Genomic DNA, 56024 nt, shown 5'->3' with positions numbered 1-56024 from the left:
GCCGGGAATCACCCGCGGCCGGGCGCCGGTCGCCACGATGACGTGCTTCGCCCGGTAGGTCCCGGCGCCCTTGGCGCCCTTGGGGGCCTCGGCGCGCGTGGTTTCCCTCACCGCGACGGCGCCGGGTGTGTCGCCCTTCGGCGCCGCCTCGATCGCGGCCTCGCCCCAGATCACGTCGACCTTGTTCTTCTTCAGCAGCATCCCGACGCCGCCGTTGAGCCGGCCCGACACCGCCCGCGAGCGCTTGACGATGGCGCCGACGTCGAACCCGATTTTCTCCGCCGACAGGCCGTAATCCTTGGCGTGCTCCATGTAGTGGAAGATCTCCGCCGAGCGCAGCAGCGCCTTGGTCGGGATGCAGCCCCAGTTGAGGCAGATGCCGCCGAGATGCTCGCGGTCGACCACCGCGGTCCTGAACCCGAGCTGCGCCGCGCGGATCGCCGTGACGTAGCCGCCGGGACCGGCGCCGATGATGAGGACGTCGTAGGTGTCGGACATTCACGTCTCCGCGGCGGCCTCGCGCAGCCCTGCCTGGACTTCCGGTCTCGCAACGCCCTGTTCGCCGATGGCTTGTCGCCCCGGCGACGGACGCGGCGCACTCGAACCCTCACACCAGCATCGCCATCGGGCTCTCGATCAGCCCCTTGAACGCCGCCAGCAGCTCGGCGCCGAGCGCCCCGTCCACCACCCGGTGATCGCAGGACAAGGTCACGGTCATCGCCTGCACCACCGCCGGAGCGCCGTTCTTCGCCACCACCCGCTGCTCGCCGGCGCCGACCGCCAGGATCGTGCCGTGCGGTGGGTTGATGACGGCGGAAAAGCTCTTGATGCCGAACATGCCGAGGTTCGAGACCGCGGTGGTGCCGCCCTGGTACTCCTCGGGCTTCAGCTTCTTGGTGCGGGCGCGGCCGGCGAGATCCTTCATCTCGGCCGAGATGGTCGAGAGGGTCTTCTGCTCGGCCCTGCGGATCACCGGCGTGAACAGCCCGCCCTCGATCGCCACCGCGACCCCGACGTCGGAGTGCCGGAAGCGCAGGATGCGGTCCTCGGCCCAGACCGCGTTCGCCGCCGGCACCCGCTGCAAGGCCAGCGCCAGCGCCTTGATGACGAAGTCGTTGACCGAGAGCTTGAACGCCGGCTTGCCGTCCTTGTCCTTCGGTGCGCCGGCATTGACCTGCTCGCGCAGGGCCAGCAGCGCGTCGAGCTCGACGTCGAGCCCGAGATAGAAGTGCGGCACCGTCTGCTTCGACTCGACCAGCCGCTTGGCGATGGTCTTGCGCATGCCGTCGAGGGGCACCTCGTCGTAGGAGCCCGGCTCGAACATTCCCATCACCTGCCTGGCGGTGAGGCCGGCCGCCGGCGCGGGAGCGGCCTTCGGCGGGGCCTTGTCCGGCGCGGCGTCGGGCCGGGTCGTGGGCGCCTTCGGTTCGGCGGAGGGTTTGGCCTCCGCCGCCTTGCCATCCGCCACCCTGGCGCCGCCGTCCTTGGCGGCGGCGCGCACGTCGCGCTCGATCACCCGACCGTGCGGGCCCGAGCCCTTCACCGCCGACAGGTCGATGCCCTCCTGCTTGGCGACGCGCCGGGCGAGCGGCGAGGCGAAGATCCGCCCGCCCTCCGGCGCCGCGCCGGCCGGCTTCGCCGGCCCGTCCGGTGCCGCATCGACCCGGGCGTAGGACATCGTGCCGCCGCCGGGCGTGCGGTCCTCGCCGCCGGAGCCGCCCTCGCCGCGCGGCTTGGCGTCGCCCTTCGTCTCGTTGCCCTTCGTCTCGTCGCCCTTGGCCTCGCCGTTGCCGGCCGGCTTCGCCTCCGCCTTTCCGCCCCCCGCCTCGATGCTCGACGGATCCTCGCCCTCCGCGGCGATCAGCGCGATCAGGTCGTTGACCGGCACGTCGGCGGTGCCCTCCGGCACGACGATCTTCGCCAGCACGCCCTCGTCGACCGCCTCGACCTCCATCGTCGCCTTGTCGGTCTCGATCTCGGCGAGCACGTCGCCGGACTTGATCGCGTCGCCCTCCTTCTTGAGCCACTTGGCGAGGTTGCCCTTCTCCATCGTCGGGGAGAGGGCGGGCATCAGCACGTTGATCGGCATGGGTCAGGTCTCGGTCGGAGGGGCGGCCGGATCGTCGAAGGGAAACAGGTCGTCGAGCGGGAACGAGATCGCGTCGAAGGGCGGCAGGGCGACCACCTCCCCGCGCTGGACGGTGCCGAGCAGCAGCCAGCGGCCGCCGGTCAGCGCGAAGCCTTCGAGCACGCCGTCCGTGGGATCGAGCAGCCACAGATGGCCGATCCCGGCCTCGGCGTAGATCCGCCGCTTCGGCCCGCGGTCGAGCCGGGCGGTGGAGGGGGACAGGATCTCGCAGACCCAGTCGGGTGAGGTCTCGATGAAGGCGGTCTCGGGCTCGACCGCGAGGCGTTCGCGGCGCCACCCGGCGAGATCGGGAACGACGACGTGCGGACCGAGATGGAGTTCCGGCTCGGTCATGAAGATCCAGCCGCCGGGACCGCCGCGCCCGCGGCCGAAGGGAGGGCCCAGCTCCGACGACAACTCGTGCGCCGCCATGGCGTGCCGCGGTCGCGGCCGCGGATGGGCCTCCAGCACCCCGTCGATGATCTCGGCGACCAGAGGCTCGGGCACCGCTTCGAGGTCGGCGTAGGTCGCGCGCCGCAGGGCAGCCTCGGCCATCGCGCGCCCCGTCAGTTGAGGCTGTCGGGGTCGAGGCTCTCGGCCTCCATCCCGGCGCGGATGCGCTCGAACGCCTCGTCCTCCGACAGGTCGGTCTCGCGGGCATAGACCCGCGCCGCCTGCCGGGCGAGGTCGATCAGCAGCCGGCCCCAGGTGGCGGGATCGTCGAAGGAGCGGCGCAGGGCGACGCTCACCGCGCCGTCCACCACCGCGGCGCGCAGCACCTCGATCCCGCCCTGCTCCATGGCGTCGGGCGGGATCGCGAGGGCCTCGAAGTGGGGCTCGTCGCTCATCGGGCTACCGGTAGCACACCGCCTTGGCCGCCTCGATCACCTCGGCGACGTTCGGCAGGGCGAGTTTTTCCAGGTTGGCGGCGTAGGGCATCGGCACGTCCTTGCCGGTGATGCGCAGGACCGGGGCGTCGAGGTAGTCGAAGGCGTCGACCATCAGCCGGGCGGCGATCTCGGCGCCCACGCCCGATTGCGGAAAGCCTTCTTCCACGGTGACGCAGCGCCCGGTCTTCTTCACCGATTCGACCACGGTCTCGCTGTCCATCGGCCGGATCGTGCGCAGGTCCACGACCTCGGCCTCGATCCCGGCCTCGGCGAGCTCGTGCGCCGCCTTGAGCGCGTAGGTCATGCCGATGCCGAACGAGACGATCGTCACGTCCTTGCCCTCGCGATGCACCTTCGCCTTGCCGATCGGCACCGTGAAGTCGTCGAGCTTCGGCACCGGGAACGACTGCCCGTACAGGATCTCGTTCTCGAGGAAGACCACCGGATTCGGGTCGCGGATCGCGCTCTTGAGGAGCCCCTTCGCGTCGGACGCGGTATAGGGCATCACCACCTTCAGGCCCGGCACGTTGGAGTACCACGCCGCGTAATCGTGGCTGTGCTGGGCCGCCACGCGGGCCGCCGCGCCGTTGGGGCCGCGGAACACGATCGGGCAGCCGAGCTGGCCGCCGGACATGTAGAGGGTCTTGGCCGCCGAGTTGATGATCTGGTCGATCGCCTGCATGGCGAAGTTGAAGGTCATGAACTCGACGATCGGCCGCAGGCCGGTGAAGGCCGCGCCGACGCCGACGCCGGCGAAGCCGTGCTCGGTGATCGGAGTGTCGACGACGCGCTTCGCGCCGAATTCCTGCAACAGCCCTTGCGTGATCTTGTAGGCGCCCTGGTACTCGGCGACCTCCTCGCCCATCACGAACACGTCGCCGTCCCGGCGCATCTCCTCGGCCATCGCGTCGCGCAGGGCCTCGCGGACGGTCTGCGACACCATCTCGGTCCCTTCCGGGATCTCGGCCATCGCCCGGTCGGCGCTGCGGTTGGAGATGACCGCGGGCGCGGCCGGCGTCTCGACCGGCGCGTCGTCGCCGGTCTTGGCCGCCGGCGCGGGTTTTGCGGCCCTGCCCTCGGCCTGCATGTCGGGGGTCGGCGCCGGCTGGCCGCCCTCCTTGGCGGCGCCGTTCGGCTTGCCCCCGGACTGACTGCCGCCGGACTTGCCACCTCCGCCGGCGGCGGCCTGCGCCACGTCCTCGCCCTCGTCGGCCAGGATCGCGATCGGGGTGTTGACCGCCACGTCCTCGGTGCCGTCGGCGACGAGGATCTTCGCCAGCACGCCCTCGTCGACCGCCTCGACCTCCATCGTCGCCTTGTCGGTCTCGATCTCAGCGAGCACGTCGCCGGACTTGACCGCGTCGCCCTCCTTCTTGAGCCACTTCGCCAGCTTGCCCTGCTCCATCGTCGGGGAGAGGGCGGGCATCAGGATATCGGTCGCCATGGGTTCGTCTGTCGATCCGGATGAGGGCCGCGGGCTGGGCGTTAGAGCAGGATGTCGGTCCAGAGTTCGGCCGGATCCGGCTCGGGGTCGCTGGTGGCGAAGTCCGACGCCTCGTTGACGATGCCGCGCACCTTGGCGTCGATCGCCTTGATCTCGTCCTCGGGCAGGCCGTGGGCGCCGAGCAGGCGCTTGCGGACCTGCTCGATCGGGTCGGATTCCTCGCGCATCCGGGCGACCTCGTCCTTGGTCCGGTACTTGGCCGGGTCGGACATCGAGTGGCCGCGGTAGCGGTAGGTCTGCATCTCGAGGATGTAGGGCCCCTCCCCCGTGCGGGCGTGCTCGATCGCCCGGCCGGCGGCCTCGCGCACCGCGCGCACGTCCATGCCGTCGACCTGCTCGCCCGGGATGCCGAACGAGATGCCGCGCTTCGAGAAGTCGGTCTGGGCCGAGGCGCGCGACACCGAGGTGCCCATCGCGTAGCGGTTGTTCTCGATCATGTAGACCACGGGCAGCTTCCACAGCTGCGCCATGTTGAAGCTCTCGTAGACCTGGCCCTGGTTGGCGGCGCCGTCGCCCATGTAGGTGAGACTCACGGCACCGTCGCCGCGGTACTTGTTGGCGAAGCCGATGCCGGTGCCGAGGGAGACCTGCGCCCCGACGATGCCGTGGCCGCCATAGAAGTTCTTCTCGCGGGAGAACATGTGCATCGAGCCGCCCTTGCCGCGGGAATAGCCTCCCTTGCGGCCGGTCAGCTCGGCCATCACGCCCTTCGGCTCCATGCCGCAGGCCAGCATGTGGCCGTGGTCGCGGTAGCCGGTGATGACCTGATCGCCGTCCTTCGAGGCCATCTGGGCCCCGATCACCACCGCCTCCTGGCCGATATAGAGGTGGCAGAAGCCGCCGATCAGGCCCATGCCGTAGAGCTGTCCGGCCTTCTCCTCGAAGCGGCGGATCAGCAGCATCTCGCGATAGGCGTGCAGGTCCTCGTCGCGGCTGAACGGCGGGACGTTGGACGAGTGCGGCGCGGATCCTTCGCGGGGTTCCCCGTCCGAGCGACGGGGCTCGTTCGCGGCATCCATCAGCGCCCTCCCGGTTCTTGCGACCTTGGTCGCAAGGGTTCTAGGGCAGGCGTCTGCGGAAATCGAGGTCCGGCCGGGCGCCGCGGCCGACTTTCGGGCCGCCGCGAGCGGCTTTCCGGCCGATCGGGCCGGGATCAGGGCGTGAAGATCACGACGTCGTTGGGGTGGACGCGGCCGAGAACGAGGCGGGCGCGCTCCTCCAGCAGGTCGCGGTCGATCTGGTCGCTGCGCAGCAGCGCCACCCGCCGCTCCCACTCGGTCCGGTCCTCCCGGGCGGCGTTGAGGTCCTGCTGCAGGCCGTAGGCCTGGATCTTCAGCGCGCGCTTGGCCTCGAGCCCGCGGCTGCCGGTCTGGGCCTCGCGGACGAAGTAGACGGCGGCCAGGGCCGAGACGGCGTAGAGGCCGAGGGGCAGCAGGATGGCGCGGGCGCGCTTGCGGACAACCATGGCTCGAGCATCGCGCGGCAGGGTTAAGAATGCCTCAAGGAGACGCGTCACCGCCCCCGCCGCCACGCGGCCGGAGTGGTGCCGGTCGCCTGCCGGAAGCTGCGGGTGAAGTGTCTCTGCGAGACGAAGCCGCAGGCGAGCGCGATGTCGGCGAGCCCGTCGCGGCCTTCGGCGAGCCGGTGCTTCGCCCGGGCGATCCGGCGCTCGACGACGTAGCGGTGCGGCGCGATCCCGAAGCTGGCCTTGAACATCTTGGCGAAGTGGAAGGTGCTGAGCCCGGCCTCCCCGGCGAGGTCGTCCAGGGTCAGCGCCTCGCCGAGCCGCGCCTCGATCCGCTCGGCGATGCGCCGCCGCAGGGCGGGCGACAGGCCGCCCCGCACCGGCCCGGCCTCCCCGCCGGCGTGGCGCCGCAGCAGGGCGTGGAGCAGGAGGTGGCAGGCGGCGTTCAGCGCCATGCGGTCGGCGCCGGCGCTCCAGTCGAGCGGCAGCACCGCGCCGCGCACCACCATCGCGGTCGCCGGATCGTCCGAGAACGTCCGCTCGGCGAGGTCGAGGTGGCGCGGGTCGCGGTCGAAGGCGGTGAGCGCCTGATAGGCGAGGGTCTCGGGCGCGACGTAGAGGTGGAACAGCCGCAGCCGGCCGCCGATCCGCCAGCGGCTCTCGTGCCCGGCCGGCAGCAGGCAGAGCTTGTCCGGCCCGCCGCCCGACACGCCGCCATCCTCGCGCACCACGCCCTCGCCGCCGTCGAGGTAGAGGCTCAGGGTGTGGTGGCCGGGCCGCTCGTAGCGGGTCGAGGTCTCGCGGTTGCTCCACTCGGCGAGCGCCAGCCCGCGGCCGGCGCAGCCGGCGCGCAGCAGCGCGGCGCCGCTGCGCGCCAGCACCTCGCGAACCTCGGGACCCGTCTCTGCCATGCGCCGCCGGTGGTGAACCTGGCCGGACAGTAGAAGCCCGCCGGCGCCGCCGGCAACCGGCCGGGTGAGAAAAGCCCAAGAATCGACAAAGGCGCGGCCGGAAACCGCAAGCCCGGCGCGGAAAACGGGTCCATAACCGGCGCCCCGCCTCGGAACCTCGCCCGTGACCGCCGTCTACTATGTCCTGACCGTCCTGATCTGGGGCACGACCTGGATCGCCATCAAGGGCCAGCTCGGCCCGGTCGCCTTCGAGGCGTCGATCGTCTACCGCTTCGCCCTCGCGGGCGCCGTCCTGTTCGCCGCCCTCGCGCTCACCCGGCGGCTCCAGCCGATCCCGTGGCGCCAGCAGCCCTACGTCGTGCTCCAGGCCCTGTGCCTGTTCTCGTGTAACTTCGTCTGCTTCTATCTCGCCACCCGCACCATCGCGAGCGGGATCCTCTCGGTGGTGTTCTCGGCCGCGACGATCTTCAACATCGCCAACGCCTACCTGTTTCACCGCCGCCGCCCCTCGGCCCGCCTCGTGGCCGGGGCGGTGATCGGGCTCGCCGGCATCCTGCTGCTGTTCCGGGACGCGGTCGCGGGCGCCGCGCTCGGCGGCGACACGGTCGTGGGCCTCGGCCTGGCGGTGCTCGGCACCTGGTTCTTCTCGGCCGGCAACCTCGTCTCGGCCCGCAACCAGCGCCACGGGCTCACCGTCGGGACCGTGAACGCCTACGGGATGCTCTACGGCGCCGCTCTGGTCGCGGCGGTGTCCCTCGCCCTCGGGGTGCCGTTCGGCTTCGACCCGTCGCCGGTCTATGTCGGGTCGCTCCTCTACCTCGCGATCCCCGGCTCGGTGATCGCCTTCACGAGCTATCTCACCGTCGTCCACCGCCTCGGGCCCGAGAAGGCGGCCTACATGACCGTGCTGTTCCCGGTCGTCGCCCTGGCGATCTCGATCGCGGTCGAGGGCTACCGGGTGACGCCGCTCGCCGCCCTCGGCTTCGCGGCGGTGCTGGCCGGCAACGTCGTGGTGTTCGCGCCGCGGGGCCTGTTCGCCCGCAACGGAAAAGGCCGCCCGGAGGCGGCCTCGTCGGAGCGATAGTGGGGGGAGCGTCCCGGGGGGCGCCTCAGAGCGCCTTGAGCGCCGCGCGGCCGGCGTAGCGGGCCTGCGGGCCCAGCCCCTCCTCGATGCGGATGAGCTGGTTGTACTTGGCGAGCCGGTCGGAGCGGGCGAGCGAGCCGGTCTTGATCTGCCCGCAATTGGTCGCGACGGCGAGGTCGGCGATGGTCGCGTCCTCGGTCTCGCCAGAGCGGTGCGACATCACCGCGGTGTAGCCGGCGCGGTGGGCCATGTCGACGGCGGCCAGCGTCTCGGTCAGCGAGCCGATCTGGTTGACCTTGACCAGGATCGAGTTGGCGGTGCCGCTGGCGATGCCCTGCGACAGCCGCGCGACGTTGGTGACGAACAGGTCGTCGCCGACGAGCTGGCAGCGGTCGCCGACGGCGTCGGTGAGCGCCTTCCAGCCCTCCCAGTCGTCCTCCGACATGCCGTCCTCGATCGAGCGGATCGGGTAGGAATCGACGAGCTTGGCGAGGTAGGCGGCCTGGGCGGCGGGGTCGCGGGTCTGGCCCTCGCCCTCGTAGATGTACGTGCCGTTCTTGAAGAACTCGGTCGCGGCGCAGTCGAGCGCCAGCACCATGTCCTTCCCGGGCTCGTAGCCGGCGGCGCGGATCGACTCCATCACGAAGTCCAGGGCCGCCTCGGCCGAGGGGAGGTTCGGGGCGAAGCCGCCCTCGTCGCCGACATTGGTGTTGTGGCCGGCTTTCTTGAGCGCGCCCTTGAGGGTGTGGAACACCTCGGCGCCCATCCGCACCGCGTCGGCGAGCGACTCGGCGCCCACCGGCATGATCATGAATTCCTGGAAGTCGATCGGGTTGTCGGCGTGCGCGCCGCCGTTGATGATGTTCATCATCGGCACCGGCAGCACGCGGGCCTGGGTGCCGCCGACGTAGCGGTAGAGCGGCAGGCCCGAGGCCTCGGCGGCGGCCTTGGCGACCGCGAGCGAGACGCCGAGGATCGCGTTGGCGCCGAGCCGCGCCTTGTTGGGCGTGCCGTCGAGCTCGATCATCGCCTCGTCGACCGCGACCTGATCCTCGGCCTCCATGCCACCGATGGCGTCGAGGATCTCACCGTTGACCGCCGCGACCGCCTTCAGCACGCCCTTGCCGCCGTAGCGGGACTTGTCGCCGTCGCGCAGCTCCACCGCCTCGTGGGCGCCGGTCGAGGCGCCCGAGGGCACGGCGGCACGGCCGAAGGAGCCATCCTCCAGCAGGACATCGACCTCGATGGTCGGATTGCCCCGGCTGTCGAGGATCTGGCGGGCGGCGATGTTGGTGATCGCAGTCATGGAGGTTCGATCTCTCGGGCAGGCTGCCGTTCCGGCGGGCTTATCGGCCAAGATGACGCGCGCGGCAAGCGCCCGCAGGTCGTAGATCAGGGCAATCGCTTCAGAGCGATTGCCCTGGATTCCCGCTTGGCCTCAGGCGCCGGCGTTCGCATCCGCTCACTTGGCTTTCGCTCCGCTCTGTGTTCGAGCGGACATTCGTCCCCTCGAACCCGCTCCGCGGGGGCGCTCTTCGCGCCCGCCATGCAGCGTCGCCCTGCGGGCGACCGCAGGACAATCGCTGAAGCGATTGTCCTGGGTCGTAGATCCCGGCCGGGCACGGTTCCGTGCCGCGGCGCGGCGGCCTATATCCGGGGCATGACCGAAGAGACCCTGCAACTCGGGCGCGCGACCGCCCTGCCCCGCTCGCCGGACGAGGCCCAGCTCGACCGGGTGCCGAACCCGCACCCGGACACCGACTACCTCGCGCGGTTCACCGCGCCGGAATTCACCTCGCTGTGCCCGGTCACCGGCCAGCCCGATTTCGCGATCCTGGTGATCGACTACGTGCCCGACCGCTGGCTGGTCGAGTCGAAGTCGCTGAAGCTGTACCTGCACGCCTTCCGCGATCACGGCGCCTTCCACGAGGATTGTACCGTCGGGATCGGCCGCCGGCTGACCGCGCTGCTGGAGCCGCGCTACCTGCGCATCGGCGGCTACTGGTATCCGCGCGGCGGCATCCCGATCGACGTGTTCTGGCAGACCGGCACGCCGCCGCAATCGGTATGGCTGCCGGACCAGGGCGTGCCGCCGTATCGCGCGCGGGGCTGAGCATTCTCTGGAACCGCAGGCTTCCAGCGTGTATGATAGAGGTCCCACAGCTTCGGAGGTTTTGCTATGTCTTTATTAAGGATCGCCATCTTCTCCCTGCTACAGCTGGTTGCCTGGACCAGCCTCGCTTACGCCGGTGCAGGTGCTGCGGGTGGGCCGATTTGATCATCCGCACGAGGCCCGGAGCCGTGACTCGACCAGATCGAGGGCTCCGGTCCAGCGTGCCTTGTCGGCGGGGGTTCCTGAAAACAGCTTGTTGTTGATTGCGACCTCTCGCGCGTCGATGACGTAAGATCTTCCGATCGCGCACGCTTCAGCTGGCGAACGTCCATTTTTCTCAGTTAGAAATATTGAGCTCAGCGCCATTGCGAACATAGCGTCAAATGTTTGTGCGGCGTGCACCGACGGATTCTGAGAGAAGACTTCATTATCGAAAGTCATACTTTCGAGGATGCTTGTCTTTCCAAGATCAAGATTTTTATTTAGACGAACAATCGTGGCCGGCCGATGAGCTCTTTGCGCATTGAGGACTGACTCCAGATATTTGTAGGGTCTTTCCCACTTGCCCCGTTCAGCCTCCGGGAAGCTGTTGCCTGATAGAATATACAGATTGTATGTCTCCAAGTACATGGAGTTTATGTAGAATTTGATTACGGTATATAAATTTGCGACGCTCTCATATTCTCGGATCATATCTTTCAAGCTCTCCGGGCACTCCACCTTGGCTTGACTTTCATGCGGGGACGGTCCTCTGATATAAGTGCCGCGTTTCTTGCAATTTGTCGCAAGCAGATCTTTCGCGTAAGCGCTGCCCTCCGTGTACGTGCCGAGTTTTTTCATCTGAGCACGCGCATGAGTGACAATTTGTTCGCTGCCGCGAGATGCTTCATTAAGGTCGCCGATTTTGGATTCGAGAGGCCAATATAAGTTCGACCGCAATTTTGATGTTGCGCTTTGATAATACAAGTTGATCAGGCCAGGAGAGGTCATCATCAAATCCTCACCGGTCGGGTAGAAATCAAGTACACGCGCATAGAATTCGCTTTTTTCTGTATGACCAAATGAAAATCGGATCAGATCGCCAAATGCAGAGACAATGTAATGGTCGATGTACGAATTTTTGTTCGCGGCTACTTGTTTTTTGAGAATCATTCGTGCTTGTTCTGATAGAGTATATAGTTGGTTGCTGTGATTTGCCGTAAGGTCGTTTTTGATTATGGCTGGCTCTTCTAGGCCATTGCATTGTTCCATCAATGATTCTGCTGCAATTAATGGAATAGTATCTTTGAATGATTTTGAAATTATGGACCTGAATATGGCGAGTTTAGCCTTCCAAGACGTTTCATCAAAAAAATTTCTATCGGCCTTGAGGCTTATGAGCATATCGCCACGTAGCAAGCTGATGAGCCGCATAAGGTCTGGATCTTGCGAAAGATGATGATGCCCTTGGGCCGCCTCAAGGCATCGTACGATCCGGGCAAATGGCTCGACGTAATGAAGCATGAGTATTTCGAGGATCCTGAAACGCTGTACGTCGATGCCGGATTCATCAGACAGGCGGATGTTCAGGCGCTCGTTATTTAAATAAATCTTGGAAAAATTCGCATATGCACCAATTGTGTTCTCCGCGCTGAAAACCGACAGATTGGTACGGATTGCATCTCGGGTCGATAGGGCGGATGGGTTCAATTTGGCTTCGAAGCTTCCCGCTTTTATGGATTCGAGCTTGTCAAGAAGGCTCGGATTGACAATCAGTATTGAGGTTGTGGCCACGAGAATCACAATGATACACTGGATGACCCACGCCTTTTCGTTAATGACGGCGTCAAATACCTTCGAGGCGGAACTGGTCAGCACTATGCGTGTCTTGTTGCAGGCATAACCAGCAATCGACCCAAGCAAAATAAAGTAAAATTTATAGTTGTACATATAAGAAATTATATGATAGAACTTTGCGTAATATAAATCAAAGTAACTGAACGCCGAATGGCCGAATAGTGCAAATACTGCGACTGCGAAAGTAAATTTTTTTAGATGATCTTTCTGTGACAGTTTTTGGATGGATCCATAAAACAGCTGCCGAAGCCACCATCCCAGCACGAAGCCGCCAGCCAGCCATCCGATTTCCATGACTTGGATGTCACCTCGTGAAGACTGCCGTTTGTCGCAACGAACGCTTCTACTGGCAAGCTAAATTTTTAATTAATTTTTAGTTGCGACTACGAACGGGCGTCTTTTGGCGGAGAGCGGCTTCGATTCAGATGCAACTGCGCTCGACCAGAGTTGGCGTATTGCTGATGTGCTTCACGATCCATTTAGTCAGAGTATCGCGGCATAAAGACACGGGTTGAGAACGTCGTTGCAAAGCAAATTCCGCAACAATCGCGTACGAGAAATTTGAAATTGCAATTCCAACCCACTCTCGTCTTGCAGAGATGAGTTCAGACCGTTGAAATGTTCACACCAAGAACGGCTGGCTCGGGAGCCCGAGCCAGCCGTTCTTGGTCGATCGATCTGAGCTTTGGGAAGCTCAGTAGCCGTAGCCGTAATAACCGTAGCCCGGGGCCGGACGGCTGTAGCCGTAGCCATAGCCGTTGCGGCGGGCCGCGTCGGCCGCGATCGCACCGGCAGCGACGCCGGCGATGCCGAGCCCGACCGCGGCGCCCGGCGAGATGCCCCGGCGGCGCGGGCCATAGGCGTAGGGGCGGCCGCCGTCGTAGTGGCGGCCGTAGCCGTGACCGTAGCCGCCGCCGCGGCCGTAGCCGTAACCCTGGGCCTGAGCCTCGGTGGACACGGCCGCCATGGCGCCGACCGACAGGGTGAGAGCAGAGATGAGGGCGAGCTTGCGCATCGCAGTCTCCTGTTGGTGTGAACCCATTCGGAGACGGCAACGCCGCGGCGGCAAGGTGGTTCCGGCTTTTCCCGGCCGCCGGCCGACACCGGGTGCCGGATCGACCTGACGAGCACGGCGGGAAACGGTCACGGGCGGCGCGATGATCTTGGCGAGATCATCGCGGGCATTCAGTGGCGGTTCATCCGACCCGCGCCGGCGGGGCGAGGCGTCGCGCGGTGATGAAGCCGAGGACCGCGATGAGCACGGCGCAGGCCGCCAGCGCCCCGAACTGCCCGAGGGTGGCGAGGCCGAATCCCAGCACCGCGACCCCGATCGCCTGCCCGCAGAAGAACGAGCAGGCGTGCAGCGCCACCGCCGAGGCCCGGGCCTGGGGCGCGACCTCGGTCACCTGGGTCTGGAAGGTGTTGTGCAGCATGTAGAAGCCGAGGCCGAGCGCCATCAGGGCGGCGGCGTCGAGGGTCCAGTCGCCGGCGAGCCCGACCGCGAGCAGCGCCCCGGCGCAGACGAGGCCGCCGGTCGCCAGCATCCGGGTCTGGCCGAGGAAGCGCACCATCAGGCCGACGAGGAGCGTGTAGGCGAGCCCGCCGAGGGCGAAGCCGGCGAGCGTCAGGCCGGCCTCCCGCGGACCGCCCTCGCCGCGCGCCTCGATGAGATGGGCGAGGTGCGGGAAGATCCCGAACACCGCGATCGCCTCGACGAAGACGGCGCCGAACAGCAGCCGGGCGCGGGGATTGGCCAGGATCGTCCGGTAGCGCTCGATCGCCGGCGCCAGGGCGAAGCGACCGGCCGGGGCGCGCAGCGCCCGCGCGAAGCCGAGCACCACCGCGAGGCCGCCCGCCACCGCGATCGCGGTCGTGAGCGCGAACACGCCGCGCCAGCCGAGCGCGCCCTCGACCAGCCCGGACACGGTCGAGCCGGCGAGCTGGCCGAAGATCACCGCGAACAGGAAGCGGCCGATCGCCACCTGCCGGCTCGCCATCGGGATGCGGTCGCCGATCATCGCCAGCGCGAGCGGGATCACGCCGCCGGCGGCGGCGCCCGACACGATGCGCAGGGCAAACAGCATGCCGATGCCGGTGCAGGCGACGCTCGCGGCGAGCGACAGGGCGAGGATGCCGAGGCAGCTCGCCATCACCCGCTCCTTGCCGAGCGCGTCGCCGAACGGGCCGAGCACCGGCTGGATCAGCGCGTAGGGCAGCGCGAAGGCCGCCGACAGCAGGGCGACGCGGGCCGGGTCGGCGGAGAAGTCGCGGGCCAGCACCCCGACCAGCGGCTCGGCGATCCGCCCCGCGAAGGTGCTGGCGAACCCCCCGGCCGCCAGGATGGCGAGCAGGCGGGCGGGGGCGGCCGTCGCGGTCATGCCGTCGCGGTCATGGAGCGTGTCCGGGGCGTCGTCAGGCGCCGGCGGTCCGGGGGGCGCCTTCGTGGACCGGCCGGCGCTTGGCCAGCGCGTCGAAGGCGACGAGGTCGGCCAGCAGCGCCGGCATCTCGCGCAGCGGCACCATGTTGGGACCGTCCGAGGGCGCCCGGTCGGGATCCTCGTGGGTCTCGATGAACAGGCCGGCGACGCCGACCGCCGCCGCCGCCCGCGCCAGCACCGGCACGAACTCGCGCTGGCCGCCGGAGGTGGCGCCCTGCCCGCCGGGCTGCTGCACCGAGTGGGTGGCGTCGAACACCACCGGCAGCCCGCCGCTCACCCGCGCCATGATCGGCAGCGCGCGCATGTCGGAGACCAGGGTGTTGTAGCCGAACGAGGCGCCGCGCTCGGTCAGCAGCACCCGGTCGTTGCCGGCGCCGGTCAGCTTGGCGGCGACGTGGGCCATGTCCCAGGGGGCGAGGAACTGCCCCTTCTTGACGTTGACCGCCCGGCCGGTCGCGGCGGCGGCGAGCAGCAGGTCGGTCTGGCGGCACAGGAAGGCGGGGATCTGCAGCACGTCGACCGCCTCGGCCACGGGCGCGCACTGGGCGGCGTCGTGCACGTCGGTGAGAACCGGCAGGCCGAGGCTCTCGCGGATCTCGGCGAAGATCGGCAGCGCCTGGGCGAGCCCGAGGCCGCGGGCCGAGCCGGCCGAGGTGCGGTTGGCCTTGTCGAAGGACGACTTGTACACCAGCCCGAGCCCGAGGCCGGCGCAGATCTCTCGGAGCGCCGCGGCGGTCTCGAGGGCGTGGCTGCGGCTCTCCATCTGGCACGGCCCGGCGATCAGGCTCAGCGGCAGGTGGTTGGCGAAGCGCACCGGGCCGATGGCGACCACGGGACCGGCGGACGGGGAATCGTTCGACATGGCGCGAGCCTTAGCGCCGATCGGGGCCCGCGGAAAGGCGGTTTCGCGCCGGCCGGAGCGGCGCCCGGCGCACGAGGCAGGCGGTGGCGAACGGCTCCGCCGGGCCAGGCCCGCAGCGGATCTCGGCCGCCCCTGCCCGCCCTGCCCTGACCGCCCCACCCGCCGCCGCGGCCCGGTGGAGGGCGAGCGCCAGGGCCCCGGCCTCCCCGGCGCGCCCGCCGGCCAGCGCCCGTGCCGCCAGCCCGACGAGGACGAAGCCGCGCGGGTGAGGATCGGCGGAGCGCCAGCGCAGGACGATCCGCGCCGGCGCCCGGCAGTCGAGGAGCATCAGGTCGGCGTCGGCGGCACCGAACGCCACCGTGGCGCCGGTGCGGCCGGCCAGAGCGGCGCCGGTCGTCGTCACGACGCGCCCCGCGAGGGCGTCGCAGGCATCGGCCCGGGCGGGGCCGCCCGCCAGGAGGAGAAGCGCCGCCGCGACGGGGCCGGTCAGGACGGGTCTGGTCATGGGGCGACCTGAGCATCGTTCGCCGGCGCGTTCAATCGCGGGGCCGTGCGCCGACGTCGCGGCCTCGGTAGACTGACCCCGCGTGAACCTGTGCGGAACCCGGGCCGGTGGCTGCCGGGTTCGCGTGCGGGGCGATACACTTCCGGTTAAGGCTGCCGCGGCGATCATCCCGGCGACGCGCGGCGTCGGAACCGCAGGGGCGATCCCTGCCGATCATCGATCCTGCGTTCCCGATGCCGGCGCCGCGGCGTCGGACGCCGAGAGGAGCGGACCGCCGTGAGCGCGAGGGCAAGGTGCGGCATCTGATCTGGCTCGCGGCCGGTGTCGCGCTGGCGATTCCGCTCGTCCCGATCCTGCTGTTCGATCCCCGCATCGGCGTGATCGGCCGCCGCCCTGTCGCGCCCACCGCCTCTCCGCCGCCGGCCCGCGCTCCCGACACCCCGCCGGCCCGGATCCCCGATGCGACCCCGCCGCGGGACGCCGCACCGGTGCGCGAGGCCCCGCCGGTGCGGGAGGCGGCGCCCGCGCGGGCGGGTCCGCTGGCCGTCGAGGTGCCGGCCCCGGCCGAGACGGCCACCGCCCGCGTCGCCGCGTCGGAGGACCCGCCCGCCCTGCGCGGCGCGATCCTGACCCCGGACGTCGCCGCCGAGCGCGGGTCGCAGATGCGCACGCTGATCGGCTGGACCGCCCACCCGGACCGGGTCGCCGGCTCGGCGGCGTGGCTCGACCTCGTCGGCCTCGTCTTCACCGCGCCGAACCCGGCCCTGGCGGCGGACACCGAACCCGGGAGCGCGGCCGATCCCGGCGATTACCGCCGCCTCTCCCTCGACCTGACCGGGGCACCGGACCGGGCCGTGGTGGTGCTCGCCGACCAGCCGGTCGCCTGGACGGTGAGCACGCTGCCGCCGGACCGGGTCGGCGCGGTCGGGGTCGAATCCGGGGCGGCCTTCTCGATCCGCGACGGCCGCCCCGGCCTGCTCGGCGGCTTCCGCAGCCGGGCCTTCGGCGCGCCCGCCACCGCGCCGGTTCTCGACCCGGCGCGCTACGGGCCCGGCACCCGGCGCGCGTTCTGCGACGCCGCCCGGCTCTGGGCCGCGCAGTACGGCCTGCCGCTGGAGCGGCTGCGCTACACCCTGGTCGAGAATCCGACCTTCCTCGCCCTGGACGGCGAGCGCCTGCGCACGGACGGGATCTCCCGCGGCCGGGTCTCGGGTCAGCGGCTGGCAGCGTTCTGCCGGTACTGATCGACCGCCCGGCCGAGGCGAGGAACGGGACCAGTTCCGCCAGGACGGCGTCCGGCGCCTGCCGCTGTGGGGCATGGCCGAGGCCCGGCAGGACGACCGGGCGGTAGGGACCGTCGAAGAACCGGTCCTTGCCGGCGGAGGTCGCGGGATCGTTGCACGGGTCGCCGCCGCCGTGCAGCACCAGCGTCGGCGCGCGGATGACCAGTGCCGCCGCGAGCCGCCGCTCCAGGTCGGCGCAGGTCGGGTCCGCGGCGGCGTGGCCCCGGCGCGAGCGCTAGGAATGCAGCGTCACGTCGGCCCAGTCGGGGTTGTCGAACGACGCCGCGGTCGTGGCGAACGCCTCGGCCGGGACCGGCCAGCCGGGATTCCAGATCGTCCAGATGGGGCGCGTGAAGGCGCGGCGGTCGCGCCGTACGAGCGCCTCGCCCCGCGGCAGCGCCATCAGCCAGTGGTACCAGTAGTTCTGCGCCTGTTCGAGCGACAGCGCCTGGTCGGGGGTGTTGGTGCCCCAGCCCACCGAGAGCGCGGCACGAGTCAGGTTGAGAGCCTGTTCGACTCCTGGTTTAAAGAACGGGCCGCTCTTTCCCGGACGACTGGAACGCAGTGGAAGGAGATCCGGGATCCAGCAGGATAAGTCGCGAAGCGTCCGGAGACTGCGACAGTGCTGACAGGCAGAGCCGCTGCGCGGCACATCTGACGTCTGGATCCCGGATCTCCTTCCGCTGACGCTTCAGTCGTCCGGGAAATGGGTGCTTCCCGCGATCACTATGATCGACCACCACTGATACAACATCAGGTTGATCGCTCGGCGACTGCGTTGCAGTCGCTGTCGCTGTGCGAAAATCGTCTTCGCTCAAGCGTGTGGAGCCTTCGACTCCACCGCGCGGGCTCGTGGTACGATTCCCGTAACTGATCGTGCGGAAATCCCATCAGACATGCTCTGAGACAGGTCCGGCGCCGCCCCGGGAGGGACGGCGCCGGCCGGGATGGCTGCGATCCGTGGCGGATCAGCCGTTGCTGCTCTTCTGGAGCGCGACCGCGACGAAGCGGGTGCCCTTGTCGTTCCTGACCCGCATCAGGATCGCCTTGCGGCCGTCGGACTCGGCGGCGCGGATGCGGCCGGCGACATCCGACAGGGTCGAGACCGGCTGGCCGCCGACGTCGAGGATGATGTCGCCCTCCTGGATGCCCTTGGCCGCCGCCGGGCCGTCGGGATCGACGCTCACCACCGCGACGCCTTCCCGGCCGGCCCCGACCGCGTCGGCCGGGGCGAGGCCGAGGCCCAGCCGCGGCTGGCCCTCGCCGCGGCCGCTGCCGCGATCGTCGCGGCTCGCCACCTTGGCCTCGTTCGGCAGCGTGCCGAGGGTCACCTGGGCGGTGTCGGACCTGCCACCGCGCAAATAGGTCAGCTCGACCTTGGTGCCGGGCTTGAGCGAGGCGATCTTGCGCGACAGCTCGCGGGCGTCGGCGACCGCCTCGCCGTTGACCTGCTGGATCACGTCGCCCGACTTCAGGCCGGCCTTGGCCGCCGGGGTGTCGCTCTGGGCGCTGTCGACCAGCGCACCCTTCGCCTTGTCGAGGCCGAGGCTCTCGGCGATGTCCTTCGTCACCGGCTGGATCTGGATGCCGAGATAGCCGCGGGCGACCTTGCCGTCGGCCCGGAGCTGGTCGACCACCGCCTGCACGGTCTCGGACGGGATCGCGAAGGCGAGGCCGACATTGCCGCCGGACGGCGAGGCGATCGCGGTGTTGACGCCGACGACCTCGCCCGAGACGTTGAAGGTCGGCCCGCCCGAATTACCCTTGTTGATCGGCGCGTCGATCTGCAGGAAGTCGTCGTAGGGACCGGCGCCGATGTCGCGGCCGCGGGCCGAGACGATGCCGGCGGTGACCGTGCCGCCGAGGCCGAACGGGTTGCCGATCGCCACCACCCAGTCGCCGACCTGCGGCGCGCCGCGGGCGAGCTTCACGAACGGGAAGTTGCCGCCCTCGGTGACCTTCAGCAGCGCGAGGTCGGTCTTCGGGTCGGTGCCCACCACCTTGGCGTCGAGGGTGCGGCCGTCGTCGAGGGTGACCTGGACCGACTTGGCGTTGGCGACGACGTGGTTGTTGGTGACGACGTAGCCGTCGGCCGAGATGAAGAAGCCCGAGCCCTGGGCGCCGCCGCCGCCGCGGTTCTGGCGCTGCTGCATGCCCGGCGCGCCCTCGCCGAAGCGGCGGAAGAACTCGCGCAGCTGCGGCGGCACGGCCTGGGCCTGCGGGGCCGCGCCGTCCTCGTCGCCGGCATCGTCCTTCAGGCTGACCTTGACCGAGACCACCCCGGGCTTCACCCGGTTGACGACCGGCGCGAAGCTGCCTGGCGGGTGATCGGGCGTGGTGATCGGGGTCTGCGGCAGCGCCTGGGCGAAGGCCGGCGCGCTCGGCTCGATGAAGGCGGTGCCGAGGGCGCCCGTCGCGACCAGGGTCGCGACCGCGACGGAGGCCAGGGCACGGCGGTGGAAGCGGGTGGTCGGAACGGGCTTGGACATCGGGGTCTGCTCTCCGGGGGCGTCGTCGGGGCCGCGGCGCGGCCGGTGAATGTCGCCAGTATGGAGATCGGGCCTGACCGGCCCGTGGCCCGAGGATTACGGTTTCGTCAGGTGCGCCCGGGAGCGGCCAGGACAGATCGCAGCCAAGAAAAAGGGCCGCTCTTGCGAGCGGCCCGAAGTCTAGGGAGGAAACGCCCAAGGAGGGCAGCGGGACCGCGACGCCATCGCCGTCCCGCACTGCAATAAGATAGCTTGCTGCGGCGCGATGGCAAGGCGCAATCGCTGGCAGCGCTGCCGGTTTTTGTCGCAGCGCCGGACCGGGTCCTCCCCGGCATTGCGGAACGCTCTAGCTCTTCCCTCGGGGAGAGCACGCGATGGCGATTCAGGCGGGACGGATCCGGGTTCTGGCCGACATGGAGCCGCGGCCGGGCGCCTACGTGCTGTACCTGATGCAGCAGGCGACGCGCAGCCGCGACAACCCGGCCCTCGAACTCGCGATCGAGGAGGGCAACCGCCTCGGCCTGCCGGTGGTGGCGGCGTTCGGGCTCCTCGACGGCGGCCGGCACTTCCCCGAGGCCAATGCCCGCCACTACGCCTTCCTGCTCCAGGGCCTCGCCCAAGCGAAGGCCGGGCTGGAGCGGCGCGGGATCGCCTTCGTGCTGCGCCGCGGCACGCCGGCGCAGGCGGCCCTGGCGCTCGCGGGCGAGGCCGCGATGCTGGTGCTCGACCGCGGCTATCTCGCGATCCAGAAGCAGTGGTACGCCGCGATCCGCGAGGGCTACGACGGCCGCCTCGTCCAGGTCGAGGGCGACGTGGTGGTGCCGGTCGACGTGGCCTCGACCAAGCACGAATTCGCCGCCCGCACCCTGCGGCCGAAGCTCCACCGGCACTGGGACGCGTATCTGGAGCCCCTGCGCCCGCGCCGGGTGAAGCACCGGGCCGACGGCCTCGATCTGGCGAGCGACCTCGACGTGTCGGACCCCGAGGCGGCGCTCGCCGCCATGACCCTCGACCGCAGCGTCGCGCCGGTGCGCCGGTTCCGCGGCGGCGAGGACGAGGCGATGGACCGGCTCGACGCCTACCTCGCCGGGCCGTTCCGGGATTACGGCACCGTGCGCGGGCGGCCCGAGGCGGGGGCGGCCTCGCACCTGAGCCCGTACCTGCATTTCGGGCAGGTCTCGCCGGTGGCGGTGGCGCTGAAGGTCCGGGCGGCGAAGGCCGGCGGCGACGAGGACAAGGCGGCATTCCTCGAGGAGCTGATCGTCCGGCGCGAGCTCGCGATGAACCACGTCGAGCACACCGCGCATTACGACCGCTACGAGTCGGCGGTGCCGGACTGGGCGCGCAAGACCCTGGCCGAGCAGGCCGGCGACCCGCGCGACCCCCTCTACGACGAGGCGGCGCTGGCCGAGGGCCGCACCCATGACCGCCACTGGAACGCCGCGATGCGCGAGATGCGCGAGACCGGCTACATGCACAACCACATGCGGATGTACTGGGGCAAGAAGATCCTCGAATGGTCGCCCTCGCCCGAGGAGGCGTTCCGGCGCACGCTGGCGCTCAACAACCGCTACTTCCTCGACGGGCGCGACCCGAACTCCTTCACCAACGTCGCCTGGGTGTTCGGCCTGCACGACCGGCCGTGGGCGCGCCGCAGGATCTTCGGGACGGTGCGCTACCTCAGCGCCAACACCCTGCGGAAGTTCGACGCCGAGGCGTATCTGCGCGCCGTGGACGAGCTCTGCGCCGCCGAAGCGTGAGGGCGGCGTGCGCGAACCCACCGGGCGGCCTCGCGGGAGCCGGATCCGGCTTGCCATGATTTCGACTTGCCATGATTTCGGCTTGCCATGAAAATGAACGTTCATTACCAAGCGCCCCGGGGGTGATCGCGCGCCGACGCGCGGCCGGCCGGGCGATCTCGGAGCGTCGCGGGCGGAAACGGAAGACTTCCTGGATGACCTGTCTGACCAAGGCCCTGTGGCCGCTGACGCTCGCCGCCCTGTCGGTCAATACCGTGCTTCACCTGTGGTTCGCCTGAGGGATCGAGCGGGCGGATCATCCGTCCCGCCGGAATTTGGCCACGGATCCGGTGCCAAGGCTGTCCCCGAACCGATCCGCCGGCCCGCGACCGGGCCGTCCGCGGTGCCCGGAGGCCGCTGCCCCCTCCCCTGAGACGACGGGACCCTTCATGTCACAGTTCATCACGCGCCTGACGACCGCCGCGCTCGTCGGCCTCGCCTCGGCCTCCGGCATCGGGCTGTGCCGGGCGCAGGCCGCCGAGCCGATCGGCATCTGGGCGACCGAGGACGGCCGCGCCCGCGTGCGCACCGAGCATTGCGGCCCGCAGAACCAGCACCTGTGCGGCTACGTCGTGTGGATGAAGAAGCCGAACGACGATGCCGGCAAGCCGCGGCTCGACGTGTCCAACCCGGACGCCAAGAAGCACGACCGGGCGGTGCTCGGGCACCAGTTGCTGCTCGGGCTGAAGCCGAACGCCGAAGGGCGCTACGAGGGCACCGTCTACAACGCCGACAACGGCAAGTCCTACGAGGTCACGGTCTGGAGCGAGAGCGAGTCGCGCCTCTCGGTCAAGGGCTGCATGCTGGCGGTGTTCTGCGGCTCGCAGACCTGGGAGCGCGTCGCCGATGTCGTCCCGGGCCAGCTCCAGGCCGCCACCAACGCCCCGGGTGGCCCCCGGGCCGACCGCGAATGGGCGCCCAAGGCGGCCGCGACCACCGGCACGCCGGCGGCCCAGAAGGCGAAGGCCGCCGCCACGCCTCCGGCCCCGGCTCCCGCCGCCCCGCCTCAGTGCGAGACGATTCCGGTGGCGGTCTGGCGGCGGCGCGGCGCGCCGGCCTTGGCCGCGACGACGGCCGCGGCGGTCTGGGGCGCCTTGGTGGCCGCCTTGCGGGCGGGAGCGGCGGCCTCGGCGACCGGCGCCTTCGGCTTGCGCGCCGCGCGGGCACTGGCCGTCTTGGTCTCGGCCGGGGCTTCGACGGCGGCCACGACCGGAGCCTCGCCTGCGGTCACGGGCTGCGCTGCCGCGTCCCGCTCGGCCTGCAGCTCGCGCTCGGCCATGTTCCAGTAATGCTCGTTGCGGCCCGGAATGCAGCCGTCGCGCTCCCAGAGCGCGTAGGCACGCTCGCGCACGCTGTGCTTGCTGTGATCCACGCACACCTCCTCGATCTCGCGGTCGGACCGACGATGGGCGGGCGTGGTTAAGAAAACTTGAAATCGCCGGGCCTCATACGAAATCCGATTGATCGCTCGGCGATCCCTGCGGGATCGTGGCGATTGCTGCGCAATCGCTTCGCGATGCGGATTTCGGCTTCGCTCAGGCGTGCGGAGCCTTCGGCTCCGCCGCGGGGGCTGTGATACGATTTCCGGAACGAATCGTCCGGAAATCGTATCACCCGAGCGGGGCCGACCGGTCGGACACCCCCTGGGCGGTCGCCGCGCGCGCCTCGGCGTCGATGGCGCGGCGGTAGCCGGGCCGGGCCTTCAGCCGCTCCCAATAGGCCCGGATGGGCTCCGGCATCCCGTCCGCGAGGCCGGTGAACTCGGCCAGCAGCAGGGCGTAGCCGATGCTGATGTCGGCGGCGGTGAAGCGGCCGGCGCAGACCGTCTCCCGCTCGCCGAGGACCTCCGCGAAGGCGCGCAGGCGCGACTGGAACCAGCGTCCGTAATCGGCGACGATCTGCGGTGCGCGCCGCTCCGGCGGCTCGAACCGGCCGTAGCGCAGCACGAGCGTCTGCGGGAAGGTCAGGGTCGCCTCGCCGAAATGCAGGCCGTTGAGGTAGCGGCCGAAATCCGGCTCGTCGGGCCGCACGCCGAGCTCGCCCGGGCTGTGGCGCGCCGCGAGATACTCGCAGATCGCCGCCGATTCCGTGAGGATCGTGCCGCCGTCGTCCAGCGCCGGGATCGTCCCGAGCGGGTTGACCGCGAAATACGCCTTGGTGTGGGCGCGGGGCGGGAACGGCAGCATCGCCAGCTCGTAGGGCAGCCCGATCTCCTCCAGCGCCCAGAGCGGCCGGAACGAGCGGGCACCGACGCAGTGATAGAGCTTCATCCGGCCTCCGCCTCGTCGGGAATCTCGCGCAGCGCCCCGCGGACGATCTTGCCGGTCGCGGTCATCGGCAGCGCGTCCACGAAGGCGACGCGGCGCGGGTATTCGTGGGCGGCCAGCCGCGTCTTGACGAAGTCCTGGACCTCGCGCGCCAGCGCGTCGGAGGGCGCGACGCCGTCCTTGAGCACGATGAACGCCTTGACGATCTCGGTCCGCACCGGGTCGGGCACGCCGACGACCCCGGCCATCGCCACCGCGGGGTGGCGCAGGAGGCAATCCTCGATCTCGCCGGGGCCGATCCGGTAGCCGCCGGAGGTGATGACGTCGTCGTCGCGGCCGACGAACCACAGCGTGCCGTCGGGCTCGCGCCGGCCGAGATCGCCGGTGAGCAGGAACTCGCCGGCGAACTTCTTTTCGGTCGCCGCCGCGTTGCGCCAGTAGCCGAGGAACATCACCGGGTCGGGCCGGCGGATGCCGATCTGCCCGGGGGTGCCGTCCGGGACCTCGCGGCCCTCGCCGTCGACGATGCGCAGTTGGTGGCCCGGCACTGCCCGGCCGATCGCCCCGGGCCGGACCGGGAACAGCCCGGCGCAGGACGAGGCGACGAGGTTGCACTCGGTCTGGCCGTAGAACTCGTTGATGGTGAGCCCGAGCACCGCCTCGCCCCAGGCGAGGATCTCCTGGCCGAGGCTCTCGCCGCCGCTGCCGACCGAGCGCAGCGCGAGGCCGGGCGGGCGCTCGTTGCGGACCTGCCGCATCAGCTTCAGGGCGGTCGGCGGCAGGAAGACGTTGCGGACCTCGTGCTCGGCCATCAGCCGGAACGCCGCCTCGGGGTCGAACTTGCGGGCGCGGTGGGCGACCACCGGCACGCCGTGATGCCAGGACGGCAGCAGCACGTCGAACAGCCCGCCGATCCACGCCCAGTCCGCCGGGGTCCAGAACCGGTCGCCGGGCTGCGGGAAGAAGTCCTGCGGCAGCTCGACGCCGGGCAGGTGGCCGAGCAGCACCCGGTGGGCGTGCAGCGCCCCCTTCGGGTCGCCGGTGGTGCCGGACGTGTAGATGATGACCGCCGGGTCGTCGGCGGCGGTGTCGAGAGGCGCGAAGGCGTCGGAGGCGCGGGCGCAGAGCGCGTGGAAATCCTCCGCGCCCTCGCCGGGCCCGTCGATGCAGTAGACCCGCTCCAGCTCCGGCAGCCGGTCGCGCAGGGTGGCGAGGATCGCGGCGCCGCCCCGGTCGGTGACGACCGCCCGGGCGCCGCTGTTGCCGAGGCGGTAGGCGAGGGCGTCGGGCCCGAACAGGGTGAAGAGCGGGATGGTGATGAGCCCGGCGCGAAAGCCGGTGACGTGGGCGATGGCGGTTTCGGGCGCCTGCGGCAGCAGCACCGCGAGCCGGTCGCCGCGGACGAGCCCGTGCGCGGCGAGCACGTTGGCGAAGCGGTTGGAGGCGAGGCGGATGTCGTCGAAGCCGTAGCGATGCGCGCGGCCGGTCTCGTCGAGGTGGATCAGCGCCAGCGGGTTGCCGGGGGCGTGGCGGTCGCAGACGTCGGTGCCGATGTTGTAGTACGCGGGGATCCGCCAGCGGAAGCCGGCGACGAGATCCTCGTAGGTCTCCGCACGGTGCAGCATCGGCGTCCCGCTCCCGAGTTCGTCCGGGCGGTTGGGCCGCCCTGGTATTCGAACGATCGTTCTTTTGTTTTCCGGTGTCAACGGGCGCGGGGATCGACCCTTCCCCCTCTGCGGAGCAGGGCGGGAGAGGGGAACGCGACGGTACCGGAGGCAGCGCCCTACCCGCCCTTCACCGCGCCCGCCGTCAGCCCGGCGACGATCTGGCGCTGGGCGAACACCGTCAGCACCAGCACCGGCAGCGTCACGATGAGCGCTGCCGCCGCCAGCGGTCCCCAGCTCAACTGGTCGAACGAGATCATGTTGTAGACCGCCACCGGCAGGGTGCGGGTCTCGCGGCCGGCCAGCACGATGCCGAACACGAAGTTGTTCCAGGAGAAGATCACCGCGAGGATCATCGACACGGCGATGCCGGGCTTAGCGATCGGCAGCGCGACGTGGCGAAACACCTGCCAGCGGGTGGCGCCGTCGATGGTCGCGGCCTCCTCCAATTCCATCGGCGTGGTCTCGAAATAGCCGATCATGATCCAGATCACGATCGGCACCGTGACGACGAGGTGGATGACGATCTGCGGCCACAGCGTGCCGAGCAGCCCGATCCACTGGAACAGCAGGAAGAGCGGGATGAGGTAGGACAGGCCCGGGGTGATGCGGGCGACCAGGATCACCACCGCGGCCTTGGCGGCCTTCATCCGGGCGATGCCGTAGCCCGCCGGCACCCCGACCACGAGGGCGAGCAGGGTCGCGGTGCCGGTGACGATCAGGCTGTTGAGGAAGTAGGTCGGGAAGCGGTTCGACTCGATCACGTCGAGGTAGTTCTTCCAGGCGAACCGCTCGGGGATCAGGATCGGCGGATAGGAGGCGTTGTCGATCTCGTACTTGACCGAGAGCGACAGCATCCAGACGAAGAACAGGATCACCGGCGAGACGACGACGAGGCCGGCGAACAGCAGCCCGAGCTGGTTGAGGAGGCGCCGCGTCATGCCGTGGCCCCTTGCGTCCGCCTGCGCACGACGAGCAGCGCAGCGGCGAGCGCCACGATGAGGAGGAAGAACACCACCGCGATCGCCGAGCCGTAGCCGGCGTCGTAGTAGGCGAAGGCGACGCTGTAGAGGTAGATGTTGATCGTCTCCGACGCCGTGCCCGGCCCGCCCTGGGTGATCGCGAAGATGATGTCGAAGCTCTTCACCGCGTCGATCATCCGGATCATCGCCGCCACGAACAGGAACGGGGCGATGAGCGGCAGGGTGATGTGGCGAAACACCTGCCAGACGGTGGCGCCATCGATGAGCGCGCTCTCGTAGGGCTCGGTCGGGATCGCCGCCAATCCCCCGAGCACGATCAGCATGATGAGCGGCGTCCACTGCCAGGTCTCGACCAGGACCAGCGACGGGATCACGGTGGCCGGGTGAAAAACCCAGAGCTGGGCCGGGATGCCGACGAGGGAGAGGAGATAGTTCAGCACCCCGAGCTGGGGATGGAACATCATCGTCCAGACGAGCGCGATCGCGACCGGCGTCGCCATCATCGGCAGGATGAAGATGCCGCGCAGCAAGCCGCGCAGCGGGAAGCGGGCGTGGAACACGCAGGCCGCGAGCGTGCCGAGGATCAGCGGCAGGATCACCGACAGGGCGGTGTAGAGCAGGGTCTGCCACACCGCGTCGAGGAAGCGCGGATCGGCCGGAAGCCTCGCGTAGTTCGACAGGCCGACGAAGGCCGGCGCGGCGCCGACCTTCCACTCGTGCAGGCTCATCCACAGGGTGAAGGCCCACGGAAACACGATGACGGCCACGACCACGACGAGGGCCGGGATCACGAAGGGCCAGTAGCCCGGGGCGCGCCAGCGCGGAGCGGCGGGCTCTTCGGCCGCCAGGTCCTGCGGGCCGGCGTCCCGGCTCGTTGCGGTGAGGCCGGTCATGGCGTGCGCCTCACGCCTTCTCGGAGCGTTCGAGGATCGGCCGGTACTGGTCGGTCGCCTTCTTGAGCTCGGTCGCCGGGTCCGCCCCCGAGAGAGTTGCCGTGACGGCGGCGCCGACGATGTCGCGGAACTCCGCCACAGGCACCACCACCGGCAGGCCGAGCTTGCTGATCTTCGCCGAGCCGATCGCCGAATCGAGCCATTCGCGCGGCATCTTCAGCCCGGACTGGACCTCGCCGTCGTTGAGGATCGAGTCGCGGAACGGCACGCCGCCGCCGATCTGGAGCAGGCGCCCGCCCATCAGCTTCGACACCGCCCACTGGCAGTAGAGATAGGCCGCCTCCTTCTTCGTGCTGGCCTGGGCGACGCCGATGCCGTCGCCGTAGGTGGCGGAGAACTGCCCGGCCGGCCCCTTGGGCACCACCGCGTAGCCGACCTTGCCGACGACCCGCGAGGCGTTGGGATCCTCCAGCGGCGGCGCCCAGCCGACGCCGTCGATCCACATCGCCGCCCGCCCCTGGGTGAAGGCGGCCATCGATTCCATCCAGTTGAAGCCGACGACGCCGGGGGGCGCGGTCTTGCTCAGCAGGCGCTGGTAGTACTTGGTCGCCTCGACCGCCTCCGGGCCGTCGGTGAGGATGTTGCCCCTGGCGTCGAGGAACTCGCCGCCGTGGTTGAGGAACAGCGCGCCCCAGAACGCCATGTTGGCGTTGCGCAGGCCCCGCCCGACGAAGCCGTAGGTGCCGGCCTTCGGGTCGGTCAGGGTCTCGGCCGCCCGCATCATGTCGTCGAACGTCGCCGGAACGGCGAGGTTCTTCTTCTGAAAAAGCTCCTTGTTGTAGTACAGGATGAAGTAGTCGACCGAGAGCGGCAGCGAGCGCATCTCGCCGTTCGGCGTCCTGGCATAGGTCAGCCCGGCGGCGCTGAAATCGGCCTCGGTCAGCGACGGCTCGGTCATCGCCGGGTTCTTCATGTAGCCCGAGAGGTCGGCGAGCCAGCCGGCCTTGTCGAACTGCCGCTTCTGGACGTGGTAGCTCAGGTGCACCACGTCGAAGCTCGGCCGGCCCGAGGTCAGCTCGATGACGATCTTCTGGCGCTGCTGCTGCTCGGGGATCAGCTCCGACGAGACCTTGATGCCGGTGAGCGCGGTGAACTCGGCGGCGTGGCGGTTCAGGACCTCGCCGCGCGGGCCCTTGATGAGGTTCACCTCCAGGGTGGTGCCGGCATGTTTCTTCCAGTCGACCGCCGCGGCGGCCGGGCGCAGGCCGGCGAGGCCGAGGGCGCCCGCGGCGGCGCCGGTCGCGAGGAGGTGCCGCCGGGTCGGCCGGAGGCGCAGCAGATCGCTCATGTTCCCACCCTGTCGCGGCCCCTTGTGGCGGGGCTGGCTCGTCGAGAGCGGGCCGGATCTCGCGTCCGGTGCCCGCCGCCCCGCTGGCGTCGCGGGTCGGGCGTCAGCCTAGCGCGCGGCCGGAGCTGCAGCAATGGACGGGGCGGGGTTGTCCCGGGCGGGCGCCGCCCGCTCCCGCCCGGAATGGCAGGGTCTACTGACCGGAATCGCCTCCGCCGCCTCCGCCGACATTGGGGATGGCCCGGGCGGGGTCGCTGGAGTTCGAGGTCGCGGCGGTGTTGTTGGACAGGTTGTCGGCGCCGGTGCCGCTGCGAGCGAGCGTGCCGGTCGAGGCCGGACCCGAATTGGCGATGTCGGGCGAGCCGCCCTGCACGATGCCGGTCGGCGGCACTGCGGGGGTCGTCAGCACCGGCGGGCCGGGCTCGCGCGGCGCGGGCGCGCCGGTCTGGGCCAGGACCGGGGTCGCGGCGAGAAGCGTGGTCGCGAGAACGAGACCGATCTTCATCCAATTCCCTCCATGGTTCTCCGGCGGCCGGGGCGACCGGTCCGCCTCCGGTGGCAGAACGCCACGACCTTGCGGCGGTTCAAGCGTGGCCGCCATCCGCCCTTGCGGAGGCGAGGCCGATACACCATCATGGTGTTTCAGGAGGGGGCGTGTGCCGGAGAAGTTGACGCCTCACCACGATCTTGGCGCTTTCAAGCGGGCTGCTGACCGCATCGGAGTGACCTCGAAGGCTTTGGCTGACGCCTACGCTTTAGGTTTTTCGCGCTCCGACATCACTGCCGTTCTTTCAACGATAGATCCGCATTATTTTTACAAATCCATGACGTCGCATAGAAGTAATCAGGAGTGGCAAGATGTATATCGCGTTCCCTATGCTCAAACTGTGCTGTATGTGAAATTCCGAGACGATATCCTTCTTGAATTCATGCTGCTGTCGTTCAAGGAGAAGTTAAATGTCTGGATCTTGCCCGCTTTGCCCAGAGGATGGGTCAAGGATGGAAAGAGGGCTAAGGCTCATAGCTCTGTCTTGCAAGACGGAAACAAAAATTGTCGGAATGCCCGGCTGGTATTGCTCTCGCTGTGATGAGGGAATCCATACTCCCGAAGACATGAAGGTTTCGGATAAAGCGCTGGCGGAAATGAAAACTCGCGTCGACAATCTGCTTGAGCCGAGCGAGATTCGACGAATTCGTCTTCAGCTTGGATTGACGCAGCGGGATGCCGGCCACCGTATCGGTGGTGGCGTGAACGCATTCCAAAAATATGAAAGCGGAGAAGTTTTGCCGAGCAAAGGTTTGAGCAATCTCCTCAGAATATTGGAGCGCCATCCTGACGAACTGGAAAAAATCAACGAGCCGGATATTTATGAGTATCGTGACAATATAGACGCTATTTCTTTTGTGAATGCGGATTTTCCGGCGAGCATGACTGTGAAATTCACGCATGGGCGACAAGATTGGGGGCAAGAAATCCATCTCATTGGAAGTTCCGTCTGGTTTAGCGGCTCGCGCGTAGATCCGTCAGTAATTGTTGCATAGGGAGGCCGAAATGATCGAAGACAATCTGGTTCTGCAAATTCAAGGACGACTTTCTGCCCAGGAATTCGTCTTGAAATCATTGATTAATGCGGTGGGTCAGCTCGCCCCCAACTCCGGTATTCAGTCCGCATTGATGAAAATAGTCAGTAATTCTGTAAGGAATGCAAATGTAGATGCCGAATCGCAGGATTTGAGTGCAGAAATGCGTGAATACGTCGAAAAATACGCCTTGCAAATCATAGAGGCTGGTTTCAACGCGCGGCCTGCAAAGAGTTGAGATGGCTCATGTCATCGACAAGCGAGTGCCGGGGCGCTTCAATGACTGAGTGATTCGTCGGAAAAATTCTCCACTACTCCGCCGGCTGCGCCGTCGCCTCCGGTTCCGCCCCGCGGCGGCCCAGGCGCAGCCGCTCGGCGGCGACGTAGAAGACCGGCGTCACGAACAGGGTGAGGACCGTCGCCACCAGCAGCCCGCCGATCACCACGGTGCCGATCGAGATCCGGGCGTTGGCACTGGCGCCGCTGGCGAGCGCGAGCGGCACGCAGCCGAGGATGAAGGCGAAGGAGGTCATCAGGATCGGCCGCATCCGCAGCCGCACCGCCTCCTGCGCCGCGTGCAGCGCGTCCGCCCCGCCCTCGCGCAGCTCCTTGGCGAAGGAGACGAGCAGGATCGAGTTCTTGGCCGCCAGCCCGACCAGCAGCAGCAGGCCGATCTGCCCGAACACGTCGAGGGGCAGGTCGCGCAGGGCCAGCGCCCCGACCGCGCCGAACACCGCGAGCGGCGTCGCCAGGATCACCACGAAGGGCAGGCGCAGGCTCTCGTACTGGCCGGCCAGCAGCAGCACGATCATCACCACGCCGAGGCCGAAGATCAGCGGCGCGTAGCCGGCGGCGATCTTTTCCTGGTAGGCGACCTCGGTCCACTCGACGGCGTAGTCCCGCGGCAGCACCCGATCGGCCAGGGCCTCGATCGCCGCGATGGCCGAGCCGGAACTCGACGTCTCGGCGGTGTCGACCGCGATCTCGACCGCCGGATAGGTGTTGTAGGACAGCACCGCCGTCGGCCCGCTGACGAAGCGCGGGGTGATGAGCGAGCCGATCTGCACCGGCTCGCCGCGGTTGTTCGGCACCGTCAGGCGCGACAGGTCGGCGAGCGTCCGGCGCCCGTCCGACTCGCTCTGGACGTAGACCTGGTAGACGAAGCCGAACCGGTTGAAGAGGTTGACGAAGGACGAGCCGACATAGGTGCCGAGCGCGTCGAACAGGCTCTGGAGGCCGACGCCGAGCTGCTCGGCTTTGGCGCGGTCGATGTCGAGCCGCAGTTGCGGCACGCCGTAGCTCGTGGTGGCGGTGGCGCCGCCGATCTCCGGCAGTGTCTTCATCTCGGCGATGAAGTCGTCGGCGGCCCGCGCGAGCTTCAGCCCGCCGTCGCCGCTGCGGTCCTGAAGTTCGAGCGTCAGGCCGCCGCGGGAGCCGAGCCCCGGCAGCGGCGAGGGATCGACGATCCGCAGCACGCCGTCCGGGTGGTTCCTGAACTTCGCCTTCAGCTTCGCGATCACGTCCGTGACCGTGTCCTCGCGCTCGTCCCACGGCTTCAAGGTCGGGATCTGGAAGCCGTAGAACGGCGCGGTGACGTCGGCGAGGATGCCGCGGCCCGCGACCCCGATCGTGTTGGCGGCGGCCGGCTCGGCCATCGCCGCCTCGCCGACCTCCCGCACCATCGCGGCGGTGCGGGAGACCGCGGCGCCCTTCGGCATCGCGATGTCGGCGAAGAAGTAGCCCTGGTCCTCCTGCGGCACGAAGGCGGAGGGACGCGCGCTCACCAGCCACACCGTCGCGCCGGCGAAGGCGAGGAAGACGAACCCGGTGACGACGAGGTGGCGCGACAGCGTGTCCGTCGAGGCCGTGACCGCGTCGGCGCTGCGGTCGAGGACGCGGTTGAACCAGCGCAAGGGCGCGCGCCAGCGGCTGCGATCCTCGCCGTGATGCGGCCGCAGCAGCAGGGCGCAGAGCGCCGGCGTCAGGGTCAGCGAGACCACCGCCGAGATCAGCACCGAGATCGCGATGGTGAGGGCGAACTGGTTGTAGAGCTGGCCGGTCAGCCCCGGGATGAAGGCGACCGGCACGAACAGGGCGGCGAGCACCAGCGTGGTGGCGATGACCGGGGCGGCGACCTCGTTGACCGCCTCGCGGGCGGCCTCGCGCGGCTCCTGCCCCTCCGCCATCAGGCGCTCGGTGTTCTCGACCACGATGATCGCGTCGTCGACCACGAGGCCGACCGCCAGCACCAGCCCGAGCAGGCTCAGCGTGTTGAACGAGAAGCCGAGCGCCGCCATCGGCCCGAAGGTGCCGATCAGCGCCACCGGCACCGCGATCGCCGGAATCAGCGTCGCGCGCCAGTTCTGCAGGAAGACGTAGGTCACGACGATCACGATCAGGATCGCCTCGAACAGGGTCTTGTAGACCTCGTGGATCGAGGCGTTGACGAACTCGGTGCGGTCCAGCGCGATCTTGTACTTCAGCCCTGGGGGAAACCGCTTTTCCAGGTCGGCCATCGTGGCGCGGACGCCCTTCATCACCTCGACGGCGTTGGCCTCGGGGTTCTGGAAGATGCCGAGCGAGGCGGCGGGCCGGTTGTCGAAGGTCGAGCGGCTGCCGTACTGCTCGGAGCCGAGCTCGACCCGGCCGACGTCGCGCACCCGCACCACCGAGCCGTCGGGATTGGCCCGGATCACGATGTCGGCGAATTCCTTCGCCTCGGTGAGCCGGCCCTTGGTGACGATCTGCAACTCGAAGGCCGGGGCCTGCCGCACCGGCTCGCGGCCGAGCGAGCCCACCGTGATCTGGGCGTTCTGCTGGTTGATCGCCTCGACGATTGCGGTCGGGCCGAGGCCGAGCGATTCCATCCGGGCCGGATCGAGCCAGATCCGCATGGCGTAGCGCTGGTTCGAGAAGTTGATGATCCGGCCCATGCCCTGCACCCGGCGCAGGGGCTTGATGACCTGGGTCTCGGCCCAGTTCGACAGGAACAGCTCGTCGTAGGTGTTGTCGTCGCTGTGGAGCACGACGTTGCCGAGGCGCTGGCGCGAGCTCTTGACGATCTCGAGCCCCTGGTCGCGCACCGCCTGCGGCAGCCGTGCCTCGGCGCGCTGGGCGCGCGTCAGCACCTCGGCGGCGGCGGCGTTGAGGTCGGAGCCGACCTCGAAGGTGGCGTCGAGGTTGACGCTGCCGTCGGAATTGCTGGTCGAGCTGATGTAGATGAGGCTCTGGGCGCCGTTGATCTCCTGCTCCAGCGGGATCGCGATCGCCTCGTAGGCCTGCTCGGCGCTGGCGCCGGGATAGGTCGCCTGGACGTTGATGATCGGCGGCGCGATCTCGGGGAACTGGGCGATCGGCAGGGTGAAGCCGGCGACGGCGCCGATCAGCGTGATGAGGACCGAGATCACGCCCGCGAGCACGGGCCGGTCGACGAAGAAGGCGAACATCCCGGGGTCTCGGCTGCGGGCCCGCGCGAGGTCGGCCCGAGGCCCGGGCGGCGCGGCACCGGGAGCAACGATGGCCGGGGTGGCCGGTTCCCGTCCGGGAACCTCGCCGCGCCGGCCCGGGTTGCAGAGGGGATCCCCCCGTCAAGGAGAGCCCCCCGTGCGCCCATGGGTTCGTCGCGCCCTCGTCGCCGCCGCCGTGGTCGCGGCCGGTGCCGGGGCGTGGGTCGCGGCCGGGCGACCGGTGCCGGCGGGGCTGGCCGAGCGCCTGCCGGGACCGTTCGCCCGCCTCGTGGCGCCGAAACCCGAGGCGCCGAAGGATGCCGGCAAGCCCGACTTCGACGTGCGCGTCGCCACGGCGGCCACCGAGACGGTGCCGGTGGCGTTCCAGTATACCGGCGTGATCGTGTCGCCGAAGGACGCCGCGCTCCAGCCGCGGGTGACCGGCATCGTCACCGAGCGGCCGTTCGAGCCCGGCGGCACGGTGAGGAAGGGGCAGATCCTGTTCCGCATCGACCCGCGGCCGTTCGAGGTCGCCCTCCAGACCGCCGAGGCGCAGCGCCAGCAGGCGCTCGCCCAACTCGCCTTCGCGGGGGCCGAGGTCGAGCGCACCCAGCCGCTCGCCGACAAAGGCTACGCCTCCGAGCAGCGCTTCCAGCAGCTCGAGAGCAACAAGGCGGTGGCGGCGAGCCGGGTCAAGGAGGCCGAGGCCAGCATCGCCCGCCAGAAGCTCAACCTCGAATTCGCGGTCATCCGCGCCCCGTTCGACGGCCGCGCCAGCATCTCCGACGTCAACATCGGCGACCTCGTCAACGAGAACACCAGCCAGCTCGTCAGCGTGGTCCAGGTCGATCCGATCGAGGTCCAGGTCGCCTTGTCGTTGGAGGATTCAGAGGCGGTGCGCGGGGCGCTCGCCGGCGGCAAGGCGTCGATCGCGGTCCTGTCCGCCGGCGGCCAGGAGGAGCGGCAGGCCGAGATCTACCGCCTCGACAACCGCTTCGATCCCCGCACCGCCCGGCGGCTGGTGCGGGCCTGGCTGTCGAACGGCGACGAGCGCTACCTGCCGGGCCAGTTCGTGCGCACCCGGGTCCAGGTCGGCACCGAGGAGCGGCTGCTGGTGCCGACCGTCGCGCTCTCGGCGCAGCTCGACCAGCGCATCGTGTGGTCGGTGGCCGACGACGGCACCGTCACGATGGTGCCGGTCGAGACCGGGGAAGCCTATGGCGACCGGACCGCGATCGTGAACGGCCTCAAGCCCGGCACCCGCATCGCGGTGGACCACCTGCAATTGCTGCGGCAGAACCAGAAGGTCGGCCTCCGCCGCGACGATCCGGCCGCCGAGCCGCGGGCGGCGGCCGACCGGCGGGCGGCGAACGAGGCAGCGCCGACCACCCGCTGATCCGCCCGATACAGGACCGTCTGCATGGACATCGCCGTCTCCGTCGTCTCGCTCCTGCTGGTGCTGTTCCTCATCGCCCGCGGCACGCCCGGGCGCACCCTGCTGGTGGTGCTGGCGGCGACCCTTGCGGTCGTGGTGCTGATCGTCGGCATCGAGCGGGCCGGGATGTGGCCCTCGGAGCTCCACACCCGCTGAGGCGCGGGACCTACCGCATCGCCGTCGCCTGCCGCTCCAGTTCGGCCAGGAAGGCCAGCACTGCCGGGGCTGGACTGCGGCCGGCGCGGGTCACCACCCCATCGGCAGGTCCCTGCTCTGTCAGGTGTTGCTTGACAGATGTAAGCTTGTGCCTTACATCTGAGATATGATCCGATCGTTCAAGGACAAGGGCCTGCGCCGGTTCGCCGAGAAGGGCGAGACCCGGAAGCTCAGCGTCCCGAACACGGATCGCATCGCCCGGCTCCTCGTCCAGCTCAATGCGGCCACGAAGCCGGAGGACATGAATCTTCCCGGCTACCGCTTCGACGAGTTGGGCGGCGACAGGAAGGGCACCGATGCGGTCAATGCCAGCGCGAATGACCGCCTGACATTCGCATGGGATGCGCCGGACGCGATCGACGTCGATCTGGAAGATTACCACTGAGAGGAGTGGGGATGATGAACGGAAACCCTCTGCTCGCCGGCCTGCCGCCCGTGCATCCCGGCGCGATCCTGCGGGAGGACATCCTGCCGGGCGTCGACCTGCCCAAGACCGAAGTCGCCCGCCGCCTCGGCGTCTCGCGTCAGACGCTCTACGACCTGCTGGATCAGAAGCAGCCCGTGACGCCCCAGATGGCGCTCCGGCTCGGCAGGCTGTTCGGCAACTCGGCCGAGTTCTGGGCCAACCTCCAGCGGGATTTCGACCTGCGGACGCTCGAGGTCAGCATGGCGGCCGAGCTGGCGGCGATCGAGCCCGTCGCGGCCTGAAAGGCCGATCCGTTGGGCCCGTTCCCGACAGGAAGCTGAGCGGCTTGGCACGGGCAACTCTGCTCAGCGCATCGCCTTCGCCTGCCGCTCCAGCTCGGCCAGGAAGGCGAGCACCGCCGGGGCCGGACTGCGGCCGGCGCGGGTCACCACCCCCATCGGCCGGCGCATCACCGGCCGTTCGAGGCGGCGCCAGACGAGGCCGAACGACCCGAGCAGCGGCAGCGTCAGCCGCGGCAGGGCGGTGAGGCCGAGGCCGGCCGCGACCATCGGGCCGACCGTGCCGAGGAACGCGCAGCCGTAGAGCGGCGGCACCGCGAGCCCGGCCTGGAGGAAGGCCGCGTCGGTCATCTGCCGGACGCTGCTCGCCGGCGCCATCGCGACGAAGGGCCGGCCCTCGAACACCGACCAGGGCAGTGGCCCCTCCCCGGCTGGCGCGTCCTCCGGGCGGCAGACGAGGCCGAACTCGTCGGCGAGCAGCGGCCGGTAGACCAGGGTGGCCTGCGCGGGCGGGCGGATCGTCAGGCCGAGATCGGCCCCACCCGCCGCCACCGCGTCGAGCACCGGACCCGACAGGCCGTCGAGCACCGCGACCTCGACCTCCGGGTGGCGCTCGCGGAAGCGCGCGATGGCGGGGGCGAGCAGCACCGCGGCGATCGACGGCAGGGCCGCGACGGCGACCCGGCCGCTGCGCCCCTCGACGAAGCGGGCGAGGTCGTCGGCGGCGCTGTCGAACTCGGCCACCAGCGTCTCGGCGATCCGGCGCAGCTCCAGACCGGTCGGCGTCGGCACGACGCTGCGGGTGGTGCGGTCGAACAGCCGCCGGCCGAGGGCGGCCTCCATCTGCTGGATCGTGCGGCTGAGCGCCGGCTGCGACACGCCGTGCCGCCGCGCCGCCTCGCCGAAGCTGCCGCTGCGGGCGAGATGCAGGAACGCCGTGAGCTGCTGAGGCGTGAAATTCATGCGCATCGGTTATCAATATATAGGTTGAACGCGCCCCGGTCATTGATGGACGCTCCGCCCCGTGCAGCCCGCACATGACAATCGCGGGCGCCGGGAGGAAACCGTGCTTGCTGCCCTGGGATTCGCGACGATCGCGATCTTCCTGTACGCCATCATGACCCGGCGGCTGTCGGTGCTGGTGGCGCTGATCCTGATCCCGGCGGTGGCCGGTCTGCTCGCCGGGGCCGGCCCCGGCCTCGGCAAGATGATGCTCGACGGCATCGCCCGGGTCGCGCCGGTCGGCGTGATGATCGTCTTCGCGGTGCTGTATTTCGGCCTGATGCTCGATGTCGGGCTGTTCGAGCCGATGATCCGGCGCCTCGTGCGGCTGGTGAAGGGCGATCCCGTCCGGGTGACGCTCGCCACCGCCACGCTGACCCTGGCGGTCTCCCTCGATGGCGACGGCGCCACCACCTTCCTCATCACGGTCTCGGCGATGCTGCCGCTCTACCAGCGCCTCGGCATGGACCGGCTGGTCCTGTCGGGCATCGTCGCGCTCGCGGCGGGGGTGATGAACATCATCCCGTGGGGCGGGCCGACCGTGCGGGCGATGGCGTCCCTCAAGGTCGATTCCGCCGCCCTGTTCAACCCGGTCGTGCCCGCGATGGCGGTCGGCATCGCCTGGGTGCTGTTCGTCGCCTACCTGTTCGGCCGGCGCGAGCGCGCCCGCCTCGGCCTGACCGCTCCCGAGGCCGCGGCCTTGCGGCCCGCGTCGCTCTCCGCCGCGGTCCCGGCCGAGTTGCCGGGCGGGCTTCCGGCGGCGGAGCCGGACGAGGGCAAGGTCGCGCTGACGAAGCCCTGGCTGTTCTGGTTCAACGCGGCCCTGACCGCGGTGCTGATCGTCGCCCTGCTGATGGCGCTGCTGCCGCTGCCGGTGCTGTTCATCCTCGCCTTCGCGGTCGCGCTGCCGGTCAACTATCCGCGCTGGGACCAGCAGCAGACGCACCTCGTCTCCCACGCCGACAGCGTCGTCACGGTCTCGACCATGATCTTCGCCGCCGGCATCTTCACCGGCGTGCTGACCGGCACGAAGATGATCGACGCGATGGCGGGAGCCGCCGTCTCGGTGGTGCCGGCGAGCCTCGCCGGCTACCTGCCGGCCATCGTCGCGGTCACCAGCATGCCGCTCAGCCTCGTGTTCACGCCCGACGCCTATTATTTCGGCGTGCTGCCGGTGCTCGGCCAGACCGCGGCCAATCTCGGCGTCGATCCGGTGCTGGTCGGCCGCGGCGCGATCCTGGGCCAGATGACGACCGGCTTCCCCCTCAGCCCGCTCACCGCCTCGACCTTCATCCTGATCGGCCTGTGCGGGGTGAATCTCGGCGACCACCAGCGCTTCATCTTCCCGTGGGCGTTCGGCACCACGCTGGTGATGACCGCGGTCGCCTTCGCGACCGGCGTCCTGGGCTGAGGGTCGTTCCGCTGCGATGCTGCAAGATCGAGCCCGTGACGCTCTCCTTTCCCGGATCTCCTTCCGCTGACGCTGCAGTCGTCCGGGAAAAGGGTCTGGATTCATTGTTTGACTCGATCGGATAAGCCGTAGGGCCGGCCCCTGATCCGGCAGAGGAGTGCCCAGGGTGAGAACCATCAGGATCGGCGCCGGCGCCGGCTTCTCGGGCGACCGGATCGAGCCGGCGGTCGAACTGGCCGAGCGGGGGGACGTGCAGTACCTCGTGTTCGAGTGCCTCGCCGAGCGCACCATCGCGCTCGCACAGCAGGCGCGGATGCGCGACCCGGGCGCGGGCTACGACCCGCTGCTCGCCGCCCGCATGCGCGCCGTGCTGCGGCCCTGCCGCGACCGCGGCATCCGCATCGTCACCAACATGGGGGCGGCGAACCCCGTCGCCGCCGCGGCGGCGGTCGCGGCGGTGGCGCGGGAACTCGGCCTCGACGGCCTGCGAATCGCCGCGGTCACCGGCGACGACGTGCTTGACGCGGTGCTGGACGGGGATCACCGTCTCGACGAGACCGGCGAGCCGGTGAGCGCCCTCGGCGACCGGCTGGTCTCGGCCAACGCCTATCTCGGCGCCGGCCCGATCGTCGCGGCGCTGGCGCAGGGGGCCGACGTGGTCGTCACCGGCCGCGCCGCCGACCCGGCGATGTTCCTCGCGCCGCTGGTGCACGAATTCGGCTGGTCGATGAGCGACTGGACGCGGCTCGGCCGCGGCACGGTGGTCGGCCACCTGCTCGAATGCGCCGGCCAGGTCACCGGGGGCTACTTCGCCGATCCCGGCGTCAAGGACGTGCCCGACCTTGCCCGGCTCGGCTTCCCCCTCGCCGAGGTCGCCGAGGACGGGACCGCGACCGTCACCAAGGTCCCGGGTTCCGGCGGGCGGGTGACGACGGCGACCTGCAAGGAGCAACTCCTCTACGAGGTCCACGACCCCGCCCGCTATCTCCAGCCCGACGTGGTCGCCGACTTCTCCGGCGTGCGGGTGAGCGAGGCCGGGTTCGACCGGGTGCGGGTCGAGGGCGGCGACGGCGCCCCGCGCACCGGCCTCCTGAAGGTCTCGGTCGGCTACCGCGACAGTTGGGTCGGCGAGGGACAGATCTCGTATGCCGGCGCCGGCGCGGTGGCGCGCGGGCGGCTGGCGCTCGACATCGTGGCCGAGCGCCTGCGCATGACCGGGGTCGCGACCCGGGAGACCCGCTTCGAGCTGATCGGCGTCGACGCGATCCTCGGACCCGCCCTCTCGGCCGATGCTCCCGAGCCGCGGGAGGTGCGAGTCAGGGTCGTCGGCCGCACCGACGACCGGGCAGAGGCCGAGCGGATCGGCCAGGAGGTCGAGTCGCTGTACCTCAACGGCCCGGCCGGCGGCGGCGGCGCGACGAAATCGGCCCGTGAGATCGTCGGCATCCGCTCGCTGCTGCTGCCCGAGGCCGCGGTGACGCCCGCCCTGCACCTCGTGGAGAGCTGAAGCATGCCGACGATCCTGCGCCGCCTCGCCCATGCCCGCACCGGCGACAAGGGCGACGTCTCGAACATCTCGGTGATCGCCTACGACCCGCGGGACTATCCCCGCCTGGAGCGCCACGTCACGGCGGAACGGGTCGGGGCGCATTTCTCCGGCCTCGTTCGCGGCGAGGTGGAGCGCTACGCGCTGCCGGGGCTCGGCGCCCTGAACTTCGTGCTTCACGGGGCGCTCGGCGGCGGCGTGACCCGCTCGCTGGCCCTCGACGCCCACGGCAAGTGCCTCGCCTCGGCGGTGCTGGACATCGAGATCCCCGACGAGGCGTGACGTTCGGCGAGGGGATACCGGCGGTGACCTACTGGGTTCGCTTCGGCGCGGCCTGCAGGAAGTCCTGGAGCTGCTGCCGGTAGAAGCGCGCGAAGCCGGTGGTGCCGTGGCCGCTGGTCTCGGCGCTGGCCGGGATCAGGTACAGGCGCCCGCTCCTGAGGCGCTTCATCTCGCGCTCCATGATCCCGGTCTCGGGCGGGTTGCGCTCGTCGTCCGCCGAGTTGATCGCCAGTACCGGCGCCTCGATCGCCTCGAGCCCCGGCGACGGGTTGTAGCCGCGCGACGACTCCCACTGGTAGATGTAGTCGTTGGCGTCGGCGTTGAACGGCGCCGCGAGGCGAGCATCCACGAGCCTGTCGGCGAGTTCGCCGGTCGGCCCCTGCTTCTGCAGCGCCAGCGTGCCGCCGCTGGTGGCCAGGGCGAAGAACACGTTGGCGACCCGCAGCGAGGGCGGCTGGGTGGTATACTCGCCGCCGGCATAGGCCGGGTCGCGCCGGATCGTCTCGATCAGGAGCCGGCGCGTCATCCAGTTGCGGCTCCCCATCTCGCTCGGCTGCGACGCCATCGGCACGAGGGCGTCCATGAAGGCGGGATGCTTCACGCCGAGGATCCAGGCGTGCATCCCGCCCATCGAGTTGCCGATGACGAGCCGGACGCGCTTGAGGCCGAGATGCTCGGTGAGCAGCCGGTACTGCGCCTCGGCCATATCGTCGTAGTTGTAGCGCGGGAACTTCGTCTTCAGACCGTCAGACGGCTTCGACGATCGGCCGTGGCCGATCGCGTCCGGGATGACGATGTAGTGTTTGGCCGCGTCGAGCGGCTGGCCGGGACCGAACAGCTCGCCGGCGAAGCCGGGCGTGAGCATGCTGGCGGCCGAACCGGTGGTGCCGTGCAGGACGACCACCGGCTCGCCCATCGGATCGCCGACCGTGGTGTAGTGCAGGCGCAATTCCGGCAGGACTTCGCCGGTGTGGAACCGGAAGTCCCTGACCGTCCAGTCCCCCTCCCGGGGGGCCGGGTAGTCGGCGGCGCCCGCCGCGAGGGCAATCAGCGACAGGGCCGCCCCCATGGCGGCTGTCCGCAACAGCCTCACGACTCGCATCTGCATTCCTTCCCGGCATCGGCATTTTTTGTTTGTGGCCAAGCCAGTATCGCGCCCCGGGGCGCGGCGGGCAACAGGCGGCGCGGCGCTCACCGGGGCCATCGCTTCAGCGATTGTCCTGCGGTCGCCCGAAGGGCGACGCTCGATGGCGGGCGCGAGGAGCGCCCCGCGGAGCGGGTTCGGGCGGACGCATGTCCGCCCGAACGCAGAGCGGAGCGAAAGCCAAAGTCACGGATGTGACTGCCGGCGCCTGAGGCCAAGCAAGAAAACAGGGCAATCGCTTTGAAGCGATTGTCCTGCGGCGCTCGTCGGGTCCGGGCCGGCTCCTACGCCACCCGCCGCGGCACCAGCCGCTCGCTCGCCAGGGCCTCGCGGGCCCCCGACGGGCCGGCCTCGCCGTACTCGGCGTCCTCGTTCACCGCCCAGACGTCATAGCGGCGCTCGCCCGCCAGGATGTTGCGCGCGGTGAGCATCGCGGTCATCATCGCGTGGTCCTGGTTGTTGTACTTGTGCATGCCGTTGCGGCCGACGAGGTGGAGCGTCGGGTAGCTGCCCTCCAGGTCCCGACGGATCGCCGCGACGTGGTCGCGATACGCCTCGTCGTAGACCGGATAGGCCTTGGGCTGGCGCACCACGCAGGCATCGACCACGTCGTCCGGGTCGATCAGGCCGATCTGCCCGATCTCGCGCTTGGCGAGCGCGACCAGCGCCGCGTCGTCGGCGTTCCACAGGCCGTCGCCCTCGAAGCAGAAATATTCGAGGCCGAGGCAGGCGTGGCCGGACAGCGGCACCATCTCGGGCGACCACGAGCGGAAGTTCTGCACCCGGCCGACCTGCACCGAGGGGTCGTGGATGTAGACCCAGTTATCGGGGAAGTCCCGGTCGGTGCGGGCGATCAGCGCCACGGTGAGGAAGTCGCGATAGGCGAGTTCCCGGGCGTGGAAGGTGCTCAGCGGCGCCGGGCGGAGCGCCGCGACGAGGTCGCGGATCGGCGCCGAGGACACGACGTGGCGGGCGGTGACCGTCTCGCGGGTACCGTCGCCCGTCACCGCGCTCGCCGTCCACAGGCGCGAGGCCGGGTCGTAGCGCAGGGACTCGACGCCGCGGTCGAGCAGCACCCGGCCGCCGCGCGCCCGGATCGCCGCCGCGGCGGCGTCCCACATCATGCCGGGGCCGCGGCGGGGATAGCGGAACGACTCGATCAGCGTCTTGATGACCGGGCCGCCCGCCCTGCCGCGGCGCAGGCCGAGGGAGCGGGCGAGGGCGTCGCGGATCGCCGCCCCGAGGTCGAGCCCCTTGATCCGCTGGGCCGCCCAATCGGCCGAGATCGCGTCGCAGGACATGCCCCACACCTTCTCGGTGTAGGTGCGGAAGAAGATCGAGAACAGGCGCTGGCCGAACTGGTTGCGCACCCAATCGTGAAAGCTCTTCGGCTCGCGGATCGGCCGCGCCCGGGCGTAGAGATAGGAGGCGACGCAGGCCGCGCTCTCGATCGGGCCGAGGTTGCGCAGGGCCTCGAACGCCTTGAGCGGATAGGCGTAGTAACGCCCCTTGTAGTAGATCCGCGACAGCCGCGGCCGGTCGACGAAGTCGTCGGGCAGGATCTCGTTCCACAAGTCCACCACCTCCCGCGACTTCGAGAAGAAGCGGTGGCCGCCGATGTCGAACAGGAAGCCGTTGTGGGAGACGGTGCGGCTGATGCCGCCGACCCGCTCGGGGTCGCGCTCCAGCACCAGCACGTCGCGGCCGGCCTTCGACAGCATGTAGCCGGCGGTCAGTCCCGCCGGGCCGGCGCCGATGATCAGCGTCTCGGTGTGAAGGCTCATCGGGCGTCGGTTCCGGACCGGCCTCCTCCGGCCGGCGACCCGGTCGACGCTAAGGCGCGGGAGTAAAGAAGACTTCAACCCCCGGGTGCGGGTGCGACCGGGCCGGACTAACCGCAGGTTAAGCCGGCCGTGCGAGGCCGGGAGGCCTCCCGCCCGAAGCCCGCCCGATGCTCGCCGCCGACCTCGCCGCCCCGCCTCGCCGCCCCGCCCCCGCCCTGCTGGAGCGGCCGGCGGTGCTGTGGCTCCTCGTCGGCCTCGGGCTCGCCGGCACCTACCTGCTGCGCGACGCGAGCGCGGTCTGGCGCGACCTCGACCTGCCCGACACCGACGACGCCATGCGGCTCGTCGAGGTCCGCGACCTCCTCGCCGGGCAGCCGTGGTTCGACCTCGTCCAGCACCGCCACCTGCCCCCGGGCGCGCCGCCGATGCACTGGTCGCGCTTCGTCGACCTGCCGATCGCCGCGCTGATCCGCCTGCTCGGGCCGGTGGCGGGCGCCCAGGCCGAGGCGGCGGCGGTGATGCTGTGGCCGCTGCTGCTGTTCGGCCTTTATGCCGGGCTGCTCTACCGGGGCGTGCGCGACCTGTTCGGCACTACCGCGGCGACGCTCGCCCTGTTCGCCGCGACCCAGACCGTCCTCGTCGCCGCGCTGTTCGGCTACGGCCGCATCGACCACCACAACGTGCAGATCTGCACCATGCTGGCGATGGTGCTGTGCCTGATGCGGCCGGCCTGCGGCCTGCGCGAGGGCGCCCTGGCGGGCGGTCTCGCCGCCTTCTCGCTCGCGGTCGGGTTGGAGACGCTGCCGACCATCGCCTGCGCCGGCCTCGGCCTCGCCGGGGCATGGATCCTCGCCGGCCGCGCCGCCCTGCCGGCCTTCCTCGGCTTCGGCCTCGCCCTCGGGCTCGGCGGCCTCGCGCTGTTTTCCGCCCAGACCGCGCCGGCCCTGTGGCGCGTCACCGCCTGCGACGCCCTCTCGCCGCCCTGGCTCTGGCTCGGCGGCTGCGCGGCCCTCACGGCGCTCGCCGCCGCCGGGCTCGACCGCCGCCTGCCCGGCCCCGGCCCGCGCCTCGCGCTGGCGGCCGCGGCCGGCGCGGCCACCCTCGCGGGCTTCGCCGCGCTGTTTCCCGACTGCCTGCACGGGCCGTTCCCGGGCATGCCCGGGATCGTGCGGCGGGAATGGCTCGACGAGAACCGCGAGATGATGCCGCTCCCCGCCGCCCTCGCCTTCGACGGGCCGCAGGCGCTCGCCGTCGCGATGCCGGTCTACCTCGCGGCGCTCGCCGCGCTGGCGGCGGCGTGGCGGGAGCGCGATCCCCGGCGGCGCTGGGCCTGGGGCCTGCTCGGGGCGGTCCTGACGGTCGGCGCCGTCATCGGCACGACCCAGATCCGCGGCTTCTACGTCGCCGCCGGCTTCGTGCCGGTGGTCGCCGGCCCGGTCCTCGCCCGGGCGGTCGCGCTGCTCGGGCCCGCCGGCGCCGGCCGTCCGGTGCTCCGCCGGGCCGGGGCGCTGCTCCTCGGGCTCGCCCTCGTCGGCAAGGTCTGGTTCGCCCTCGCGACCCTGCCGGCGCTCGCCGGCCTGCGCGAGCGGGCCGCGGACCCGGTCGAGGGCTGCCTCGCGGCCGCCCCGATCCGCGCCCTCGGCGCGCTGCCGCCGGGGCTGGTGCTGGGCGAGATCTATCTCGGCCCGCACATCCTGGCGCTGACGCGCCACAGCGTCGTGGCGGCGCCCTATCACCGCGCCACCGAGGGTCTGCTCGCGAGCCTGGAGGCGCTGAAGGACGAGGCGTCCCTGCGCCGGGTGGCCGAGGCGATGGGGGTGAACTACATCGCGCTCTGCGCGCCGTCCGGCCCCTTTCTCGACGGGTCGTCCCTCGCGGCCCACCTGATGCGGGACGGGGCGTCGCGACCCTGGCTGGAGCGGATCCCGATGCAGAACGATGCCCTCGCGGTCTGGCGCGTGCAGCAGTCGGCGCCGGCGGCCGCGCGGCGGCGCGGCGCCTCCTCGCCCGGGGCCTGAGCGTCGCGGTGCTGGAGGCCCGCGGCCGCGTCGGCGGGCGCACCGTAACCACGATGCTGCGCGGCCACCCGGTCGATCTCGGCGCGCACTGGCTCCATGCCGGGCCGATCAATCCGCTGGTCGCCCTCGGGCTCGCCCGCGGCGAGCCCCTGCGGCGGGCGGCGCAGGAGAGCCACCTGCGGATCGGGCGCCGCCCGGCCCGGCCGGCGGAGAGCGCCGCCTTCGCCCGCGCCTGGGCGGTGGCCGACCGGGCGATCGGCGACGGCGCCCGCCTCGGCGGGCCGGACCGGCCGGCGGCGAGCGCCCTGCCGCCCGGCCTCGGGCCGTGGGGGCCGCGGGTCGCCCTCGTCCACGGCCTCGTCTCCGGCCGGCCGCTCGGCGAAGTCAGCCTGCACGACTTCCCGAGCATGGAGTACGGCGACAACTTCTTCATCCAGGGTGGCTACGGCGCCTATCTCGCCCGCCTCGCCCGCTTCCTGCCGGTGGCCCTGCGGGCGCCGGTGCGCGCCATCGACTGGTCGGGCGAGGGCGTCGCGCTCGATGCCGGCGAGCACGGGGTGCTGCGGGCCCGGGCGGTGGTCGTCACCGCCCCGATGATGCTGCTGCGCGACCAGGACGCGGTGCGGTTCCGGCCGCACCTGCCCGATCCGGTCCGGGCGGCGATCGACGGATTCAGCGCCGGGATCTACGAGCACGTCGTGCTGCACTGGCCCTCGGCGCCGTTCCGCGGCCGCGACCGGCTGGCGACGCTCCTCGGCCACCGGCTCCAGCCGCCGGGCCTGCTCACCCGGGTCGACGGGGCGCCGTTCCACTTCTTCGAGCTCGACGCGCCGCTGGCGCACCGCCTCGACGCCGCCCGCGCCGGGGCGGACGGCGCCCGGCGCCTCGTGCGCGAGACGCTGGCGGCCCATGTCGGGGCCTCCGGCATCCGCGACCTCGCGGTGCCGGCGGTGTCGGAATGGCGCCACGACCCATGGTCGCGCGGCTCGTGGGCGGTGGTGCCGCCGGGCCATGCCGGCGCCCGCGACCGGCTCAAGGAGCCGGTCGGCGGGCGGATCTGGTTCGCCGGCGAGGCGCTGTCGCGGGCCCAGTGGGGCACCGCCGGCGGCGCCTGGGAGGAGGGCGAACGCGCCGCCGACGCCGTGGCGGACGCGCTGGCCTGACCTCGCCGGCCCCAGCCTCAGAGCATGCTGGGCAGGATGCGGTCCGGCGGCCGGTGGCCGTCGAGGAAGGTCTTGATGTTGATGATGACCTTCTCGCCCATGTCGGAGCGGCTCTCGTGGGTGGCCGAGCCCATGTGAGGGAGCAGCACGACCTTGCCGGCGCGGGCGAGCTTGACGAGACGGGGGCTCACCGCCGGCTCCTGTTCGAACACGTCGAGGCCCGCGCCCGCGATCTCGCCGGCCTCGATCAGCCGGGCGAGCGCGGTCTCGTCGATGATCTCGCCGCGGGCGGTGTTGACCACCACGGCGGCCGGCTTGAGCAGCTTCAGCCGCCGGGCCGAGAGCAGGTGGTAGGTCGCCGGCGTGTGCGGGCAGTTGACCGAGACGATGTCGACCCGCGCCAGCATCTGGTCGAGGGATTCCCAGTACGTCGCCTCGAGCTCCTGCTCGGTCCGGGCCGTGATTCGGCGGCGGTTGTGGTAGTGGATCGACAGCCCGAACGCCTTGGCGCGGCGGGCGAGGGCCTGCCCGATCCGCCCCATGCCGACGATGCCGAGGCGCTTGCCGGTGATCCGCCGCCCGAGCATCCAGGTCGGCGACCAGCCGTGCTCCCAGGAATCCTCCGGGATGATCCGGGCGCCCTCGGTGACCCGGCGCGCCACCGCGAGGATCAGCGCCATGGTCATGTCGGCGGTGTCCTCGGTGAGGACGCCCGGCGTGTTGGTGACGGTGATGCCGCGCTGGAGTGCCACACCGACGTCGATGTGGTCGACGCCGTTGCCGAAATTCGCGATCAGCCGCAGGTTCGGCCCGGCCTGGGCGAGGAGCGAGGCGTCGATCTCGTCGGTGACGGTCGGCACCAGGACGTCGGCCTCCTGCAGCGCCTGCGCCAGGGCGGCGGGCGGGAGCGGCTTGTCCTCGTGGTTGAGGCGGGTGTCGAAGAGCTCGCGCATGCGCGTCTCCACCACGTCCGGCAGCCGCCGGGTGACCACCACGAGCGGCTTGCGCTTCGTCGACGACATGTCCCCTCCCCTCATCCCCGGGTGCCGCGCGCCGCGGGGGCGGCCGCCGGTGCCCGGCAGCCGTAACCGGCCTGATCGGAAATGAGAATAGGCGAGCTTGCGGCCGCACGGGAAGCCCTGCCTTGGTCCCCCGGTGCGCTACCTTCCGTTAACCACCCTGGCGTGAAACAGGGGCCGTGAGCGGCGAGCCCGCGCCCGCGACGAGACGAGACCGCGATGCCGAAGTTCCGCGCCGCTGCGCTCCTGCTGGCCCTGCTGGCTCCGGCCGCCGCCCGGGCCGCGCCCGAGGTGGCGCTCGGCTCGGCGACGAAGCTGCCGGTCCCCCGCTACGTCAGCCTGAAGACCGACCGGGTCAACCTGCGCGAGGGGCCGTCGAAGGACCACCGCACCCTGTGGGTGTTCCAGCGCGCCGGGCTGCCGGTGGAGATCGTCGCCGAGTTCGAGACCTGGCGCCGGATCCGCGATTCCGAGGGCACCGAGGGCTGGGTGCTGCACTCGCTCTTGTCGGGGCGGCGCACCGCGATCGTGCTGGCCAAGGGCGACAAGGCGGCGCCGACGCCGCTCTACGCGAGCCCGGAGGGGCGCGGCGACGTGGTGGCCCAGCTCCAGGCCGGGGTGATCGGCAGCGTGAAGGCGTGCACCGGCACGTGGTGCCGCCTCGTCGTGTCGCTGCCCCAGAAGCGCGGCGACGTCGACGGCTACGTGCGCCAGGACAGCCTGTGGGGGGTCTACCCGAACGAGAAGGTGGAGTGAGGCGGGGCGGCTCGAGCCCTCCTCCCTCTGTGGGGGAGGGTCTGACTGCGTTCCGGCCACCAAAAAGGCCGCGCATCCTGGCGGATGGCGGCCTCAGGAATCCGGTGTGTAGGTCGGCTCAGTCCCGGCGGCGCAGCCGCACGATGACCTCGACCCCGGCGATCTCCATGCCGGCGGGCGGCTCGGGCAGGGCGTCGACGGTGATGCCGCAATCAGGCATGTCGAGAACCTGACCCTCCTCCTCCAGGAAGAAGTGATGGTGCTCGCTCGGGTTGGTGTCGAAATAGGCCTTCGACCCATCCAGGGCGAGCTGGCGCAGCAGGCCGGCCTGGGTGAACTGGTGCAGGGTGTTGTAGACCGTCGCCAGGGAGACCGGGACCTTGGCCCGCATCGCCTCGTCGTAGAGCATCTCGGCGGTGAGGTGCCGGTCGCCCTTGCCGAACAGCAGCCAGCCGAGGGAGAGACGCTGGCGCGTCGGCCGCAGGCCGGAGCGGCGCAGGCGGTCCCGCAGTTCGGAGAGGGGGCAGCCGCGACGCTGCCCGGCGCCGCCCGCCTCGACCAGGGTCGGAGCGCGCGCGCTGAGCACGGCATGCAGGGGCGACAGGTCGTTCATCGGCGCAACAGCCAGTTCTCGGTCCGCAACGAAATTCGTCACTTGGTTATATGGAGACTCCCGACGCCCCGCAACCCGAAGCCCGGTCCGGGACAGTAGATCAGAACCGTTACAGGATGACCGGAATCGCCTCGCGGACGATCGTTCCGGGCCCGATCGACCTCACGTCATCGGCCGGCGCGGCGGCGGTCGGGCGGGTTGGAACCGGCTCGCGCCCTATGTTAACCAAGCGCCGCCCGGTGGTCCGCGCCCGCGCGGGGCCGCCCGATGTTCTTCCGAGGATTCCACCCCCTTCATGTCCGCTGACCACCCCGCCGCCGAGGCTCCGGCCCGGCCCTCGCACTTCTCCTACGAGGATCTGCTGGCCTGCGGGCGCGGCGAGATGTTCGGCGCCGGCAACGCGCAGCTCCCCCTGCCGCCGATGCTGATGTTCGACCGCATCGTGTCGATCGCCCGCGACGGCGGCGCCCACGGCAAGGGCCACGTCCGGGCCGAGCTCGACGTGCGGCCCGACCTGTGGTTCTTCCCCTGCCACTTCCAGGGCGACCCGGTGATGCCCGGCTGCCTCGGGCTCGACGCCCTGTGGCAGATGGTCGGGTTCTTCCTCGGCTGGCTCGGCTCGTCGGGCCGCGGCCGGGCGCTCGGCGTCGGCGAGGTCAAGTTCGCCGATCAGGTCCTGCCGAGCGTGACCAAGGTGGTCTACGGCGTCGACCTCAAGCGCGTGCGCCAGGGCCGCCTCGTCCTCGGCATCGCCGACGGCTGGCTGGAGGCCGACGGGCGGCGCATCTACGAGGCCCAGGACCTGCGGGTCGGGCTGTTCCAGGCCGCGGCGCCGGCCGGCGGCTGAGGCTTCCCGGCCCGCCGAGGGATCCCTTCCGCCTTCCGGGCGGTTGAGATTACGGGCCGGCGGGCCTAGGTGACAACCGCGCGACGCAGGGTTCCGTCGCGCGAGGAGGACTCACATCGTCATGAGGCGTGTCGCGATCACCGGGATGGGCATCGTCTCGTCCATCGGCAACAACACGCAGGAGGTGCTGGCGAGCCTGCGCGAGGCGCGCTCCGGCATCACCCGTGCCGAGGCGTTCGCGGCCCACGGCTTCCGCTGCCAGGTCCAGGGCGCCCCGACCCTCGTCGCCGAGGACGTGGTCGACCGCCGCGCCATGCGCTTCCACGGCGGCGGCACCGCCTGGAACCATGTCGCGATGGAGCAGGCGATCCGGGATGCCGGGCTCGAGGCGGGCGAGATCTCGCACGAGCGCACCGGCATCATCATGGGCTCGGGCGGTCCCTCGACCCGCGCCCTGGTCGAGGCGGCGGACGTCGCCCGCGCCAAGGGGCCCAAGCGCGTCGGCCCGTTCGCGGTGCCCAAGGCGATGTCCTCGACCGCCTCGGCGACCCTCGCCACGTGGTTCAAGATCCGCGGCGTGAACTACTCGATCTCGTCGGCCTGCGCGACCTCGAACCACTGCATCGGCAACGCCGCCGAGATCATCCAGGCCGGCCGCCAGGACGTCATCTTCGCCGGCGGCTGCGAGGAACTGGACTGGACCCTCTCGGTCCTGTTCGACGCCATGGGGGCGATGTCGGCGAAGTACAACGACAGCCCGGCCACGGCCTCGCGCGCCTACGACGTCAACCGCGACGGCTTCGTCATCGCCGGCGGCGCCGGCGTGCTGGTGCTCGAGGAACTCGAACACGCCAGGGCCCGCGGCGCCCGCATCTACGGCGAGGTCGCCGGCTACGGCGCGACCTCGGACGGCCACGACATGGTGGCGCCGTCCGGCGAGGGCGCGGTGCGCTGCATGCGTCAGGCCCTCGAAGGCCTGAAGGGCGCGCGGATCGACTACATCAACCCGCACGCCACCTCGACGCCGGTCGGCGACGAGAAGGAGATCGAGGCGATCCGCGAGGTGTTCGGCACCGGCGACCGCTGCCCGCCGATCGCCGCGACGAAGTCCCTGACCGGGCATTCGCTCGGCGCCACCGGCGTGCAGGAGGCGATCTACTCGCTCCTGATGATGAACAACGGCTTCCTGTGCGAGAGCGCCAACATCGACGAGATCGATCCGGCCTTCGCCGACATGCCGATCCTGCGCAAGCGGGTCGACGACGCCCGGATCGGGCACGTCCTGACCAACTCGTTCGGCTTCGGCGGCACCAACGCCACCCTCGTCCTCAAGCACGTCGACGCCTGACGGCCGGGGCCGCGGGACTGTTTTTCAGGACGCCGGGGCGGTCGTGTCCGCCCGGCGCCGCAACCGGGAGTGTGCGCGTGGCGGGTTTGATGGCGGGCCGGCGCGGCCTCATCATGGGGGTCGCGAACGACCATTCCATCGCCTGGGGCATCGCCAAGGCCGTGGCGGCCGAGGGGGCGGAGCTCGCCTTCACCTACCAGGGCGAGGCGCTCGGGCGCCGGGTCGGGCCGCTCGCCGCGTCCCTCGGGTCGAACCTCGTCGTCTCGTGCGACGTCGAGGATCCGGCGAGCGTCGACCGGGTCTTCTCGGCCCTCGACGAGGCGTGGCCGGACGGGTTCGACTTCGTCGTCCACGCCATCGGCTTCTCCGACAAGTCGCAGCTCAAGGGCCGCTACGTCGACGTCACCACTCGCGAGAACTTTTCCCGCACGATGGTGATCTCGTGCTTCTCGTTCACCGAGATCGCCCAGCGCGCGGCCGGGCGGATGCGCCCGGGTGGGGCGCTGCTCACCCTCACCTACGGCGGCGCCACCCGGGTGATGCCGAACTACAACGTGATGGGCCTCGCCAAGGCGGCGTTGGAGGCTTCGGTGCGCTACCTCGCCGCCGACCTCGGGCCCCAGGGCATCCGGGTCAACGGCCTCTCGGCCGGGCCGGTGCGGACGCTCGCCGGAGCCGGCATCGCCGACGCCCGGCTGATGTACAACCACCAGCGCGCCCACGCCCCCCTGCGCCGCACGGTCACCACCGAGGAGATCGGCGGCTCGGCGCTCTACCTGCTGTCGGGCCTCTCGGGCGGCGTCACCGGCGAGATCCACTTCGTCGATTCGGGCTACAACATCATCTCGATGCCGCGCCCCGAGGTGCTGAAGGCCCAGGACGATGCCGGGGTGACCGGCAGCGAATGAGGCAGCCGCGGCGCGCCGCCCCTGGCGCGCGCCTTGCGCCTCTGCGAAGCTCGACACCGCCTCGCAGGGAGCCGCCGATGTCCGACCACCTCGCCCGCCGGATCGCGCAAGGGGCCGGGCGCGAGCCCGCCGACCTCGTCGTCCGGGGCGCGCGCCTGCTCGATCTCGTCACCGGCGAGCTGGTGGCGACCGACATCGCGGTCTGCGGCGACACCGTGGTGGCGACCTACGGCACCTTCGAGGGCCGGACCGTGATCGAGGCCGGGGGCCGGATCGCCGTGCCGGGCTTCATCGACACCCACCTGCACATCGAATCCTCGCTCATCACCCCGCACGAGTTCGACCGCTGCGTCCTGCCGCACGGGGTGACGACGGCGATCTGGGATCCGCACGAACTCGCCAACGTGCTCGGCACCGCCGCCTTCGACTACGCCCTCGCGGCCTCGGCCGAGACGGTCATGGACATCCGGGTCCAGCTCTCGTCCTGCGTGCCGGCGACAGAATTGGAGAGCGCCGGGGCCCGCATCGGCGCCGACGCCCTCCTGCCCTACCGCGACCATCCGCGCTCCCTCGGGCTCGCTGAGTTCATGAACTTCCCCGGCGTAGTCGGGGCCGATCCCGGCTGCCTCGCCAAGCTCGACGCCTTCGCGGGCCGCCACGTCGACGGCCATGCCCCGCTCCTGACCGGCCGCGGCCTCGACGCCTACGCGGCCGCCGGCATCCGCACCGACCACGAGGCGACCTCGGCGGCGGAGGCGCTGGAGAAGATCCGCAAGGGCATGACGGTGCTGATCCGCGAGGGCTCGGTCTCGAAGGACCTGCACGCGCTGGCGCCGCTCCTGACTGTCGCGACCGCGCCGTTCCTCGCCTTCTGCACCGACGACCGCAATCCCCTCGACATCGCCGAGGAGGGCCATCTCGATCACCTGATCCGCACCGCGATCGGCCTTGGCGTGCCGGCGCTCGCCGCCTACCGGGCCGCCTCGCTCAGCGCCGCCACCGCCTTCGGCCTGCGCGACCGCGGCCTGATCGCCCCGGGCCGCCGGGCCGACATCGTGCTCCTCGACGACCTCGACGCCTGCGCGGTCTCGGCGGTGATCGCCGGCGGGCGCCTCGTCGACGAGGCCGCCTTCGCCGGCCGCGCCCGCACCCCGGCGCCGGGCCGCGGCAGCGTCCGGGCCGATCCGGTGGCGGCTGAGGACTTCGTCGTCCCCGGCACCGCCGGCGCCGAGATCCCGGTGATCGGCGTGGTGGCGGGGCTCATCATCACCGAGTTCCGCCGGGCGGTGCTGCCGGTGACGGAGGGCGCCGCGCGGCCCGATCCCGGCCAGGACGTGGTCAAGGTCGCGGTGGTGGCCCGCCACGGCACCCGCAGCATCGGCCGCGGCTTCGTCCAGGGCTTCGGCCTGACCCGCGGGGCGATCGCCTCGTCGGTCGGCCACGACAGCCACAACCTCTGCGTCGTCGGCGCCGACGATTCCGACATGGCGGCGGCGGTCAACCGGCTGATCGCGCTCCAGGGCGGGTTCGTGGTGGTCGAGGGCGGCCGGGTGCTCGCCGAACTCGCCCTGCCGATCGCCGGGCTGATGAGCGACCTGCCGTTCGAGGCGGTCCGCGACGCGCTCCACCCCCTGCGCGACGCGGCGCGCTCCCTCGGCTGCACCCTACCGGAGCCGTTCCTCCAGGTCGCGTTCCTGCCGCTCCCGGTGATCCCGCACCTCAAGATCACCGACCGCGGTCTGGTCGATGTCGACCGCATGGCGCTGATCTGAGAAACTGGTTGAGGCTGTTCATAGTATTTACCACATGAGGCGCCCCTTTCCCGGACGACTGAAACGAAGTGGAAGGAGATCCGGGATCCAGCACAATAAGTCGCGAAGCGTCCATGCACAGCAACAGTGCTGTCAGGCGAAGCCGCTTCGCGGCACATCTGACGTCTGGATCCCGGATCTCCTTCCGCTGACGCTGCAGTCGTGTAGGCCCATTCGGGCCCGGAAAGGGGTGCTCCGCGCGATCAATGCGATGAACGGCCATTCAGGCAGTCTCCGACAGCCGGATTGCCGGCGCCGAGGCGCCACCGGACCGGCCTGCCTCTCCGGGCAACCCATGCCGCCGCTTCACACCCCGCGAAAATAGTTGTATCATGCAACATAGAGAGCGGGGACCAGGGTGGCTATGGTCGATGATGCGAGCGCCCTGATCGAACCGATCCGCGCGGCGTCCCGTCGTCTGGTCCGCGAACTCGGCTTCATGCGGGACGGCCTCGCGGGGGTCGACCTGCCGCCCTCGGCCGTCCATGCGCTGCTGGAGATCGAAGCCCGCGACGGCATCACCGCCGCAGCCCTGTCCGGTCTTCTCGGGCTGGAGAAATCGAGCGTGAGTCGGCTCCTGCGCAAGCTCGTGGAGGCCGGGGAGGTGGCCGAGGGGCCGGCCGGCGCCGATGGCCGGGCCAAGCCGCTGTCGCTCACGCCGCGGGGGCGCGCCACGACCGGCGCCATCCACGGCTTCGCCCGCCGGCAGGTGGCGGGAGCGCTGGAACGGCTCCCCCAGGCCCGGCATCGAACGGTCACGGACGGGCTGCGGCTCTACGCCGATGCCCTCGCCGCCGGCCGGGATGCGATCCCCGCTTCCCCCTCCGTCACCATCGAAGCCGGATACCGCCCCGGTGCCCTGGGGCGCTGCGCGGAGATGCACGCCCGCTACTATGCGCGGGAGGCCGGGTTCGGCGCGTCGTTCGAGGCCCTGGTGGCGTCCGGCCTCGCCGAGTTCTCGGGGCGGCTCGACCGTCCCTGCAACGGCCTCTGGCTCGCCCTGCGGGAGGATCGCGTCGTCGGCACGGTCGCGATCGACGGCGAGCACCTGGGGCCGGGCCTCGCGCATCTGCGCTGGCTCATCGTGGATGACGGGGTACGGGGCGGCGGGGCCGGACGGGCCCTGCTCTCCGCCGCGGTCGGGTTCTGCGAGGCGCAGGGGTTCGACGCCGTCCACCTGTGGACCTTCCAGGGCCTGCATGCCGCCCGGCACCTCTACGAGAGGCAGGGCTTCGTCCTGGCGGAGCAGCGACCGGGGCGGCGATGGGACTCGGAGGTGATGGAACAGCGATTCGTCAGGCCGGTCGCGAAGTCGGGATCGGAGGTCGTCGGCCCGCCGGCACGATGATCCTCAGAGCTGCCGCGCGATCTCGGCCGCCGACTCCGCCGGCGGGCGCATCAGGTTGAGCGAGCCGACGAAGCCGTCGTCCTTGTCCATGATGTAGACGAGCGCGGTGTGCTCCATCGTGTAGTCGCCGTCCTTGAGCGGGACCTTGCGGCTGTAGGCCCGGTACGCCTTGATCGTGGCGGCGACCGCCTCGGGCGAGCCGGTCAGGCCGACGATGCGCGGGTCGAAGCTCGCGAGGTACTGCTTCAGTGCCGCCGGGGTATCGCGCTCCGGATCCACCGTGACGAACAGGGCCTTCACGTCGCGGCCCTTCGGCCCCAGCGCCGCCAGCACGTCGGAGATCTGCTGCAGCGTCGTCGGGCACACGTCCGGACAGTGGGTGAAGCCGAAGAACACGAGGTGCGGCCGGCCCTGGAAGTCCCGCTGCGTCACGCTGCGCCCGTCCTGGTCGACCAGGGCGAACGGGCCGCCGACGGCGCTCGCCGTCGCCACCGGCCGGCGCAGGTCGAGCACCGTCACGGCGGCGAGGCCGAGCGCGATCAGCCCGAGGGCGAAGGCGAGGAGCGGCAGCGCGGCGCGGCGCATCCGGGGTGTGAGCGGCATCGGTCCGGGCCTGTCCTGTCGGGCGCTGGTCGGGAGGCAGGCCACATCACGGCGGAGCCGCCCCGGCAAGGGGGCACGGGGTCGCCCCAGGGCCATCGCTTCAGGGCGATGGCCCTGGTTTCCTGCTTGGCCTCAGGCGCCGGCGTTCGCATCCGCTCACTCGGCTCTCGCTCCGCTTTCGCGTTCGAGGGGATGTTCGTCCCCCCGAACCCGCTCCGCGGGGCGCTGTTCGGGCGCAGAGCGCAACCGCGCCCGGCCTATCGCGTCGCCCTGCGGGCGACCCCAGCCCTGCGCCGGCCTCGCCTCAGCCAGACCGGGGGGCCATTGCGCGACGCCCCCGCCTCTCCTATCGCTCGGGAACGCTGCCCGTTCACCGGGCTGTCTGCCTGCCTGATTGCCGAAAAACCTGCCAGAAGACGCCTGCCATGATCGACAAGCTCTCGCTCCCCAAGGACAAGATCCGGGTGCTTCTGCTGGAAGGCATCAACGACAGCGCGGCGTCGCTGTTCACCGCCGCCGGCTACACCAACGTCACCCGCCTGCCCAAGGCCCTCGACCCCGCCGCCCTGCACGACG

The 56024-nt window shown here is 70.5% G+C and carries 52 protein-coding genes and 2 pseudogenes (1 of these 54 running past the window's edge); 24 read left to right on the top strand and 30 right to left on the bottom strand.

Features of this window, described 5'->3' with window-relative positions:
- The 8 genes from lpdA to EOE48_RS12715 all read right to left on the bottom strand — a co-directional run.
- Positions 1 to 498, bottom strand: partial view of a dihydrolipoyl dehydrogenase gene (gene lpdA / locus EOE48_RS12750; protein ID WP_127729543.1) — the start only. 942 nt of this gene lie to the left of the window's left edge; the window shows 498 of its 1440 coding nt (coding positions 1-498); its start codon is at positions 496 to 498; the stop codon falls past the left edge of the window.
- 109 nt (positions 499 to 607) lie between these two features.
- Positions 608 to 2089, bottom strand: a complete 1482-nt coding sequence (locus EOE48_RS12745) for a pyruvate dehydrogenase complex dihydrolipoamide acetyltransferase (protein ID WP_127729541.1) — start codon at positions 2087 to 2089, stop codon at positions 608 to 610.
- Between the two features lie 3 nt (positions 2090 to 2092).
- Positions 2093 to 2683, bottom strand: a complete 591-nt coding sequence (locus EOE48_RS12740; protein WP_127729539.1) for a Uma2 family endonuclease — start codon at positions 2681 to 2683, stop codon at positions 2093 to 2095.
- A gap of 11 nt (positions 2684 to 2694) precedes the next feature.
- Positions 2695 to 2976 (bottom strand): DUF5076 domain-containing protein, encoded by a 282-nt coding sequence (locus EOE48_RS12735; protein ID WP_127729537.1) that lies wholly within the window; start codon positions 2974 to 2976, stop codon positions 2695 to 2697.
- A gap of 4 nt (positions 2977 to 2980) precedes the next feature.
- Positions 2981 to 4462, bottom strand: a complete 1482-nt coding sequence (locus tag EOE48_RS12730; RefSeq protein WP_127729535.1) for a pyruvate dehydrogenase complex E1 component subunit beta — start codon at positions 4460 to 4462, stop codon at positions 2981 to 2983.
- Between the two features lie 41 nt (positions 4463 to 4503).
- Positions 4504 to 5541 (bottom strand): pyruvate dehydrogenase (acetyl-transferring) E1 component subunit alpha, encoded by a 1038-nt coding sequence (gene pdhA / locus EOE48_RS12725; protein WP_127729533.1) that lies wholly within the window; start codon positions 5539 to 5541, stop codon positions 4504 to 4506.
- A gap of 134 nt (positions 5542 to 5675) precedes the next feature.
- Positions 5676 to 5987: an FtsB family cell division protein gene (locus EOE48_RS12720; RefSeq protein ID WP_127729531.1), complete on the bottom strand. Its 312-nt coding sequence runs from the start codon at positions 5985 to 5987 to the stop codon at positions 5676 to 5678.
- Positions 5988 to 6034: 47 nt separating this feature from the next.
- Entirely contained in the window at positions 6035 to 6898 is an 864-nt protein-coding gene (locus EOE48_RS12715; RefSeq protein ID WP_127729529.1) for an AraC family transcriptional regulator, read from the bottom strand.
- 163 nt (positions 6899 to 7061) lie between these two features.
- Between EOE48_RS12715 and EOE48_RS12710 the strand changes: the two genes are divergently transcribed.
- Positions 7062 to 7982 carry a DMT family transporter gene (locus EOE48_RS12710; protein ID WP_127729527.1) on the top strand — a complete coding sequence of 307 codons (921 nt, stop codon included), beginning with the start codon at positions 7062 to 7064 and terminating at the stop codon, positions 7980 to 7982.
- A 25-nt stretch (positions 7983 to 8007) separates the two neighbouring features.
- Here the strand turns inward: EOE48_RS12710 and eno are convergent, their stop codons facing one another.
- Complete coding sequence (gene eno / locus EOE48_RS12705) at positions 8008 to 9288, bottom strand: phosphopyruvate hydratase (protein ID WP_127729525.1); 1281 nt, start codon at positions 9286 to 9288, stop codon at positions 8008 to 8010.
- A gap of 354 nt (positions 9289 to 9642) precedes the next feature.
- Between eno and queF the strand changes: the two genes are divergently transcribed.
- A complete protein-coding gene (queF, locus tag EOE48_RS12700; protein WP_127729523.1) occupies positions 9643 to 10095 on the top strand; it encodes a preQ(1) synthase in 453 nt (150 codons plus the stop codon).
- Between the two features lie 165 nt (positions 10096 to 10260).
- Here queF and EOE48_RS12695 read toward each other — a convergent pair whose 3' ends face one another.
- The 5 genes from EOE48_RS12695 to EOE48_RS29190 form a co-directional block, all read right to left on the bottom strand.
- Positions 10261 to 12225, bottom strand: coding sequence for a hypothetical protein (locus EOE48_RS12695; protein ID WP_127729521.1), 1965 nt, complete (start codon positions 12223 to 12225; stop codon positions 10261 to 10263).
- A gap of 400 nt (positions 12226 to 12625) precedes the next feature.
- Positions 12626 to 12946, bottom strand: coding sequence for a hypothetical protein (locus tag EOE48_RS12690; protein ID WP_127729519.1), 321 nt, complete (start codon positions 12944 to 12946; stop codon positions 12626 to 12628).
- A 181-nt stretch (positions 12947 to 13127) separates the two neighbouring features.
- Positions 13128 to 14309: an MFS transporter gene (locus EOE48_RS12685; RefSeq protein WP_127729517.1), complete on the bottom strand. Its 1182-nt coding sequence runs from the start codon at positions 14307 to 14309 to the stop codon at positions 13128 to 13130.
- Positions 14310 to 14343: 34 nt separating this feature from the next.
- The gene (gene kdsA, locus EOE48_RS12680; RefSeq protein WP_127729515.1) at positions 14344 to 15231 is read right to left on the bottom strand and encodes a 3-deoxy-8-phosphooctulonate synthase; all 888 of its coding nucleotides are present in this window, start codon (positions 15229 to 15231) and stop codon (positions 14344 to 14346) included.
- A 10-nt stretch (positions 15232 to 15241) separates the two neighbouring features.
- Entirely contained in the window at positions 15242 to 15736 is a 495-nt protein-coding gene (locus EOE48_RS29190) for a hypothetical protein (protein WP_187371403.1), read from the bottom strand.
- 293 nt (positions 15737 to 16029) lie between these two features.
- Here EOE48_RS29190 and EOE48_RS12670 point away from each other — a divergent pair, with 293 nt between their 5' ends.
- Positions 16030 to 16980 (top strand): hypothetical protein, encoded by a 951-nt coding sequence (locus EOE48_RS12670; protein ID WP_127729511.1) that lies wholly within the window; start codon positions 16030 to 16032, stop codon positions 16978 to 16980.
- 274 nt (positions 16981 to 17254) lie between these two features.
- Here EOE48_RS12670 and EOE48_RS12665 read toward each other — a convergent pair whose 3' ends face one another.
- Together EOE48_RS12665 and EOE48_RS12660 are read right to left on the bottom strand one after the other, a co-directional pair.
- Positions 17255 to 17497 carry a hypothetical protein gene (locus tag EOE48_RS12665; RefSeq protein WP_127729509.1) on the bottom strand — a complete coding sequence of 81 codons (243 nt, stop codon included), beginning with the start codon at positions 17495 to 17497 and terminating at the stop codon, positions 17255 to 17257.
- 490 nt (positions 17498 to 17987) lie between these two features.
- Complete coding sequence (locus tag EOE48_RS12660) at positions 17988 to 19508, bottom strand: Do family serine endopeptidase (protein WP_127729508.1); 1521 nt, start codon at positions 19506 to 19508, stop codon at positions 17988 to 17990.
- A gap of 374 nt (positions 19509 to 19882) precedes the next feature.
- Here EOE48_RS12660 and EOE48_RS12655 point away from each other — a divergent pair, with 374 nt between their 5' ends.
- Positions 19883 to 21268 (top strand): deoxyribodipyrimidine photo-lyase, encoded by a 1386-nt coding sequence (locus tag EOE48_RS12655; RefSeq protein WP_127729507.1) that lies wholly within the window; start codon positions 19883 to 19885, stop codon positions 21266 to 21268.
- Positions 21269 to 21696: 428 nt separating this feature from the next.
- Positions 21697 to 22596: a DUF2147 domain-containing protein gene (locus EOE48_RS12650; RefSeq protein WP_127729506.1), complete on the top strand. Its 900-nt coding sequence runs from the start codon at positions 21697 to 21699 to the stop codon at positions 22594 to 22596.
- Between the two features lie 11 nt (positions 22597 to 22607).
- Here EOE48_RS12650 and EOE48_RS29860 read toward each other — a convergent pair.
- The 7 genes and pseudogenes from EOE48_RS29860 to EOE48_RS29855 all read right to left on the bottom strand — a co-directional run.
- Positions 22608 to 22658, bottom strand: a pseudogene (locus EOE48_RS29860) (DUF2934 domain-containing protein); the annotation flags it as partial.
- Between the two features lie 259 nt (positions 22659 to 22917).
- A complete protein-coding gene (locus EOE48_RS12645) occupies positions 22918 to 23577 on the bottom strand; it encodes a glutathione S-transferase family protein (RefSeq protein WP_127729504.1) in 660 nt (219 codons plus the stop codon).
- The gene (locus EOE48_RS12640) at positions 23574 to 25199 is read right to left on the bottom strand and encodes an acyl-CoA synthetase (RefSeq protein ID WP_127729502.1); all 1626 of its coding nucleotides are present in this window, start codon (positions 25197 to 25199) and stop codon (positions 23574 to 23576) included. The genes EOE48_RS12645 and EOE48_RS12640 overlap by 4 nt, the downstream gene beginning before the upstream one ends.
- Positions 25200 to 25357: 158 nt before the next feature.
- A complete protein-coding gene (locus EOE48_RS12635; RefSeq protein WP_127729500.1) occupies positions 25358 to 26179 on the bottom strand; it encodes a carbohydrate ABC transporter permease in 822 nt (273 codons plus the stop codon).
- A complete protein-coding gene (locus EOE48_RS12630; RefSeq protein WP_127729498.1) occupies positions 26176 to 27114 on the bottom strand; it encodes a carbohydrate ABC transporter permease in 939 nt (312 codons plus the stop codon). Before EOE48_RS12630 ends, EOE48_RS12635 begins: the two co-directional genes overlap by 4 nt.
- A gap of 10 nt (positions 27115 to 27124) precedes the next feature.
- Positions 27125 to 28462, bottom strand: a complete 1338-nt coding sequence (locus tag EOE48_RS12625; protein ID WP_127729496.1) for an ABC transporter substrate-binding protein — start codon at positions 28460 to 28462, stop codon at positions 27125 to 27127.
- Positions 28463 to 28655: 193 nt separating this feature from the next.
- The gene (locus EOE48_RS29855) at positions 28656 to 28967 is read right to left on the bottom strand and encodes a hypothetical protein (protein WP_127729494.1); all 312 of its coding nucleotides are present in this window, start codon (positions 28965 to 28967) and stop codon (positions 28656 to 28658) included.
- A 151-nt stretch (positions 28968 to 29118) separates the two neighbouring features.
- Between EOE48_RS29855 and EOE48_RS29850 the strand changes: the two genes are divergently transcribed.
- Genes EOE48_RS29850 through EOE48_RS12605 form a run of 3 tightly spaced genes read left to right on the top strand, consistent with a single transcriptional unit; the run spans position 29119 to position 30281 of the window.
- On the top strand, positions 29119 to 29550 hold the full coding sequence (locus EOE48_RS29850) for a type II toxin-antitoxin system MqsR family toxin (RefSeq protein ID WP_246154289.1): 432 nt from the start codon (positions 29119 to 29121) through the stop codon (positions 29548 to 29550).
- Complete coding sequence (locus tag EOE48_RS12610; RefSeq protein WP_246154285.1) at positions 29462 to 30004, top strand: type II toxin-antitoxin system MqsA family antitoxin; 543 nt, start codon at positions 29462 to 29464, stop codon at positions 30002 to 30004. Before EOE48_RS29850 ends, EOE48_RS12610 begins: the two co-directional genes overlap by 89 nt.
- 10 nt (positions 30005 to 30014) lie before the next feature.
- On the top strand, positions 30015 to 30281 hold the full coding sequence (locus tag EOE48_RS12605) for a hypothetical protein (RefSeq protein ID WP_127729490.1): 267 nt from the start codon (positions 30015 to 30017) through the stop codon (positions 30279 to 30281).
- Between the two features lie 73 nt (positions 30282 to 30354).
- Here the strand turns inward: EOE48_RS12605 and EOE48_RS12600 are convergent, their stop codons facing one another.
- The gene (locus EOE48_RS12600) at positions 30355 to 33489 is read right to left on the bottom strand and encodes an efflux RND transporter permease subunit (RefSeq protein ID WP_127729488.1); all 3135 of its coding nucleotides are present in this window, start codon (positions 33487 to 33489) and stop codon (positions 30355 to 30357) included.
- A gap of 157 nt (positions 33490 to 33646) precedes the next feature.
- Here EOE48_RS12600 and EOE48_RS12595 point away from each other — a divergent pair, with 157 nt between their 5' ends.
- The 4 genes from EOE48_RS12595 (at position 33647) to EOE48_RS12585 (ending at position 35848) form a co-directional block, all read left to right on the top strand.
- A complete protein-coding gene (locus tag EOE48_RS12595) occupies positions 33647 to 34885 on the top strand; it encodes an efflux RND transporter periplasmic adaptor subunit (RefSeq protein WP_246154249.1) in 1239 nt (412 codons plus the stop codon).
- Positions 34886 to 34909: 24 nt separating this feature from the next.
- Positions 34910 to 35080 carry a hypothetical protein gene (locus tag EOE48_RS29185; protein ID WP_187371402.1) on the top strand — a complete coding sequence of 57 codons (171 nt, stop codon included), beginning with the start codon at positions 34910 to 34912 and terminating at the stop codon, positions 35078 to 35080.
- Between the two features lie 166 nt (positions 35081 to 35246).
- Positions 35247 to 35525 carry a type II toxin-antitoxin system RelE/ParE family toxin gene (locus EOE48_RS12590; RefSeq protein WP_127729484.1) on the top strand — a complete coding sequence of 93 codons (279 nt, stop codon included), beginning with the start codon at positions 35247 to 35249 and terminating at the stop codon, positions 35523 to 35525.
- 14 nt (positions 35526 to 35539) lie between these two features.
- Positions 35540 to 35848, top strand: a complete 309-nt coding sequence (locus EOE48_RS12585) for a HigA family addiction module antitoxin (RefSeq protein WP_210249567.1) — start codon at positions 35540 to 35542, stop codon at positions 35846 to 35848.
- A 63-nt stretch (positions 35849 to 35911) separates the two neighbouring features.
- Here EOE48_RS12585 and EOE48_RS12580 read toward each other — a convergent pair whose 3' ends face one another.
- A complete protein-coding gene (locus EOE48_RS12580) occupies positions 35912 to 36808 on the bottom strand; it encodes a LysR family transcriptional regulator (protein WP_187371401.1) in 897 nt (298 codons plus the stop codon).
- 103 nt (positions 36809 to 36911) lie between these two features.
- On the opposite strand from EOE48_RS12580, the gene EOE48_RS12575 reads away from it, so the two are divergent.
- The 3 genes from EOE48_RS12575 (at position 36912) to EOE48_RS12565 (ending at position 40086) form a co-directional block, all read left to right on the top strand.
- The gene (locus EOE48_RS12575; RefSeq protein ID WP_127729478.1) at positions 36912 to 38258 is read left to right on the top strand and encodes a CitMHS family transporter; all 1347 of its coding nucleotides are present in this window, start codon (positions 36912 to 36914) and stop codon (positions 38256 to 38258) included.
- A gap of 166 nt (positions 38259 to 38424) precedes the next feature.
- Positions 38425 to 39765: an acyclic terpene utilization AtuA family protein gene (locus EOE48_RS12570; protein ID WP_127729476.1), complete on the top strand. Its 1341-nt coding sequence runs from the start codon at positions 38425 to 38427 to the stop codon at positions 39763 to 39765.
- Between the two features lie 3 nt (positions 39766 to 39768).
- A complete protein-coding gene (locus tag EOE48_RS12565; protein ID WP_127729474.1) occupies positions 39769 to 40086 on the top strand; it encodes an AtuA-related protein in 318 nt (105 codons plus the stop codon).
- Between the two features lie 28 nt (positions 40087 to 40114).
- Here the strand turns inward: EOE48_RS12565 and EOE48_RS12560 are convergent, their stop codons facing one another.
- Positions 40115 to 41188, bottom strand: a complete 1074-nt coding sequence (locus EOE48_RS12560) for an alpha/beta fold hydrolase (protein ID WP_425463657.1) — start codon at positions 41186 to 41188, stop codon at positions 40115 to 40117.
- A 326-nt stretch (positions 41189 to 41514) separates the two neighbouring features.
- Positions 41515 to 43014 (bottom strand): NAD(P)/FAD-dependent oxidoreductase, encoded by a 1500-nt coding sequence (locus EOE48_RS12555; RefSeq protein WP_127729470.1) that lies wholly within the window; start codon positions 43012 to 43014, stop codon positions 41515 to 41517.
- Positions 43015 to 43181: 167 nt separating this feature from the next.
- Between EOE48_RS12555 and EOE48_RS12550 the strand changes: the two genes are divergently transcribed.
- Positions 43182 to 45032: a hypothetical protein gene (locus EOE48_RS12550; protein ID WP_127729468.1), complete on the top strand. Its 1851-nt coding sequence runs from the start codon at positions 43182 to 43184 to the stop codon at positions 45030 to 45032.
- Positions 44924 to 46195 carry a flavin monoamine oxidase family protein gene (locus tag EOE48_RS12545; RefSeq protein WP_127729777.1) on the top strand — a complete coding sequence of 424 codons (1272 nt, stop codon included), beginning with the start codon at positions 44924 to 44926 and terminating at the stop codon, positions 46193 to 46195. Before EOE48_RS12550 ends, EOE48_RS12545 begins: the two co-directional genes overlap by 109 nt.
- 17 nt (positions 46196 to 46212) lie before the next feature.
- Here the strand turns inward: EOE48_RS12545 and EOE48_RS12540 are convergent, their stop codons facing one another.
- Positions 46213 to 47217, bottom strand: a complete 1005-nt coding sequence (locus EOE48_RS12540) for a 2-hydroxyacid dehydrogenase (RefSeq protein WP_127729466.1) — start codon at positions 47215 to 47217, stop codon at positions 46213 to 46215.
- A 216-nt stretch (positions 47218 to 47433) separates the two neighbouring features.
- On the opposite strand from EOE48_RS12540, the gene EOE48_RS12535 reads away from it, so the two are divergent.
- Positions 47434 to 47970 carry an SH3 domain-containing protein gene (locus EOE48_RS12535; RefSeq protein WP_127729464.1) on the top strand — a complete coding sequence of 179 codons (537 nt, stop codon included), beginning with the start codon at positions 47434 to 47436 and terminating at the stop codon, positions 47968 to 47970.
- Between the two features lie 118 nt (positions 47971 to 48088).
- Here the strand turns inward: EOE48_RS12535 and irrA are convergent, their stop codons facing one another.
- Positions 48089 to 48583, bottom strand: a complete 495-nt coding sequence (gene irrA / locus EOE48_RS12530; protein ID WP_127729461.1) for an iron response transcriptional regulator IrrA — start codon at positions 48581 to 48583, stop codon at positions 48089 to 48091.
- Between the two features lie 295 nt (positions 48584 to 48878).
- On the opposite strand from irrA, the gene fabA reads away from it, so the two are divergent.
- The 5 genes from fabA (at position 48879) to EOE48_RS12505 (ending at position 54845) form a co-directional block, all read left to right on the top strand.
- Positions 48879 to 49430 (top strand): 3-hydroxyacyl-[acyl-carrier-protein] dehydratase FabA, encoded by a 552-nt coding sequence (gene fabA, locus EOE48_RS12525; RefSeq protein WP_127729459.1) that lies wholly within the window; start codon positions 48879 to 48881, stop codon positions 49428 to 49430.
- 121 nt (positions 49431 to 49551) lie between these two features.
- Positions 49552 to 50778, top strand: coding sequence for a beta-ketoacyl-ACP synthase I (gene fabB, locus EOE48_RS12520; protein WP_127729457.1), 1227 nt, complete (start codon positions 49552 to 49554; stop codon positions 50776 to 50778).
- A gap of 77 nt (positions 50779 to 50855) precedes the next feature.
- Positions 50856 to 51686, top strand: coding sequence for an enoyl-ACP reductase FabI (fabI, locus tag EOE48_RS12515; RefSeq protein WP_127729455.1), 831 nt, complete (start codon positions 50856 to 50858; stop codon positions 51684 to 51686).
- A gap of 77 nt (positions 51687 to 51763) precedes the next feature.
- Entirely contained in the window at positions 51764 to 53458 is a 1695-nt protein-coding gene (gene ade, locus EOE48_RS12510) for an adenine deaminase (RefSeq protein ID WP_127729453.1), read from the top strand.
- A gap of 403 nt (positions 53459 to 53861) precedes the next feature.
- Positions 53862 to 54845: a bifunctional helix-turn-helix transcriptional regulator/GNAT family N-acetyltransferase gene (locus EOE48_RS12505; protein WP_127729775.1), complete on the top strand. Its 984-nt coding sequence runs from the start codon at positions 53862 to 53864 to the stop codon at positions 54843 to 54845.
- 3 nt (positions 54846 to 54848) lie between these two features.
- Here the strand turns inward: EOE48_RS12505 and EOE48_RS12500 are convergent, their stop codons facing one another.
- Entirely contained in the window at positions 54849 to 55448 is a 600-nt protein-coding gene (locus EOE48_RS12500; protein ID WP_127729451.1) for an SCO family protein, read from the bottom strand.
- A gap of 425 nt (positions 55449 to 55873) precedes the next feature.
- On the opposite strand from EOE48_RS12500, the pseudogene EOE48_RS29845 reads away from it, so the two are divergent.
- A pseudogene (locus EOE48_RS29845) lies at positions 55874 to 56024 on the top strand (phosphoglycerate dehydrogenase); the annotation flags it as partial.

The sequence above is a fragment of the Methylobacterium oryzihabitans genome (assembly GCF_004004555.2).
GTDB lineage: Bacteria > Pseudomonadota > Alphaproteobacteria > Rhizobiales > Beijerinckiaceae > Methylobacterium > Methylobacterium oryzihabitans.
The sequence above is the reverse complement of the archived record's forward strand: the minus strand, read 5'-3'. Positions and strand labels throughout refer to the sequence as shown.

Coding starts and splice junctions, on each gene's coding strand:
- EOE48_RS12745 (WP_127729541.1), bottom strand. CDS start 2,089: ATGCCGATCAACGTGCTGATGCCCGCCCTCTCCCCGACGATGGAGAAG.
- EOE48_RS12740 (WP_127729539.1), bottom strand. CDS start 2,683: ATGGCCGAGGCTGCCCTGCGGCGCGCGACCTACGCCGACCTCGAAGCG.
- EOE48_RS12735 (WP_127729537.1), bottom strand. CDS start 2,976: ATGAGCGACGAGCCCCACTTCGAGGCCCTCGCGATCCCGCCCGACGCC.
- EOE48_RS12730 (WP_127729535.1), bottom strand. CDS start 4,462: ATGGCGACCGATATCCTGATGCCCGCCCTCTCCCCGACGATGGAGCAG.
- pdhA (WP_127729533.1), bottom strand. CDS start 5,541: ATGGATGCCGCGAACGAGCCCCGTCGCTCGGACGGGGAACCCCGCGAA.
- EOE48_RS12720 (WP_127729531.1), bottom strand. CDS start 5,987: ATGGTTGTCCGCAAGCGCGCCCGCGCCATCCTGCTGCCCCTCGGCCTC.
- EOE48_RS12715 (WP_127729529.1), bottom strand. CDS start 6,898: ATGGCAGAGACGGGTCCCGAGGTTCGCGAGGTGCTGGCGCGCAGCGGC.
- eno (WP_127729525.1), bottom strand. CDS start 9,288: ATGACTGCGATCACCAACATCGCCGCCCGCCAGATCCTCGACAGCCGG.
- queF (WP_127729523.1), top strand. CDS start 9,643: ATGACCGAAGAGACCCTGCAACTCGGGCGCGCGACCGCCCTGCCCCGC.
- EOE48_RS12695 (WP_127729521.1), bottom strand. CDS start 12,225: ATGGAAATCGGATGGCTGGCTGGCGGCTTCGTGCTGGGATGGTGGCTT.
- EOE48_RS12690 (WP_127729519.1), bottom strand. CDS start 12,946: ATGCGCAAGCTCGCCCTCATCTCTGCTCTCACCCTGTCGGTCGGCGCC.
- EOE48_RS12685 (WP_127729517.1), bottom strand. CDS start 14,309: ATGACCGCGACGGCCGCCCCCGCCCGCCTGCTCGCCATCCTGGCGGCC.
- kdsA (WP_127729515.1), bottom strand. CDS start 15,231: ATGTCGAACGATTCCCCGTCCGCCGGTCCCGTGGTCGCCATCGGCCCG.
- EOE48_RS29190 (WP_187371403.1), bottom strand. CDS start 15,736: ATGACCAGACCCGTCCTGACCGGCCCCGTCGCGGCGGCGCTTCTCCTC.
- EOE48_RS12660 (WP_127729508.1), bottom strand. CDS start 19,508: ATGTCCAAGCCCGTTCCGACCACCCGCTTCCACCGCCGTGCCCTGGCC.
- EOE48_RS12655 (WP_127729507.1), top strand. CDS start 19,883: ATGGCGATTCAGGCGGGACGGATCCGGGTTCTGGCCGACATGGAGCCG.
- EOE48_RS12650 (WP_127729506.1), top strand. CDS start 21,697: ATGTCACAGTTCATCACGCGCCTGACGACCGCCGCGCTCGTCGGCCTC.
- EOE48_RS12645 (WP_127729504.1), bottom strand. CDS start 23,577: ATGAAGCTCTATCACTGCGTCGGTGCCCGCTCGTTCCGGCCGCTCTGG.
- EOE48_RS12640 (WP_127729502.1), bottom strand. CDS start 25,199: ATGCTGCACCGTGCGGAGACCTACGAGGATCTCGTCGCCGGCTTCCGC.
- EOE48_RS12635 (WP_127729500.1), bottom strand. CDS start 26,179: ATGACGCGGCGCCTCCTCAACCAGCTCGGGCTGCTGTTCGCCGGCCTC.
- EOE48_RS12630 (WP_127729498.1), bottom strand. CDS start 27,114: ATGACCGGCCTCACCGCAACGAGCCGGGACGCCGGCCCGCAGGACCTG.
- EOE48_RS12625 (WP_127729496.1), bottom strand. CDS start 28,462: ATGAGCGATCTGCTGCGCCTCCGGCCGACCCGGCGGCACCTCCTCGCG.
- EOE48_RS29855 (WP_127729494.1), bottom strand. CDS start 28,967: ATGAAGATCGGTCTCGTTCTCGCGACCACGCTTCTCGCCGCGACCCCG.
- EOE48_RS12610 (WP_246154285.1), top strand. CDS start 29,462: ATGGAAAGAGGGCTAAGGCTCATAGCTCTGTCTTGCAAGACGGAAACA.
- EOE48_RS12605 (WP_127729490.1), top strand. CDS start 30,015: ATGATCGAAGACAATCTGGTTCTGCAAATTCAAGGACGACTTTCTGCC.
- EOE48_RS12600 (WP_127729488.1), bottom strand. CDS start 33,489: ATGTTCGCCTTCTTCGTCGACCGGCCCGTGCTCGCGGGCGTGATCTCG.
- EOE48_RS29185 (WP_187371402.1), top strand. CDS start 34,910: ATGGACATCGCCGTCTCCGTCGTCTCGCTCCTGCTGGTGCTGTTCCTC.
- EOE48_RS12590 (WP_127729484.1), top strand. CDS start 35,247: ATGATCCGATCGTTCAAGGACAAGGGCCTGCGCCGGTTCGCCGAGAAG.
- EOE48_RS12585 (WP_210249567.1), top strand. CDS start 35,540: ATGAACGGAAACCCTCTGCTCGCCGGCCTGCCGCCCGTGCATCCCGGC.
- EOE48_RS12580 (WP_187371401.1), bottom strand. CDS start 36,808: ATGAATTTCACGCCTCAGCAGCTCACGGCGTTCCTGCATCTCGCCCGC.
- EOE48_RS12565 (WP_127729474.1), top strand. CDS start 39,769: ATGCCGACGATCCTGCGCCGCCTCGCCCATGCCCGCACCGGCGACAAG.
- EOE48_RS12560 (WP_425463657.1), bottom strand. CDS start 41,188: ATGCGAGTCGTGAGGCTGTTGCGGACAGCCGCCATGGGGGCGGCCCTG.
- EOE48_RS12555 (WP_127729470.1), bottom strand. CDS start 43,014: ATGAGCCTTCACACCGAGACGCTGATCATCGGCGCCGGCCCGGCGGGA.
- EOE48_RS12550 (WP_127729468.1), top strand. CDS start 43,182: ATGCTCGCCGCCGACCTCGCCGCCCCGCCTCGCCGCCCCGCCCCCGCC.
- EOE48_RS12540 (WP_127729466.1), bottom strand. CDS start 47,217: ATGTCGTCGACGAAGCGCAAGCCGCTCGTGGTGGTCACCCGGCGGCTG.
- EOE48_RS12535 (WP_127729464.1), top strand. CDS start 47,434: ATGCCGAAGTTCCGCGCCGCTGCGCTCCTGCTGGCCCTGCTGGCTCCG.
- irrA (WP_127729461.1), bottom strand. CDS start 48,583: ATGAACGACCTGTCGCCCCTGCATGCCGTGCTCAGCGCGCGCGCTCCG.
- fabA (WP_127729459.1), top strand. CDS start 48,879: ATGTCCGCTGACCACCCCGCCGCCGAGGCTCCGGCCCGGCCCTCGCAC.
- fabB (WP_127729457.1), top strand. CDS start 49,552: ATGAGGCGTGTCGCGATCACCGGGATGGGCATCGTCTCGTCCATCGGC.
- ade (WP_127729453.1), top strand. CDS start 51,764: ATGTCCGACCACCTCGCCCGCCGGATCGCGCAAGGGGCCGGGCGCGAG.
- EOE48_RS12505 (WP_127729775.1), top strand. CDS start 53,862: ATGGTCGATGATGCGAGCGCCCTGATCGAACCGATCCGCGCGGCGTCC.
- EOE48_RS12500 (WP_127729451.1), bottom strand. CDS start 55,448: ATGCCGCTCACACCCCGGATGCGCCGCGCCGCGCTGCCGCTCCTCGCC.